General features: G+C 65.6%; 48 protein-coding genes, 1 other RNA gene and 1 riboswitch (1 of these 50 running past the window's edge). Of the genes, 25 read left to right on the forward strand and 24 right to left on the reverse strand.

The window, feature by feature from the left end; translation table 11 throughout:
- The 3 genes in view from cysD to cobA are tightly spaced (at most 34 nt apart) and all read left to right on the forward strand, a layout consistent with a single transcriptional unit that may run on beyond the window.
- Positions 1–295, forward strand: partial view of a sulfate adenylyltransferase subunit CysD gene (gene cysD, locus QCE62_RS03290; protein WP_309914259.1) — the end only. The gene continues 668 nt to the left of window position 1, outside the view; the window shows 295 of its 963 coding nt (coding positions 669–963); its start codon lies off the left edge, out of view; it ends in the stop codon at positions 293–295.
- Positions 296–322: 27 nt separating this feature from the next.
- A complete protein-coding gene (locus QCE62_RS03295; protein ID WP_409017778.1) occupies positions 323–1,636 on the forward strand; it encodes a sulfate adenylyltransferase subunit 1 in 1,314 nt (437 codons plus the stop codon).
- A 34-nt stretch (positions 1,637–1,670) separates the two neighbouring features.
- On the forward strand, positions 1,671–2,426 hold the full coding sequence (gene cobA / locus QCE62_RS03300) for a uroporphyrinogen-III C-methyltransferase (protein ID WP_309919581.1): 756 nt from the start codon (positions 1,671–1,673) through the stop codon (positions 2,424–2,426).
- 69 nt (positions 2,427–2,495) lie between these two features.
- Here the strand turns inward: cobA and QCE62_RS03305 are convergent, their stop codons facing one another.
- The 5 genes from QCE62_RS03305 to lptF form a co-directional block, all read right to left on the reverse strand.
- Positions 2,496–2,918 carry a type II toxin-antitoxin system VapC family toxin gene (locus QCE62_RS03305; protein ID WP_309914263.1) on the reverse strand — a complete coding sequence of 141 codons (423 nt, stop codon included), beginning with the start codon at positions 2,916–2,918 and terminating at the stop codon, positions 2,496–2,498.
- A complete protein-coding gene (locus QCE62_RS03310; RefSeq protein WP_309914267.1) occupies positions 2,918–3,163 on the reverse strand; it encodes an AbrB/MazE/SpoVT family DNA-binding domain-containing protein in 246 nt (81 codons plus the stop codon). Before QCE62_RS03310 ends, QCE62_RS03305 begins: the two co-directional genes overlap by 1 nt.
- A 681-nt stretch (positions 3,164–3,844) precedes the next feature.
- Positions 3,845–4,216 carry a CbiX/SirB N-terminal domain-containing protein gene (locus QCE62_RS03315; protein ID WP_309914270.1) on the reverse strand — a complete coding sequence of 124 codons (372 nt, stop codon included), beginning with the start codon at positions 4,214–4,216 and terminating at the stop codon, positions 3,845–3,847.
- A 26-nt stretch (positions 4,217–4,242) separates the two neighbouring features.
- Positions 4,243–5,391, reverse strand: a complete 1,149-nt coding sequence (lptG, locus tag QCE62_RS03320) for an LPS export ABC transporter permease LptG (RefSeq protein ID WP_309807497.1) — start codon at positions 5,389–5,391, stop codon at positions 4,243–4,245.
- Positions 5,392–5,395: 4 nt separating this feature from the next.
- Positions 5,396–6,493 (reverse strand): LPS export ABC transporter permease LptF, encoded by a 1,098-nt coding sequence (gene lptF / locus QCE62_RS03325; RefSeq protein WP_309914273.1) that lies wholly within the window; start codon positions 6,491–6,493, stop codon positions 5,396–5,398.
- Positions 6,494–6,663: 170 nt separating this feature from the next.
- Between lptF and QCE62_RS03330 the strand changes: the two genes are divergently transcribed.
- The 3 genes from QCE62_RS03330 (at position 6,664) to QCE62_RS03340 (ending at position 9,089) form a co-directional block, all read left to right on the forward strand.
- The gene (locus QCE62_RS03330; RefSeq protein ID WP_309914276.1) at positions 6,664–8,193 is read left to right on the forward strand and encodes a leucyl aminopeptidase; all 1,530 of its coding nucleotides are present in this window, start codon (positions 6,664–6,666) and stop codon (positions 8,191–8,193) included.
- 18 nt (positions 8,194–8,211) lie between these two features.
- The gene (locus QCE62_RS03335) at positions 8,212–8,637 is read left to right on the forward strand and encodes a DNA polymerase III subunit chi (RefSeq protein WP_309914279.1); all 426 of its coding nucleotides are present in this window, start codon (positions 8,212–8,214) and stop codon (positions 8,635–8,637) included.
- A gap of 113 nt (positions 8,638–8,750) precedes the next feature.
- Positions 8,751–9,089, forward strand: coding sequence for a DUF2486 family protein (locus QCE62_RS03340; protein ID WP_309914282.1), 339 nt, complete (start codon positions 8,751–8,753; stop codon positions 9,087–9,089).
- Between the two features lie 16 nt (positions 9,090–9,105).
- On the opposite strand, the gene QCE62_RS03345 is transcribed toward QCE62_RS03340, so the two are convergent.
- Both QCE62_RS03345 and ilvD read right to left on the reverse strand, forming a co-directional pair.
- Positions 9,106–9,438, reverse strand: coding sequence for a c-type cytochrome (locus QCE62_RS03345; RefSeq protein ID WP_309914287.1), 333 nt, complete (start codon positions 9,436–9,438; stop codon positions 9,106–9,108).
- Between the two features lie 135 nt (positions 9,439–9,573).
- On the reverse strand, positions 9,574–11,247 hold the full coding sequence (ilvD, locus tag QCE62_RS03350; RefSeq protein ID WP_309914289.1) for a dihydroxy-acid dehydratase: 1,674 nt from the start codon (positions 11,245–11,247) through the stop codon (positions 9,574–9,576).
- 108 nt (positions 11,248–11,355) lie between these two features.
- Between ilvD and QCE62_RS03355 the strand changes: the two genes are divergently transcribed.
- Both QCE62_RS03355 and lgt read left to right on the forward strand, forming a co-directional pair.
- Positions 11,356–12,315 carry a LysR family transcriptional regulator gene (locus QCE62_RS03355; RefSeq protein ID WP_309914292.1) on the forward strand — a complete coding sequence of 320 codons (960 nt, stop codon included), beginning with the start codon at positions 11,356–11,358 and terminating at the stop codon, positions 12,313–12,315.
- A gap of 58 nt (positions 12,316–12,373) precedes the next feature.
- Positions 12,374–13,276 carry a prolipoprotein diacylglyceryl transferase gene (gene lgt, locus QCE62_RS03360; protein ID WP_309914295.1) on the forward strand — a complete coding sequence of 301 codons (903 nt, stop codon included), beginning with the start codon at positions 12,374–12,376 and terminating at the stop codon, positions 13,274–13,276.
- Positions 13,277–13,310: 34 nt separating this feature from the next.
- Here the strand turns inward: lgt and QCE62_RS03365 are convergent, their stop codons facing one another.
- The 5 genes from QCE62_RS03365 to QCE62_RS03385 form a co-directional block, all read right to left on the reverse strand.
- On the reverse strand, positions 13,311–14,039 hold the full coding sequence (locus tag QCE62_RS03365; protein ID WP_309914298.1) for an SIMPL domain-containing protein: 729 nt from the start codon (positions 14,037–14,039) through the stop codon (positions 13,311–13,313).
- Between the two features lie 89 nt (positions 14,040–14,128).
- On the reverse strand, positions 14,129–14,587 hold the full coding sequence (locus QCE62_RS03370; RefSeq protein ID WP_309914300.1) for an EVE domain-containing protein: 459 nt from the start codon (positions 14,585–14,587) through the stop codon (positions 14,129–14,131).
- Between the two features lie 95 nt (positions 14,588–14,682).
- Positions 14,683–14,864: non-coding RNA, 6S RNA (gene ssrS / locus QCE62_RS03375), on the reverse strand.
- Between the two features lie 128 nt (positions 14,865–14,992).
- A complete protein-coding gene (locus QCE62_RS03380; protein WP_035508245.1) occupies positions 14,993–15,307 on the reverse strand; it encodes a cell division protein ZapA in 315 nt (104 codons plus the stop codon).
- A complete protein-coding gene (locus QCE62_RS03385) occupies positions 15,304–15,690 on the reverse strand; it encodes an ATPase (RefSeq protein WP_309914303.1) in 387 nt (128 codons plus the stop codon). The genes QCE62_RS03380 and QCE62_RS03385 overlap by 4 nt, the downstream gene beginning before the upstream one ends.
- Positions 15,691–15,974: 284 nt before the next feature.
- Positions 15,975–16,309, forward strand: a riboswitch (cobalamin riboswitch).
- A 110-nt stretch (positions 16,310–16,419) separates the two neighbouring features.
- On the opposite strand from QCE62_RS03385, the gene QCE62_RS03390 reads away from it, so the two are divergent.
- Genes QCE62_RS03390 through QCE62_RS03415 form a run of 6 tightly spaced genes read left to right on the forward strand, consistent with a single transcriptional unit; the run spans position 16,420 to position 22,547 of the window.
- Positions 16,420–18,306 (forward strand): TonB-dependent receptor domain-containing protein, encoded by a 1,887-nt coding sequence (locus tag QCE62_RS03390; protein WP_309914306.1) that lies wholly within the window; start codon positions 16,420–16,422, stop codon positions 18,304–18,306.
- A gap of 26 nt (positions 18,307–18,332) precedes the next feature.
- Complete coding sequence (locus tag QCE62_RS03395; protein WP_309919584.1) at positions 18,333–19,355, forward strand: iron ABC transporter permease; 1,023 nt, start codon at positions 18,333–18,335, stop codon at positions 19,353–19,355.
- Positions 19,352–20,146 (forward strand): ABC transporter ATP-binding protein, encoded by a 795-nt coding sequence (locus QCE62_RS03400; RefSeq protein ID WP_309914309.1) that lies wholly within the window; start codon positions 19,352–19,354, stop codon positions 20,144–20,146. Before QCE62_RS03395 ends, QCE62_RS03400 begins: the two co-directional genes overlap by 4 nt.
- A 10-nt stretch (positions 20,147–20,156) precedes the next feature.
- Positions 20,157–21,224, forward strand: coding sequence for a nicotinate-nucleotide--dimethylbenzimidazole phosphoribosyltransferase (cobT, locus tag QCE62_RS03405; protein ID WP_309914312.1), 1,068 nt, complete (start codon positions 20,157–20,159; stop codon positions 21,222–21,224).
- A gap of 1 nt (position 21,225) precedes the next feature.
- Entirely contained in the window at positions 21,226–21,987 is a 762-nt protein-coding gene (locus tag QCE62_RS03410; RefSeq protein ID WP_309914315.1) for an adenosylcobinamide-GDP ribazoletransferase, read from the forward strand.
- Positions 21,972–22,547, forward strand: coding sequence for a histidine phosphatase family protein (locus QCE62_RS03415; protein ID WP_309914318.1), 576 nt, complete (start codon positions 21,972–21,974; stop codon positions 22,545–22,547). Before QCE62_RS03410 ends, QCE62_RS03415 begins: the two co-directional genes overlap by 16 nt.
- Here QCE62_RS03415 and QCE62_RS03420 read toward each other — a convergent pair whose 3' ends face one another.
- From QCE62_RS03420 to cobU, 4 genes are read right to left on the reverse strand one after another with little or no spacing between them, the layout of a single operon-like run.
- Positions 22,548–23,444: a cobalamin-binding protein gene (locus tag QCE62_RS03420; RefSeq protein WP_309914321.1), complete on the reverse strand. Its 897-nt coding sequence runs from the start codon at positions 23,442–23,444 to the stop codon at positions 22,548–22,550.
- Entirely contained in the window at positions 23,441–24,463 is a 1,023-nt protein-coding gene (cobD, locus tag QCE62_RS03425; protein ID WP_309914323.1) for a threonine-phosphate decarboxylase CobD, read from the reverse strand. The genes QCE62_RS03420 and cobD overlap by 4 nt, the downstream gene beginning before the upstream one ends.
- A 1-nt stretch (position 24,464) precedes the next feature.
- Entirely contained in the window at positions 24,465–25,406 is a 942-nt protein-coding gene (gene cbiB, locus QCE62_RS03430) for an adenosylcobinamide-phosphate synthase CbiB (protein ID WP_309807520.1), read from the reverse strand.
- Positions 25,407–25,422: 16 nt separating this feature from the next.
- Positions 25,423–25,971: a bifunctional adenosylcobinamide kinase/adenosylcobinamide-phosphate guanylyltransferase gene (cobU, locus tag QCE62_RS03435; RefSeq protein WP_309914326.1), complete on the reverse strand. Its 549-nt coding sequence runs from the start codon at positions 25,969–25,971 to the stop codon at positions 25,423–25,425.
- Between the two features lie 58 nt (positions 25,972–26,029).
- Here cobU and QCE62_RS03440 point away from each other — a divergent pair, with 58 nt between their 5' ends.
- Positions 26,030–27,526 (forward strand): cobyric acid synthase, encoded by a 1,497-nt coding sequence (locus tag QCE62_RS03440; RefSeq protein WP_309914328.1) that lies wholly within the window; start codon positions 26,030–26,032, stop codon positions 27,524–27,526.
- Here the strand turns inward: QCE62_RS03440 and QCE62_RS03445 are convergent.
- Positions 27,520–27,939: a PaaI family thioesterase gene (locus tag QCE62_RS03445; RefSeq protein ID WP_309914330.1), complete on the reverse strand. Its 420-nt coding sequence runs from the start codon at positions 27,937–27,939 to the stop codon at positions 27,520–27,522. The genes QCE62_RS03440 and QCE62_RS03445 overlap by 7 nt on opposite strands.
- A 222-nt stretch (positions 27,940–28,161) precedes the next feature.
- Between QCE62_RS03445 and QCE62_RS03450 the strand changes: the two genes are divergently transcribed.
- Positions 28,162–28,788 (forward strand): ParA family protein, encoded by a 627-nt coding sequence (locus tag QCE62_RS03450; RefSeq protein ID WP_309914332.1) that lies wholly within the window; start codon positions 28,162–28,164, stop codon positions 28,786–28,788.
- Positions 28,789–28,958: 170 nt separating this feature from the next.
- Here the strand turns inward: QCE62_RS03450 and panD are convergent, their stop codons facing one another.
- From panD to QCE62_RS03470, 4 genes are all read right to left on the reverse strand, one after another.
- Positions 28,959–29,345 (reverse strand): aspartate 1-decarboxylase, encoded by a 387-nt coding sequence (panD, locus tag QCE62_RS03455; RefSeq protein ID WP_309914336.1) that lies wholly within the window; start codon positions 29,343–29,345, stop codon positions 28,959–28,961.
- A gap of 38 nt (positions 29,346–29,383) precedes the next feature.
- On the reverse strand, positions 29,384–30,217 hold the full coding sequence (gene panC, locus QCE62_RS03460; protein ID WP_309914340.1) for a pantoate--beta-alanine ligase: 834 nt from the start codon (positions 30,215–30,217) through the stop codon (positions 29,384–29,386).
- Between the two features lie 69 nt (positions 30,218–30,286).
- The gene (locus QCE62_RS03465) at positions 30,287–31,072 is read right to left on the reverse strand and encodes a ScpA family protein (protein ID WP_309919587.1); all 786 of its coding nucleotides are present in this window, start codon (positions 31,070–31,072) and stop codon (positions 30,287–30,289) included.
- Positions 31,073–31,188: 116 nt separating this feature from the next.
- Entirely contained in the window at positions 31,189–31,377 is a 189-nt protein-coding gene (locus tag QCE62_RS03470) for a DUF3460 family protein (protein ID WP_309811417.1), read from the reverse strand.
- Between the two features lie 418 nt (positions 31,378–31,795).
- Here QCE62_RS03470 and QCE62_RS03475 point away from each other — a divergent pair, with 418 nt between their 5' ends.
- Together QCE62_RS03475 and QCE62_RS03480 are read left to right on the forward strand one after the other, a co-directional pair.
- On the forward strand, positions 31,796–33,601 hold the full coding sequence (locus tag QCE62_RS03475) for an autotransporter assembly complex protein TamA (protein WP_409017780.1): 1,806 nt from the start codon (positions 31,796–31,798) through the stop codon (positions 33,599–33,601).
- 37 nt (positions 33,602–33,638) lie between these two features.
- On the forward strand, positions 33,639–37,778 hold the full coding sequence (locus QCE62_RS03480; RefSeq protein WP_309914345.1) for a translocation/assembly module TamB domain-containing protein: 4,140 nt from the start codon (positions 33,639–33,641) through the stop codon (positions 37,776–37,778).
- 89 nt (positions 37,779–37,867) lie between these two features.
- Here the strand turns inward: QCE62_RS03480 and metG are convergent, their stop codons facing one another.
- The gene (gene metG, locus QCE62_RS03485; protein WP_309914348.1) at positions 37,868–40,033 is read right to left on the reverse strand and encodes a methionine--tRNA ligase; all 2,166 of its coding nucleotides are present in this window, start codon (positions 40,031–40,033) and stop codon (positions 37,868–37,870) included.
- A gap of 220 nt (positions 40,034–40,253) precedes the next feature.
- On the opposite strand from metG, the gene QCE62_RS03490 reads away from it, so the two are divergent.
- The gene (locus QCE62_RS03490) at positions 40,254–40,433 is read left to right on the forward strand and encodes a type II toxin-antitoxin system HicA family toxin (RefSeq protein ID WP_309914351.1); all 180 of its coding nucleotides are present in this window, start codon (positions 40,254–40,256) and stop codon (positions 40,431–40,433) included.
- A 35-nt stretch (positions 40,434–40,468) separates the two neighbouring features.
- Positions 40,469–40,888 carry a type II toxin-antitoxin system HicB family antitoxin gene (locus tag QCE62_RS03495; RefSeq protein ID WP_309914354.1) on the forward strand — a complete coding sequence of 140 codons (420 nt, stop codon included), beginning with the start codon at positions 40,469–40,471 and terminating at the stop codon, positions 40,886–40,888.
- A 235-nt stretch (positions 40,889–41,123) separates the two neighbouring features.
- Here QCE62_RS03495 and QCE62_RS03500 read toward each other — a convergent pair whose 3' ends face one another.
- A complete protein-coding gene (locus QCE62_RS03500) occupies positions 41,124–41,780 on the reverse strand; it encodes an OmpA family protein (RefSeq protein WP_309914358.1) in 657 nt (218 codons plus the stop codon).
- 263 nt (positions 41,781–42,043) lie between these two features.
- Between QCE62_RS03500 and apbC the strand changes: the two genes are divergently transcribed.
- The 4 genes from apbC to QCE62_RS03520 all read left to right on the forward strand — a co-directional run bounded on the left by apbC (position 42,044) and on the right by QCE62_RS03520 (position 46,913).
- Positions 42,044–43,132 (forward strand): iron-sulfur cluster carrier protein ApbC, encoded by a 1,089-nt coding sequence (apbC, locus tag QCE62_RS03505; RefSeq protein WP_309914360.1) that lies wholly within the window; start codon positions 42,044–42,046, stop codon positions 43,130–43,132.
- A gap of 118 nt (positions 43,133–43,250) precedes the next feature.
- The gene (locus tag QCE62_RS03510; RefSeq protein WP_309914363.1) at positions 43,251–43,784 is read left to right on the forward strand and encodes a superoxide dismutase family protein; all 534 of its coding nucleotides are present in this window, start codon (positions 43,251–43,253) and stop codon (positions 43,782–43,784) included.
- Between the two features lie 168 nt (positions 43,785–43,952).
- Complete coding sequence (gene dcd, locus QCE62_RS03515; protein ID WP_309914366.1) at positions 43,953–44,522, forward strand: dCTP deaminase; 570 nt, start codon at positions 43,953–43,955, stop codon at positions 44,520–44,522.
- Between the two features lie 105 nt (positions 44,523–44,627).
- Positions 44,628–46,913: an arginine/lysine/ornithine decarboxylase gene (locus tag QCE62_RS03520; RefSeq protein WP_309914367.1), complete on the forward strand. Its 2,286-nt coding sequence runs from the start codon at positions 44,628–44,630 to the stop codon at positions 46,911–46,913.
- 88 nt (positions 46,914–47,001) lie between these two features.
- Here the strand turns inward: QCE62_RS03520 and QCE62_RS03525 are convergent, their stop codons facing one another.
- Positions 47,002–48,138 (reverse strand): winged helix-turn-helix domain-containing protein, encoded by a 1,137-nt coding sequence (locus tag QCE62_RS03525; protein WP_309914370.1) that lies wholly within the window; start codon positions 48,136–48,138, stop codon positions 47,002–47,004.
- Between the two features lie 395 nt (positions 48,139–48,533).
- On the opposite strand from QCE62_RS03525, the gene QCE62_RS03530 reads away from it, so the two are divergent.
- Complete coding sequence (locus QCE62_RS03530; RefSeq protein ID WP_309914372.1) at positions 48,534–51,134, forward strand: glycosyl hydrolase family 18 protein; 2,601 nt, start codon at positions 48,534–48,536, stop codon at positions 51,132–51,134.
- Positions 51,135–51,203: the final 69 nt, after the last annotated feature.

Raw genomic sequence — 51,203 nt, forward strand, 5'->3', positions numbered from 1 at the left:
GCCGTCGATCTACTACGCGCATGACCGCGAGATCGTGCGCCGCAACGGCCTGCTCGTGCCGGTGACGCCGCTCACGCCGGTGCGCGACGGCGAAACGGCCGAGGTCGCGCAAGTCCGCTTCCGCACCGTCGGCGACATCAGCTGCACCTGCCCGGTGGCGAGCGACGCCGATGACGTCGAGAAGATCATCGCGGAAACGGCCGTGACGGAAATCACGGAACGCGGCGCGACGCGGATGGACGACCAGGCGTCGGAAGCCGCGATGGAACAGCGCAAGAAGCAAGGTTATTTCTAAGCGACACGCCCCAAGGACGAACGAATCATGAGCATCTATCAAGCAGAAGACCTGGGCGTGTTGCGCTTCATCACGGCGGGCAGCGTGGACGACGGCAAGAGCACGCTGATCGGCCGCCTGCTGTACGACAGCAAGGCGGTTTTGTCGGACCAGCTCTCGGCGATTTCGCGCGCGAAGAACAAGCGCACGGTCGGCGATGAGATCGATCTGTCGCTGCTGACGGACGGGCTCGAAGCCGAGCGCGAGCAGGGCATCACCATCGATGTCGCATACCGCTATTTCGCGACGGCCAAGCGCAAGTTCATCATCGCCGATACCCCCGGCCACGAGCAGTACACGCGCAACATGGTGACGGGCGCATCGACCGCGCATGCGGCGATCATTCTCGTCGACGCAACGCGCGTCACGCTCGAGAGCGGCGTCGCGCAACTGCTGCCGCAGACCAAGCGTCACAGCGCGATCGTCAAGCTGCTCGGCCTGCAGCATGTGATCGTCGCGATCAACAAGATGGACCTGATCGAATACAGCGAAGCCCGTTTCAACGAGATCCGCGATGCCTACGTCGCGCTCGCGCGCCAGCTCGGTATCGCTGACGTGCGCTTCGTGCCCGTCTCGGCGCTGAAGGGCGACAACATCGTGTCGGCGAGCGAGCGCATGCCCTGGTATGCGGGCGAGCCGCTGCTCGACCTGCTGGAGTCGCTGCCGGTCGCGCAAGCGAGCGATCAGGCGCTGCGTTTCCCGGTGCAGTGGGTCGCGCGCCAGGACGGCTCGCAGGCCGACGACTTCCGCGGCTACATGGGCCGGGTCGAGGCGGGCGAGGTGCGCGTGGGCGATGCGCTCGCCGTGCTGCCGGCCAACCGCGAAGCGACGGTCGCCGAGATCATCGCCCCGGTGCCGGGCGGCGTGGCGCCGGTGGATCGCGCGTTCGCAGGCCAGACGGTGACGATCCGACTGGCGGAAGACGTCGACGTGTCGCGCGGCGATACCTTCGTCCCGCTGACGCAGAAGGTCGAGCCGGCGAAGAAGCTCGAAGCCGATCTTTGCTGGTTCGACGAAGAGCCGCTCTCGTTGCAGCGCAAATACTTGCTGAAGCAGACGACCAACACGGTGTTCACGCGCATTGGCGCGGTGAAGCAGGTGCTGGACGTGCATACGCTGTCGCATTCGGTGGATCGCGGCACGCTCGCGATGAACGATATCGGCCGCGTGGCGCTGACGTTGCAGAAGCCGCTCGTCGCGGACGAGTACGATACGCATCAGGGCACCGGCGCGTTCGTGCTGATCGACGAAGCGACGCATCACACGGTCGCGGCCGGTATGATTCGTGCGATTTCCGCATGAGGATGCTGAACGCGTGAGTTCAACGATGAAAGCTATGGGTAAGGTCTATCTGATCGGAGCGGGGCCGGGGGCGGCGGATCTCATCACCGTGCGCGGCATGCGTCTGCTCGAACAAGCGGATGTGGTGCTGCACGACGCGCTGATCGAGCCGGCGATGCTTGACTATGCGCCCAACGCGAAGAAGATCGCCGTCGGCAAGCGCTGCGGCCAGCGTTCGACGGCCCAGCATTTCATCAACAAGCAGATCGTCGATGCCGCGCTGGAGCACGGTCTGGTCGTGCGCCTGAAGGGCGGCGATCCAATGCTTTTCGGCCGCGCCGACGAGGAAATGCGCGCGCTGGAGGCGGCCGGTGTCGACTATGAGGTGGTGCCGGGCATCACGGCCGCGCTGGCGAGCGCGGCGTCGCTGAAGCGCTCGCTGACCTTGCGCGGCGTGTCGCGCAGCGTGGCCTTGGCGACGCACTCGCGCGCCGCGGACAGCGAGGATATCCGCGAGCAGGCGCAGGCGGATTCGCTGGTGTTCTATATGGGCCGCGACAGCGCGCCGGAAATCGCCCAGCAATTGATCGATGCGGGGCGTCCGGGCGCGACGCCGGTGGCGATCGTCGAGGCGTGCAGCACGGCGCGTGAACGCACGCTGACGTTGACGCTCGCGCAGATGGCGTTGGGTGAAGCGCAGGAATGGCTGGATCCGACGCAGCCGAGTTTACTGATGATTGGTGAGGCGTTTCGCGAACGGACGGCGGTGACGCCGAAGGTGCATTTGAAGGGGATGCAGGCGGCGGCTTGATGCAGTTGTTGGTCGAGCAGGGAACAGAAGCGCACTGGAGACGGTGCGCTTTTTTGTTGGGCGGGGAGGTCAGAGTTGCACTAGTTCGAGTTGCTTCCTCTTTGCGTTGTCGGCGAGAAGGATGTCGAGGGTGGCGATTGATCTCGCGTTGCAATCCAGCGCTGTCGCGAGATGCAGCGCATCGCCCGCACGCAAGCGGGTGGACGCGTCGAGCGCCAGAACGGCCGCATGACGAAATACAGACGGCTTGATGGGAGTCAGTCGTAGGTCCTTCGCGCACAGCCGTTCAAAAGCATGCCATGCGGCAGATGATTCCTCATCAGTGATCTGACCGGTCCGCCGTTTGATGCCCAGCGCACTGGCAAACTCGGTTGCGCACCAGGCCCCAGAAATCAGGCTGTCCTTGACAGAGAAGTACCAATTCGAAACCGCAGCAGTCATGCGTTCTATCGCGCAAAGCGCGACTAGAACACTGGTATCGACATAAACCATCAGTAGCGCGCCTCACGCCGAAGTTCGTCGATGACCGATTCAGTCATCGGCATGCGATCGCGTGTTTGCGCGATTTCTCTTATGAAGGCCTCGCGATCCCAGTTACCGGGGTGGAGGCAGATGCCACCGTCGACGGTCAGATTCGCCTGAATGTGATCGCCTTCAGACATCCCGGCATGGTGAAGGTATTCAGCGGGGATACGCACGGCGAGGCTATCGCCCCATCTGGCAATGAGCAGGTTCATGTCGAGTTCTCCTTGGTGTACCGATAAGTACCTTGACTGTAGCCGCGACGATGCAAGGCGAGAATTCGGCCGAATGGCCAGTGCTGTAGCACTCATCCGTCATCCGGCCGCGCTTGCGCCTTTTACTTCCAGCGTGATGCCGAGCAAGCGCCGAAGCAGCCAGCGGTCTTGCGTGAGCAGGCCGTTCAGTCAGCCGCGCTTCGACCCGCCTCAATCCACGTCGCAATTGCCGGATGTCTTCTTGCATTCGCACCATGTCTTCCGACTGCCGACTCAAGCAGCCAGCCTCGTCGTGGCCGTTGTGCACTGAAACCCCCGCCTGGCTCAAACGCGCGAGCTTTCACCGATAGAGGTAAGCGAGCGATTGCGCCAATGCGAATGTGATCGCCGCAAGGACCAGGAGGCCATAGTTGTCTTGCAGAAAGAAGATGAAGGAAGCCACGTCGTCAGCCGTTTCAGTTCGATCAGGCCCGATGCCCAGTCACCCGAACGCGCCGAGCCTGATAGACAAACCGCGTCATTCAAGCAACCAAGCCTGTCAGAAAAGGCACTGCCTGTGAATGAATGCCATGCTAAACCGGACGCTTCCTCAAGCCCACTGGATCAATCCGATCCTTCCGTCTTGAAATTATGTTTCTGCGTTGTCCGCCCAGTTGCCGCCTCGTTGCGAGGACGGCCGGCTTACTGCCCCACCTGCCTCAAGCAATATCCGGCGACCGCGTCCAGCACGGCATCGTCCTCACCGACAGCCGTCGCGCATGCAATGGTCACATCGGGATGCGCCGCCTGACACCGCGCGACGATTTCCGGCAGATCCTTGCGCACATGCCCGCCTTGCCCGAAGAACACCGGCACGACGGTGATCGCATCGCAGCCGTCAGCCACCTGCGACGCCACCGCCGCCGGCAAGTCCGGCGTCATCAGTTCGAGGTAAGCGAGCGCGACCGGCTCGCCACGCGCCGCGCGCAGCTTCGCCGCGAGCCGCTCGAACGGCTCGGCCCAGCGCGGATCGCGCGCGCCGTGACCGAACAGGATGATGCCGTGCTTGTCCATCGTGCGCTCCCGAGGAAACCGAGCGGTCAGTGCCGCTCCACCCACTTCAAGCCAAGCAATCCGACGGCCAGATAGGCGAGGGCGGGCACGGCCGCTGTGATCGGCGCGGGCCAGGTATTCAGATTGCCGATGTGCGAGAACAGCGTGTTGAACAGCTGGAAGCTCATGCCGATCATGATGCCGCCGAACACCTTCACGCCGACCACGCCGGCACGCGTATGCAGGTAGGCAAACGGCAACGACAGGATCAGCATCACGAACACGGCGAACGGATAAAGGATCTTGCGCCAGAACGCGATCTGATAGCGCTGCGTGTCCTGATGATTTTCCGTCAAGTGCTGGATATAGCGGAACAGGTTGAACATCGACATGCGGTCCGGCGACACCAGCAGCACCGACAGGATCTGCGGCGTCAGTTCCGAGCGCAGCGAGTATTCGGGCAGCGTCGTCTGGACCGCGCGATACACCGGGTTCAGCGTATCGCCGGGATTCACGGCCTGAGGCGGCGCGGCGGAGAGTTGCGTGTCGGTCACGCCGGTCAGTTTCCAGTGGCCCGGCGGCTCGTACACACCGGTCTTCGCGATGCGCACGTTGGTCAGGCGGAACTTGCCGTCGAACTCGTAGATGCGCACATTGGCGATGGACGTATCCGGATTCAGCGTGCCGACGTTGACGAAGCGCGTGACCTGTTCGCCGTTTTCCTTGGCGGTCAGCGTGTCCTTCACCCACACGCCGGACTGGAAGTTCGACGATACCGACGAACCGAGCGCCTCGAGCCGCACGCGCTCGGACAACTGGTCGGTGTACGGTCCCACCACTTCGCCGATCAGATACGTGACGAGCACGAGCGGTATGCCGATCTTCAGCAGCGAACGCAGCGCGGCGCCGGTCGAGAGCCCGGAGACGCGGAAGATCGTGAACTCGGATGCCGCCGCCATCTGCGCGAAGACGTAGATGGCCGAGATGAGCGCGGCGACCGGAATGATTTCGTAGAAGCGCGAGGGCGTCTGCAACGCGACGCGCAGCACCGCGAGCGGAAACTTGTAGTTGCCGTGGCCGACCGTGTTCAGCTCGTTGATCAGGTCGAAGAAGAAGAACAGGCCGGAAAACGCGAACAGGATGAAGATGAACGCGAGGTAGATCTGGCGCGCGAAGTATCGTTCGTAGATGCGCATGGGTTCAGGCTCCCTTCGAACGCGTCAGGGACGACAGCCTGAAGAGCGGCCGGTTGCGGATCCGCAGCCAGAAGATGAACGCGACCAGCGCGCCCACGATCACGTGCAAGCCCACCAGCCCCACGCCGAAGGACACCTTGCCCTGCTCGATCCACGATTGCACGACGTTCAGCAGGTTCGAATAAGTGAGGTAGATGAGCACGGCCATCACGAGGTTGATGGTGCGGCTGCGGCGAGGATTCTGGTAGGAAAGCGGAATGGCGAGCAGCATCAGGTTGATGGCGATGAGCGGCAGCCCCGCGCGCCAGGCGAATTCCGCGAGATTGTCCTTGGTGGGCGCGGCAAGCAGGTCGGGTGTCGAGATGCCGGTGGTGCTCGGCGTGTTGACGACCTGGTGGCCCATGATCTTCACGCCGTAGCGCTCGAACTCCATGATGCGGAAGTTCGGCTGGCCGGGTTCGCCGTCATAGCGGCGGCCGTTGTCCAGCACGATGAAACGATCGCCGTCGCCGCGCGTTTCCGTGTGACCCGTCTGCGAAACGATCACGTTGACCTTGCCGCCTTCCGTGCTGGTGACGAACACGTTCTGCACCTGGGCCTGGTCCGGCGACATCTTCTCGATGAAGAACACGCGGTGGCTCGACGGCGATTCGCGGAACTGGCCGGGCGCCAGCAAGGACACTTCGTCGCGTTGCTGGAAGCGCGCCTTGATCAGCTTGCTCTGCTGGTTGGACCAGGGCCAGCCGACGAACGCGAAGAACACGATGAGGATGATGATCGGCGTGGAGAACACGGCGACCGGCTTGATGAGCTGGGTCTGGCTCACGCCCGAGGCGAGCCACACGACCATTTCGGAATCGCGATACCAGCGCGTCAGCACGAACAGGATGGAAACGAACAGCGTCACGATCAGCATGACCGCGAGATAGCCGATGACGGTCAGCCCGATCAGCACGACGACGTCCTTCGGGTCGATCTGACCTTGCGCCGCGAAGCCGACGATGCGGATCATCATCGTCGTGAGCATGATCGTGAGCAGCACCATGAACACGGCGCCGGCCGTGTACGCGAGTTCGCGCTGCAGGGAGCGTTCGAAGATCATTGAATTTTGCTTAAGACTGGCGGCGATGCGGAATCACGCACGCACCTCTTCGGCAGACGGGAAGGGGTCTTGCTTACCCTCACGCCGCAAACCGGTGACTGCCGCGGAAAAAATAGCGGATAATTGCGGCTTTCATCCTTCAGCCAAGATTTTATCCGAGGATAAGCGCGATGGACTTTAGCATAAAAGCCTGTGATTGGAGCGAAGGCGAGGCAAATGGTTTCCTTACCGGAAAGTCGGATGTCATCGTCCTCGGCATCTTCGAAGCGCAGTCGCTCACGGGCGCCGCGCGCGACATGGATGTCGCGACCAAGGGCCTGATTTCGCGCATCGTCAAGGCCGGCGACATGAGCGGCCGCGCAGGCACCACGCTGCTCGTGCCCGAAGTGACGGGCATCGGCGCCTCGCGCGTCTTGCTCGTAGGCCTCGGCAAGCAGGACGCCTTCACGCAGAAAGCCTATGGCGAAGCCGTGCGCGCCGCATGGCGCGTGCTGCTCGGCGCGAAGATCGGCCAGGCCACCTTCACGCTCGCGCAATTGCCGATCCAGGAACGCAGCGGCGACTGGGCCGTGCGCGCCGCCATCCTCGCGCTGCGCGAACTGACCTACAAGTTCACGCAGATGAAGAGCAAGCCGGACACCACGCCGCGCGCGCTCAAGAAGGTCGTGTTCAGCGTCTTCAGCGCCGACGAGAAGGCCGCCAAGGCCGCGTTGAAGCAGGGCGTGGCCATCGCCAACGGCATGGATCTAACGCGCGATCTCGGCAACCTGCCGCCCAACGTCTGCACGCCCACGTATCTCGGCCAGACCGCGAAGAAACTCGGCCGCGACTGGAAGCTCAAGGTCGAGGTGCTCGGCCAGAAGCAGATCGAGGCGCTCGGCATGGGGTCGTTTCTCTCGGTGGCAAAGGGTTCGGTCGAGCCGCCGCAGTTCATCGTCATGCATTACCAAGGCGCGGGCGACACCGCCAAGGCAAAGGGCAAGAACGCGCCCATCGTGCTGGTCGGCAAGGGTATCACGTTCGATTCGGGCGGCATCTCGATCAAGCCCGGCGAAGCCATGGACGAAATGAAATATGACATGTGCGGCGCGGGTTCGGTGTTCGGCACCATGCGCGCCGTGGCCGAGATGGGCCTCAAGCTCAATGTGATCGGCGTGGTGCCGACCTGCGAGAACATGCCCGCGGGCAATGCGCTCAAGCCGGGCGACATCGTCACCGCGATGAACGGCACGACCATCGAAGTGCTCAACACCGACGCCGAAGGCCGCCTGATCCTGTGCGACGCGCTCACCTATGCGGAACGCTTCAAGCCGTCCGCCGTGATCGATATCGCGACGTTGACGGGCGCGTGCATCATCGCGCTTGGCCATCACAACACGGGCCTGTTCGCGAAGGACGACGCGCTCGCCGGCGAACTGCTCGACGCGTCGCGCGAGGCGGTCGATCCGGCCTGGCGCCTGCCGCTCGACGACGAGTACCAGGATCAGCTGAAGTCCAACTTCGCGGATCTGGCGAACATCGGCGGACGTCCGGCGGGCAGCGTGACGGCGGCATGCTTCCTGTCGCGTTTCGCGTCGAACTATCCGTGGGCGCATCTCGATATCGCCGGGACCGCGTGGAAGAGCGGCGCCGCGAAGGGCGCGACGGGCCGGCCGGTGCCGTTGCTCGCGCAGTTCCTGATCGACCGCGCCGGCGCGTGATGCGGGCATGACGCACGTATGACGCGCATCGACTTCCATACGAACGTGGGCGATCCGCTCGCGTACGCCTGCCGCCTCGCGCGCAAGGCGTACCTGAGCGGCAAGCCGCTCGTGGTGCTCGCCGAGCCCGCGCGGCTCGCCGCCTTCGACGAGCAATTGTGGACCTTCCAGCCGCTCGAATTCGTGCCGCACTGCATGGCGAAGAGTCCGCTCGCGCAGGACACGCCGGTCGTGCTGACCTCGAATCTTGACGAAGCGCCGCATCATCAGGTGCTGGTGAATCTCGGCGCGCCGATGTCGGCGCAGTTCGCGCGCTTCGAGCGGCTGGTGGAGATCGTCGGCAGCGAGGGCGGGGAACTCGCGGCGGGGCGAGAGCGTTATCGCATCTATCGCGATCGGGGCTATGCCATCGAAACGCACAATCAAGGCAATCAGGGCGGTTGAGCGAACAGAGTGGCCGCGCTGGGCTGGTTAAGCTCTGCCCGGTACACCACGCCTTGCATACAGACGCGGCCGCGCCCGCCGCGCCCGCCGCGCTCAAGAGGAGACCCCTTTCCATGACGGACAAGCCGCAATCCTTCGATCCCTCCATTCCCGTCCTCACCGACGTCGTCGTGCCCGGCAAGCCGGAGTACGCGCGCGCGCCGTCGGCCAATCTCGCCATCGAATACGACGCGGAGCAGATCGCCGGACAATTGCGCGGGCGCTTCACGAACTTCCTGACGGGCGATGCCCGCGCGCTGATCGAGGAGCGCTGCCGCGAAGTGCTGCGCGAGCACTCGGTCCAGCTCGTCTCCGCCATCACGCGCGAAGTGGCGACGGCGCTCGAGAGCCACATGAGCGAATGGGTGCGCGAGGCGGTGGAAATCGAGTTGCGCCGTCAGCACGGCGAGTGAAGGGCGCACGCGCCGGTCAGCGCAGCGAGAGGATCCAGTCGGCGAGCGCCGCCGCCTGATCCGGTGAAATCTGCGTGTTGGCGGGCATCGGCACCGGGCCCCACACGCCCACGCCGCCTTCCATGATGCGGCGCGCGAGCATGCCGCGCGCGCCTTCGACTTGCGCATACTTGTGCGCCACGCTGTCGAACGACGGCCCCATGAAGCTGCGCGAGACCGAATGGCAGCTCATGCAGTTGTGGCTTTGCGCGAACGCGAGCATCGAGGCGCTGTCGTTCTGCGCGCAGGCCACGCCGCACACGCTCCACCACACCAGTCCCGCAACGACGCCCCTGAGCTGTGCTTTCATGTGGTCTCCCCCGATGCACGCGCACGCTTCACGTTGTCGCGCATTATAGGAGACATGGCGTGCGGCACGCGGAATGCACAAGGGGCGCCGCTGCGCCCCTTGTGCATGATCCATCCGGGCGTTTCGACGCGCGTATCAGCCCGTCACTGCGCCCTTGTTGGCCGGCTGCGCCAGCGCCGCGAACTTCGCCAGCACACCGCGCGTGTACTTCGGCGCCGGCTGCTTCCAGGCGGCGCGGCGGCGCGCGAGTTCGGCATCGTCCACGTTCAGCTGCAGCAGCAGCTGGTGCGCGTCGATGGTGATCGAATCGCCTTCCTGCACCAGCGCGATGGTCCCGCCGGCATACGCTTCCGGCGCCACGTGCCCGACCACCATGCCCCACGTGCCGCCGGAGAAACGGCCGTCGGTGATGAAGCCCACTGACTCGCCCAGTCCCTTGCCGATGATCGCCGAGGTCGGCGCGAGCATCTCCGGCATGCCCGGCCCGCCCACCGGCCCGAGATAGCGCAGCACGAGGATGTCGCCGGCCGTGATCCGGTCGGCGAGGATCGCGTCCATGGCGCTCTGCTCGTCGTCGAACACGCGCGCGGGACCGGTGATGACCGGATTCTTGAGGCCCGTGATCTTCGCGACCGCGCCGTCTTCCGCGAGATTGCCGCGCAGGATCGCCAGGTGGCCTTGCTTGTAGAGCGCCTGCGCGATCGGGAAGATGACCTTCTGGTCGGCGCGCGGCTTGGCCGGCACGTCTTTCAGCTCTTCGGCGATCGTGCGGCCCGTGATCGTCATGCACTCGCCGTGCAGGAGACCGGCATCGAGCAGGATCTTCAACACTTGCGGAATGCCGCCGGCCTTGTGGAGATCGGTCGCGACATACTGGCCCGACGGCTTCAGATCGCAGATCACCGGCACTTTCTTGCGCATGCGCTCGAAGTCGTCGATGCTCCATTCCACCTCCGCCGCGTGCGCAATCGCCAGATAGTGCAGCACGGCATTGGTGGAGCCGCCCGTCGCCATGATGAGCGCGACGGCGTTCTCGATCGACTGCTTCGTGATGATGTCGCGCGGCTTCAGATCCTTCTTCACGGCCTCGACCAGCACGCGCGCCGATTCAGCGGCGGAGTCGACCTTTTCCTGATCGGGATTTGCCATCGTCGATGAATACATCAGCGACATGCCGAGGGCCTCGAACGACGAGCTCATCGTGTTGGCCGTGTACATGCCGCCGCACGAGCCCGTGGACGGGCACGCGTTTTTCTCGACGCCCTTGAAGTCTTCCTCGCTCATGCGGCCCGCGGTGAATTCGCCGACCGCCTCGAACGACGACACGATGGTCAGGTCGCGGCCCTTCCAGTTGCCCGGGCGGATGGTGCCGCCGTACACGTAGATGGACGGCACGTTCATGCGCGCCATGCCGATCATGCCGCCCGGCATGTTCTTGTCGCACCCGCCGATCACCACGACGCCGTCCATCCACTGTCCCTGCACGGCGGTCTCGACGCAGTCGGCGATCACCTCGCGCGACACCAGCGAGTACTTCATGCCTTCGGTGCCCATCGACATGCCGTCCGAAATGGTCGGCGTGCCGAAAATCTGCGGATTGGCGTCGGCCTTGCGGATCGCCTCGATGGCCGCGTCGGCCAGCGGTTGCAGGCCGGCATTGCACGGTGTGATGGTGGAATGCCCGTTGGCGACGCCGATCATCGGCTTGTCGAAGTCGGCTTCCTGATAGCCGAGGGCGTAATACATCGAACGGTTGGGCGAGCGCGCGACGCCCTGGGTGATGTTCTTCGAGCGGCGATTGAAGGCCATGGTGTGCTCCTGAGGGGGACTTTTTGGTCTAGTCCGGCAAGCATGCGACTCGCGCGATGTATCTGTCCAATATATTATTCACGGCTGATAAGGTCGCAAAACATATCAATGGACCCGCGCACCCCGTCTTTCGACTTGCGCCTCTTGCGCTACTTCGTCACGGTCGCCGAGGAGATGCACTTCGGCCGCGCCGCCGCGCGCCTGGCCATGACCCAGCCGCCGCTCTCGCAGGCGATCCGCGGGCTGGAGGAGGCGCTTGGCGTCGCCTTGTTCGTGCGGACGAAACGGAGCGTGGAACTGACGCCGGTCGGGAAGGATCTGCTGCCCGAGGTGCGGCGCCTGCTCGCGTCGGCGGATGCGCTGCGGCCGCTGGCGCAGTCGCTGGCGCGCGGCGAGGCGGGCGTGCTGTCGCTCGCGTTCGTCTCCACGGCCGACTACGGCTTGCTGCCCGCGCTGCTGCACGCGTTCGGCGCGCGCCATCCGGGCGTCCGGCTGCAACTCACCGAAGCCACCAGCGACGTGCAGATCGAGGAACTGGTCGCCGGCCGCATCGACGCCGGACTCGTCATTCCGCCGCTGCCGGCGCGCCATGCGGGCGCGCTGTCGTATCTGCCGGTGGCGCGCGAGCCGCTGGTCGTCGCGATGCCCGCCGCGACCGCGCGCGAACTCGGGCAGGGCGAGCTGGAGTGGGCGGACACGCGCGTCGAGCTGGGCGCGCTGGCCGCCGCGCCGCTCATCGTGTTTCCGCGGCGGCTTGCGCCCGGCCTGTACGACAGCATCATGGGCTGCTACGGCGCTGCCGGCCTGACGCCGCGCATCGGCCAGGAGGCCATTCAGATGCAGACCATCGTGAGCCTGGTCTCGGCGGGCATGGGGGTCGCGCTCGTGCCGCGTTCGCTGCGGCATCTGCGGCGCACGGGCGTCGTGTACCGGCCGTTGCGCGCGCCGGAGGACCCGGCGATGCTCGTCGAAACCGGGCTCGTGTGGCGCGCGGCGGAAGTGAGCCCGGTGCTGGCCGGCTTCATCGACATCGTCCGTTCGCGGGCGCAGGGCGCCGGTTCTGTATGATGCGGCCTTGAGGTTCGCTCGAGGCCCCCTCGAAGTCCGTCAGCTCTTTGACATCAGCATGCTCATACATCCCAATTTCGATCCCGTCGCCATCCATCTCGGACCGCTCGCCGTACGCTGGTATGGCCTCATGTATCTCGTGGCCTTCGTGTCGGCCATTGTCATCGGGCGGCTGCGTCTGCGCCTGCCCTATGTGTCGCGCCAGGGCTGGACCGCGAAAGACATCGACGACATGCTGTTCTACGGCGTGCTCGGAACGATTCTCGGCGGCCGCATCGGTTATGTGATTTTCTACAAGGCGAGTTACTACGCCGCGCATCCGCTCGACATCTTCAAGGTGTGGGAAGGTGGCATGTCGTTCCACGGCGGCTTCCTCGGCGTGACGCTCGCCATGGTGCTGTTCGCGTGGCAGCGCAAGCGCACCTGGCTGCAAGTGACCGATTTCGTCGCGCCGATGGTGCCGCTCGGACTCGCGGCGGGGCGTCTCGGCAACTTCATCAACGGTGAACTGTGGGGCCGCGTGACGGACCCGAACGCGCCGTGGGCGATGCTGTTCCAGAATTCGACCAACGACGACGCCGTGTGGCTCTCGAAGAATCCGCAACTGGACGCGCAATACCATCTCACCGAGATTTTCCAGCGCTATCACATGCTGCCGCGTCATCCGTCGCAACTGTACGAGATCGCGCTGGAAGGGCTGGTGCTGTTCATCCTGATCTGGACGTTCTCGCGCAAGCAGCGGCCTGTCGGCGCCGTGTCCGCGCTGTTTCTGATCGGCTATGGACTGGCGCGCTTCACGGTGGAATTCGCGCGCGAGCCGGACGACTATCTCGGCTTGCTCGCATTCAATCTCTCGATGGGCCAGTGGCTCTCGCTGCCGATGATCATCGCCGGCGTGCTGATGATGGTGTGGGCGTACAAGCGCAATCTGCGCCTTCCGCCCGAATCCGCGCAGGCCTGACTGAGATGCGGGGCGCGAGCGCCCCGCGTACCGCTTACCGCCCCATCTGCACGGAGCCGTTCACATCGACGGTCACGGTCGTCGTGCCGGCTTCCATCGCGATGGGCGCGGCCATCTTGGCATCGGCGCTCATCGCGCGTGACTGCATCATCATGACCGGGCGTGGCTGAACGCCGCTGTGTCCGATGTTCACTTCCCTGATCGAGAAGTTGCTGTAGCCGAACGACTGCGCGGCGGTTTGCGCCTGCTTGCGGAACGAGTCGATGGCCTGCGTCACGAGTTTCTGCTCGGCCGCGCGCTGTGCTTCCGGCGACAGCGAGAAGGCCACGCTGCCCACTTGCATCGACGCACTCATCCGGCCGGCGAGCTTCGAGGCCGCCGCGAAGTCATGCGATTCGAGCACGACTTCCGTGCGGCCGCGCCAGGCGGAAATCTTGCCGTCGCGATCGGTGGACGGATACACGGTGAACGAACCGCTCCTGGCCGTCACGCCGTCGACGCCCCGCGCCTCGCGCAAGGCCGACTCGGCGCGCTGATTGAGCGTGTTGGTGAGGGAGGAGGGATCGGCGGCTTCCTGTTCGTAGAACAGCGTGATGGTCACGACATCCTGCGCCACCTGCGCGCTCGATTGCGCCGACAGTGACAGCACGCCCGCGGGCTGCTGATTGATCACCGTCTGCGCGGCGGCGGATTGAGAGAAGGTGAACGCGGCGCCGGACATCGCGAACAGGGCGAGGGCGGCGGCAGTTTTCTTGTAGGTCATCGAAGGCTCCAGACGCAAAGGCAATCACGTATTGCGTCGCATGATGTGCGACGGCCTTTAGGCGGCACCCGTGCGTCGTAAGTTCCTTGTTAGACGAGACGCTCGGTAATGAAGCGCCATTGCGCATCGGTGACGGGCGTGATCGAAAGACGATTGCCGCGTGCGAGTACCTGCATGTCCGCGAGTTCAGCATGCTCGCGCAACGTGGCGAGCGGAATCAGCGGCGTCTTCTTGACGAACTTCACGTCGACCAGCATCCAGCGCGGCGTTTCCTGCGTGGACTTCGGATCGTAGTAGTGGCTGTTGGAATCGAACTGCGTGGGGTCCGGATAGGCAGTAGAGCAGACCTTCGCGATACCCGCGATGCCCGGCTCCGGACAGCTCGAATGATAGAACAGCACGCCGTCGCCGACTTGCATCTGGTCGCGCATGAAGTTGCGCGCCTGATAGTTGCGCACGCCCGTCCACGGCAGGGTTTTCTTCGGCGCGTGCGCCAGGTGATCGATGCTCGCTTCGTCCGGTTCGGACTTCATCAGCCAGTAGCGCATGGTTGTTCGTTATGCGTGATCGACGATGGAATGAGGAATGCAGAAGCACTGCTGCAAATGAAAACGGCATCGGGAAAACCGATGCCGTTTGAGATGAGGTCCCCGCCATAGCCGCTAGGCCGGCATCCTGAACCTGGGTTCAAGATTGGTCGCGGTAAGCAACACTTCGGGTACATCGGACTAGCGACGCGCGCGCCCATGTTGCAAGGTTCCGCAACCGTGCCAATGTAGCATTGGTTCAAGGAATATATGACCTTGGCGTACCAGGCAGGGAAACGTCACTCTACACCAATCGTTTGCCTTCTGCAGCCCCGGTGCGGTTTCTTTTTTCGATCGACGTGGCGCGCTGATTGTGCCTTTGCCAAGCCTTCACAAACACGGCTTGATCAACCGCATCGACGCGCTTTATTGCACTTCGTATTGTGCAATGACGGCGCCGAGCTGCTCGTTCATCGAGTGCATCGTGCGACGGATTTCCTCGGCGGGGAAGGCTTCGCCGTGACGCACGCTGTCCTGCAGCTTGAGCAATTCCGACGCCAGCGACAACGCCGCCATCACCGCGATGCGATCCGTGCCGCGCACGTTGCTCGCGTTGCGCACCTTGTTCATCTCGGCATCGACGCGTGCGACGGCTTCGCGCAACGCACCTTCCGTCTCAGGCGAGCAGGCAAGGCGATAGGGCTGCCCGAGAATGGAGACTTCGATTTGCGTGGTCGTCATGCCTTCTCTCCTTGATGATGCTCGCCGTGCAATTCCGCTTCGGACGCATGGGCATGTTCATGCGCTTCCGGCGAATCGGCTTCGAGGAGATCGAGTTGATTGTCGGCTTCGCCGTGCTGCGCGGACTTTGCGCGCGGCAGCTTTTCGAGGATCGCGTTGAGGCGGACCTGCGCGTCGTCGATCTTGGCGGAGAGGGAATCGCGTTCGGACTGCAGCGTGTCGCGTTCTTCGCGGACTTGCGCGAGGTCGGCCTGGAGATTGGCGTACTCGGTGCGCAGTTGCTCGAGTTGTTCTTGCAGCGCGGCACGCGCCTGATTGTGGCGCTCGCTGATCTGGATCAGCCGGCCGATGTTTCCTGACAGTGATTCGAGTTCGTTGAGCATGTGCTGCGTCCTCTAAAGACCTCGCATTTTAGCGCGGTTCAACGGAGCTACCGATAATTGTCTCGTTTCGAGACGTAACAGCACGCGATCTTGCGCGCAAACCCCGGGTTCTCGCGCATCTCGCAATGCATTCGTGTGCAGAAAACACGAGCGTTGATTTGTTCGTGCATGCAGTCAGGCTGATTCTCGCTCGCTGAGTTCGTTTGTTCTTTGCATCTTCACGCGCCGCCTGCTGTCCTTCGCGCCAGGGTTCGCCGTTTCTTGACGGTCCCCACCCGCGCTCCTACACTTGCCGCACTTCTGGTGCTCGCATGCGCGGCTCTCGCGCATGCAGTCAAACGGGAAACAGGGAGCGAAGTCCTCGAAGCAGCCGAACAAGTGAACGGCGGCCGGACAGGACGGAGCCAACCTGTGCTGCCCCCGCAACGGTAAGCGACCGCAACGCAAGTTGCAAGTCGTCTCATACGCGTTTTTGCAGTGCGGGCGCATGGATCCATCCATACGCCGGGCCGCTCGTCGGCCTCTGCAAGAAACGTGTCGACGCCACTGCGCATGATGCGCGGGAAGGCGGGACGATGCGTCGCCAGCCCGGATACCGGCCAGAGTGCCACGCGCCTGCCGCCGGTCATCGCACGATCACTGCATGATCCCAAACGGCATGGCGCGTTCGTCGCGCATCGAACCTCGCGGGGAGCGGGGCCGCGCTCATCCTCCACGGGAACACTCGTCATGCAATCGCCATGGGCCTCCGTCCGGGACGGCCTCTCCAGTCGCGGCCTCGCCGCTGCCACTTTTCTCCTGCCGCTCGCCGGCGTCGCGCAAGCCGCGACGACCACCGCCACGGATGACGCTTCGCAAACGCTTGCGCCTGTCGTTATTACTGCCACGCGTGCAGCGCAGCCGCTCGCCGATTCCATTCCGCAGACCTCGTTGTTCGATGCACAGGACATTGCAGACAGCAACGCCGACGACGCACTCGGCCTCATCGCGCTCGCGCCCGGCATGCAGGTCACGCGCAACGGCGGACCGGGCGCGAACTCGGGACTCTTCATTCGCGGTGCATCGTCGTCGCAGTCGCTCGTGCTGATCGACGGCGTCCGGGTCGAATCGGCATCGCTCGGCGCGGCGCAACTGTCGCAAGTGATGCTCGACCAGATCGGCCGCGTCGAGGTGGTGAATGGCAATGTCTCGGCGCTGTATGGTTCCAGCGCGATCGGCGGGGTCGTGCAGATCTTCACGAAGGAGGGCGAGCCGCATCCGCCGCGCTTCAGCTTCGAAACCGAGCTCGGCAGCTATCACACGCAGCGCCAGTCCGCCGGCGTGAACGGCGCGCTGGACCAGGACGGGCGCACCACCTTCAGCCTGAACGTGTCGCGCGAAAAGACCGACGGCTTTTCGTCGATCGATCCGAACCTCGCGCCCGGCGCGAATCCCAACGCGAACGGCTATTTGAACGAGAGCGTCGCTGCGACCTTGCGCCACAGGTTCAACGAGCAATGGGATGCGGGCGTGCGCTTCCTGCAGTCGAACGGCATCAACAGCTTCGACGATGCCTACGGCCAGCCGACCGATCTCAACGAATCGCACAACCGCGTGCGTTCGGCGTCGGTGTTCGCCAACGGCAAACTCACCGGCAACTGGACCACGCACTTCACGATCGCGCAGGGCCAGGACCGCGCGAACATCGAGCAGAACGGCGTCTATACGAGCCGCTTCAATTCCGAGAACCGCCAGTACACGTGGCAGAACGACATCCGCATCAGCGACGCGCACACGTTCCTCTTCGGCTACGAGCACCTCGACCAGACGCTCGATTCCGATCAGTTCAGCGCCCCCGACCGCCACGTGAACTCGGTGTTCGCGGGCTATGTCGGCCATCTGGGCGCGAGCGAATTCCAGGCGAACCTGCGTCACGACCAGTATTCCGATTTCGGCGGCGCGAACAGCTACTATCTCGGCTACGCGTACAACATCGACGCGCACTGGAAGGCGAGCGCGAGCTATGCGGCCTCGTTCCGCGCGCCGAGCTTCGACGATCTCTACTATCCGTTCAGCGGCAATCCGTCGATTCAACCGGAGCGCAGCCATTCGGTCGAAGCGGCGTTGCAGTATGCGTCGAGCGGACTCGGGGTATTGCGCGTCACGCTGTTCCAGACGCGCTACTCGAACCTGATCGACTACGTGTCCGACGGCGGCTTCTACTACACCGCGCAGAATGTCGGGCGGGCGAAGGTGCAGGGCATCGAGGGATCGTGGGCGGGGCATGTCGGCAGAACGGATGTGCGCGCGGGCGTCACGTTCCAGAATCCCGTCGATGAAACGAATCACCAGGACCTGACGCGACGCGCGCGGCATTTCGCGACGCTGAGCGCGCATCGCACGATCGGGCGCTGGCGCGTAGGCGGCGAGTGGCTCGTGAGCGGCCAGCGCAGCGATTACGATTCGACGCTGGCGGGCTACGGCATCGTGAACCTGTCGGCGCGCTATGACATCTCGAAGTCGTGGACCGTCACGGCGCGCGTCGACAATCTCTTCGACAAGGACTATGAGCTTGCGTATGCCTACAACACGCCGCGACGCGGCGTTTATCTCACGCTGGGCTGGCATCCGTCGTGAGCCGCGCGCCTGAGCGGTTGCGCGGCATGAACGGCGCGCGCGCCGCCGCGATCTGGGTCTGTCTCGCCGCCGCGGCGTGCGCGGTGCTGATCGCCTCGCTCGCGCTGGGCAGCGTCGCGCTGCCGCCGTCGCGCGCGTTCGCGGCGCTGGTTCATGCGCTGCCTCATGCGCTTTTCAATGCGCGCGCCGCCGTGCCCGATATCGCCGACGACATCGTGCTCACGCTGCGCCTGCCGCGCGCCCTCGCGGGCTTTGCGTCGGGCGCGCTGCTCGCGCTGGCCGGGGCGCTGTTGCAGGTGCTGCTGCGCAACCCGCTGGCGGAACCCTACGTGCTCGGCGTCTCGGGCGGCGCGGCCAGCTTCGCGCTGGCGGCAATGCTGGTCTCGCTGCCGTGGTGGGGCGTCGATCTCGCCGCCTGCGCCGGCGCGTTCGCATCGATCGTCCTCGTGCTTGGACTGGCGCGCCGTGATCTGTGGCGCGGCACGCAGGACGCATCGCCGCGGCTCTTGCTGACGGGCGTCGTGATTGCATCGGGCTGGGGTGCGCTCATCACGCTGATGCTGAGCGTCGCGCCCGAAAACCGCCTGCGCGGCATGATCTTCTGGCTGACCGGCGATCTCGACGGCGCCGCCACGCCGTGGCCCGCACTGCTGGCGCTGGTGTTCGCGCTGTTGCTGATTCTCCCCGTAGCGCCGCAGCTGAACGTGCTGCTGCGCGGCGACAGCGCCGCGCAGGCGCTCGGCGTGCCGGTGGCGCGGCTGCGTCTGCGTGTCTACCTGGTCGCATCGCTGGCGGCTGCGGCGGCGGTGACCACGGCGGGTACGCTCGGCTTTGTCGGACTGGTCGTGCCGCATCTGCTGCGGCTCGCGTTCGGCAACGATCAACGCATGCTGATGCCCGCCGCCGCGCTGGCGGGCGGTCTCGCGGTGATGGCCGCCGACCTCGCCGCGCGCACCGTGATCGCGCCCGCGCAGTTGCCGGTGGGCGTGGTGACGGCGCTGGCCGGCGTGCCGATGTTCCTCTGGATGCTGCTGCGGAGACCGCGATGAACCTGCATCTCGACGCCATCGCGCTGCGGGCCGGCGAGCGCACATTGATCGACGGCCTGACGCAGACCTTCGTGCCCGGCGAGATGTGGTGCATCGCGGGCCCGAACGGCGCGGGCAAGACGACGCTCATCCACGTGCTGGCCGGGTTGAGCGCACCGGTGGCGGGCCGCGTGTCGCTCGATGGCCGCGCGCTTGCGTCGTGGCGTGCCGCGGAGCTTGCACGCGTGCGCGCGCTGATGCCGCAGGCGACCCACGACGCCTTCAGCGCCAGTGTGCTGGACACCGTGCTGCTCAACCGCTTTCCGTATCTGACCGGCTGGGGCTGGGAAAGCGCCGACGATCGCGCCGCCGCGCACGCGGCGCTCGACGCGCTCGGCCTCGCGCCGTTCGCGACGCGCGACGTGCTCACGCTGTCGGGCGGCGAACGGCAGCGGGTCGCGCTCGCGGCCGTGCTGTGCCAGAACGCGCCGCTGCTGCTGCTGGACGAACCCCTGGCGCATCTGGACCTGCATCATCAGATCGCGTGCCTGCATGCGTTACGCGCGGCGGCGAGTGCGACTGCTCATCCAGCGGGCCCCGCCCGCACCGTCGTGTTCTCGTGCCATGACCTGAATCTCGCGCGCCGCTTCGCGACGCATGCCTTGCTGCTCGATGGCCGCGGCCACGCCTGTGCGGGCCCGGTCGCCGAGGTGCTCACGCCGGAACGCGCCAGCGCGGCGTTCGGCTATCCGTTGGCGCTGCTGCGCGACGGCGATCACGAGGCGCTCGTGCCTTCCATCCCACGTTTCTGAAGGAACATCGATGTCCACGCTCAACGACATCCCGCTCCCGCCCGCACTCGACCGTTCGCTCGAAGCCGAACTGCGCCGCGTCATCGACATGAAGACCAAGCCGCGCGGCAGCCTCGGGCGGCTCGAAGCGCTCGCGCTGCAAACAGGACTGATCCAGCGCACGACGAAGCCGCGCATCGTGCGTCCGGCGATGATCGTGTTTGCCGCCGATCACGGTATCGCCGCTGAGCGAGTGAGTTCGTATCCGCAGGAAGTGACCACGCAGATGGTCGCGAATTTTCTGGCGGGCGGCGCGGCGATCAATGCGCTGTCGCGCTCGGTGGGCATGACGCTGGAGATCGTCGATGCGGGCGTCGCGACGCCGATTCCGGCTGCGCAGGCAGGTCCGGACGTGGGCTATGAACGCGAGTCGCTCGGCCCCGGCACGCGCAACTTCGCGCGCGAGCCCGCGATGTCCCGCGCGACCGCGCTGGACGCCATCGCGCGCGGCGCGGCGTGCGTGCGCCGGCATGCGGCGTTGGGCACGAACGTGATCGGCTTCGGGGAGATGGGGATCGCGAACACGTCGTCGTCGGCGTGCCTGATGAGCCGCCTGTGCGGCGTGCCGATCGACGACTGTGTCGGCCGCGGCACGGGTCTCGACGATCGCGGTCTCGCGCACAAGCGCGAGGTGCTGGGCCGCGCGCTGGCGCTGCATGCCGATACCGGCGATGCCGTCGATACCCTCGCGACCTTCGGCGGCTTCGAGATCGCGATGATGACCGGCGCGTGTCTCGAAGCCGCGCGTGCGGGCATGACGATCCTCGTCGATGGCTTCATCGCGACGTCGGCGCTGCTGGTCGCCGCGACGCTCGCGCCGTCGGTGCTCGACTACTGCGTGTTCGCGCATGCATCGGACGAGACCGGTCATCGGCGCATGCTCGCGCATCTCGGGGCTGCGCCGCTGCTGCAACTCGACCTGCGTCTGGGCGAAGGCACCGGCGCGGCGCTCGCGCTGCCGGTGTTGCGCGCGGCCGTCGCCTTCCTCGATGAAATGGCGAGCTTCGAGTCGGCGGGCGTGTCGGATCAGGCCGGCTGAGATGCCGCGCCCGCTCGACGAACTGCGCTACTTCTTCACCGCGCTCGGCTACTTCACGCGCGTGCCGGTGCCGCGCTGGGTCGGTTTCGAGCGCGACTATCTGAACGCGGCGGCGCGCTATTTTCCGCTGGTGGGCGTGCTGGTAGGCGCCGTTGCGGCGCTGGTCTGGCTGGCCGCATGGCGGGTGTTTCCGGCGGGCGTCGCCGTGCTCCTGTCGATGGCCGCAACGCTCGTGCTGACCGGCGCATTCCACGAAGACGGCTTGGCCGATTGCGTCGATGCCTTCGGCGGCGCGTATACGAAGGACGATGCGCTGCGCATCATGCACGATTCGCGCATCGGCGCTTTTGGGGCGATCGCGCTCGTGATCGCGCTGGCGCTCAAGTGGCAGGCATTGGCCGCGTTGCCGCCGTATCGCGTCGCATGGACGATGATCGGCGCGCACGCCGCGAGCCGCGCCTTTGCGATCAGTTATCTCGTCACCCTCGACTACGTGCGCGCCGAAGGCAAGGCCCGGCCGGTCGCGCAGCGCATGAGTCGGGCATCGTTCGGCTGGGCGCTGCTGTTCGGCGTGCCCTGGCTGTTCGCGCTGGACTGGAAGCTGGCGGGCGTGACGATTGCCGTGCTGTGCGTGCTGCGCTGGCTGATCGGCCGGTACTTCGTGCGGCGCATCGGCGGCTATACGGGCGACTGCCTCGGCTTCGCGCAGCAAGTGTTCGAAATCACGATCTATCTCGTCGGGCTCGCATGGATCTCGTTCTGATCCGCCATCCGGAAGTGGCCATTGAAGCAGGCGTCTGCTACGGGCAGACGGATGTGCCCTTGCTGCGCGACGTCGCTGAGTCGGCGCTCGAGTTGGCGGCGCGCATGCAGGCGCTGAAGGTGCCTGGCTGCGTCGCGGGCTGGCATGCCAGTCCGTTGCTTCGCTGCGCATCGCTCGCCCGTGCGCTTTTGCCGGATGGCCCGGTCCATCTCGATCCGCGCCTCGCCGAGATGAACTTCGGCGCGTGGGAAGGGCGTGCGTGGGACGGCATCGAGCGCGCGCTCATCGATGCCTGGGCGGCCGACATCGAGCATGCGCGTCCACATGGCGGCGAGAATCTGGTGCAGTTCGCGCGCCGCGTGATCGCGTGGTTCGACGACACCTGCGCCGGCGAGCAGACGGTGCACGTCGTCGCGCATGCGGGCGTGATGCGGCTGCTGGCGGCGCACATGCTGGGCATCGCGAATGAGCACGCGCTGCTATGGCCGCTCGATTTCAACGGCATCGCATGGTTCAGGCGCGTGCGCGGACAGTGGCTGCTGGTGCGCTGGAACGCGTGACTAGCGGGTCCGGCGTGCGCGGGCGTCGTCGAGATCGCGGCACAGTTGCGCCGCGCCCAGCGCGAGGCGGGGTGTCGGCCGGTTGATGAGATCGCCGTCGATGCCGAACAGATTGCCGCGCGCCACAGCGGTCAGCGCGGTCCAGCGCCGCCAGCGATCGAACGCCGGCAAGGGCCGGTCCGGCGGCGTCGCGCCGGCCGTCGCGGTGACGATGGCTTCGGGATTCGCCGCGAGCACCGCTTCCGCCGAGACCGTCGGCACGCGCAGCGGCTCGGCCGCGAACACGTTCACGCCGCCGCACAGCGTGATCACTTCATCGAACACATTGTCGCGATTGAGCGTCATCAGCGGCTCGTCCCAGACTTGATAGAACACGCTCACGGGCGGTCGCCGGGCATAGCGCTCACGCAGTTGCGCGATGTCGTTCGTGAAGGCATCGGCGGCGGCGCGCGCGGTGGCCTGCGTGCCGAGCAGCGCGCCGAGCTTGGTCAGGCTCGTCGCGATATCGGCGAGATGCTTCGGCTCGTTGAAATAGATCGGCACGCCGAGCGCTTTCAGCCGCTCCAGCTGACGCGCCGCATTGCCATGCCGCCAGACCACGATGAGGTCCGGATGCAGCGCGACGATGCGTTCCAGATCGAGTGCCTTGTTGTCGCCGACGCGGGGAATGGCCTGCGCTTCCTTCGGGTAGTCGCTGTAGCTCACCGCGCCGACCACGCGCGCGCCGCCGCCCGCCGCGAACAGCAGTTCGGTGACGTGCGGCGCGAGGCTGACGACGCGCCGCGCCGGCTGCGCGAGCGTGACGGCGGCGCCGCTGTCGTCGGTGACGGTGATGGCGGCGTGCAGATTCACGCAGACCGCCATCAGCACGCTTGCAAGCAGCGCACGCGCGATCATCCGCGAATCTCCGCCAGCGCGCGCGCCAGACGCACCCAGTCGCCCTCGGCGCCCGGCAGGCCGACGCGCAGGCTCGGCTTCATGCCGGGCAGGTCGAAGAGACGCGTCCAGATGCCGCGTCGCGCGAGTTCGTGCTGGAGCGCCGCCGCGTCCGGTACGGGCATCCATGCGAACAGCGGCGTGCCGCGCGCGTCGAGTCCGTGATCCGCGAGCAAGGCGGCGAGACGCGCGCCGTCGCGATGCAGGCGGGCGCGAGTGTCGCGTTGCCAGGCGCGGTCGGCGAACGCGGCTTCGACCGCATGCCGCGCCGGGCCGCTCACGGTCCAGGCGCCGAGCATCGCGCGCAATGGCTCGGCGACGGCAGGCGAGGACAGCACGAAGCCCGCGCGGATGCCCGCAAGCCCGAAGAACTTGCCCACCGAGCGCAGCACGACCAGACCTTCGCGTACGGTGTCACTTGCCAGCGAGGCAGAGGGATCGACATCGGCGAACGCTTCATCGACGATCAGCGTGCCGCCGCGCGAAGCCAGCCGTTCATGCCAGCGCCGCAGCGTGTCGCGCGGGAGGAGTTCGGCGGTCGGGTTGTTCGGATTCGCGACGATGACGTGATCGAGCGCATCCGGCAAAGCCTGCGTATGAATGTCGAGCGTCACGACCGTATGGCCGCCGCGGCGGAATGCGGGCGCGTACTCGCCGTAGGTCAGCGGCGCGACGCCCACGACGCCCGGCCGCAACAGCGCCGGCAGCGCGCGGATCGCGGCCTGTGAACCCGCGACCGGCAACGCGCGCGGAGCGCCGTAGTAGAGCGCTGCGATGTCGGCGAGACCGTCGTCGTCTTCGGGCAGACGGCGCCAGGCATCGGGCGGCACCGGCGGCACCGGATAGCCGTGAGGATTGATGCCGGTCGAGAGATCGAGCCAGTCTTCGAACGGAATGTCATAGCGGCGCGCGGCTTCGCACAGGTTGCCGCCGTGGCGCACCGGGGCGTCGGCGTCTTCAGGTTGCGTGGTGTGAGTCATGTCAGCCGCCCGTCGTCACGCTCGCGACGGCGAGCACCAGCAGCACCGCGAGCCACATCAAGGTCGCCCGCTCGACCAGCCGCAATGCCGCGACCACATGCTTCGGATTCGCGCTGTGCCCCGCGCCGAGCGTCGGCCGCGCCTCCAGCTTGCCGTGATACACCGCCGCGCCGCCGATCAGCACGTTCAGGCTGCCCGCGCCCGCGGCCATCACCGGGCCGGCGTTCGGGCTGTCCCAGGAACGCGCCTGGGTGCGCCAGCAGTGCCAGGCCATGTGCGTGTCGCCGGCGAGCGCATAGCTCGCGGCCGTCAGGCGCGCGGGAATGAAGTTGAGCACGTCGTCGAAGCGTGCGGCCGCCCAGCCGAAGCGCAGGAAGCGCGGCGTGCGATAGCCCCACATCGCGTCGAGCGTATTGGCGAGCCGGAACATCAGCGCGCCCGGTCCGCCCGCGACCGCGAACCAGAACAGCGCGCCGAAGATCGCATCGTTGCCGTTTTCCAGCGCCGATTCGACCGCCGCGCGCGAGAGGGCGTTTTCATCGGCCTGCGAGGTATCGCGCGACACGATGCGCGCCGTCAGCGCGCGGGCGCGGTCGAGGTCGCCGAAACTCAGCGCGCGTGCAATCGGCGCGATGTGCTGGCGCAGACTCTTTGCGCCGAGCGCGAACCAGAGCAGCAGCACGTGCACGAGACTCGCGTAGGCGAACGGCAGCACGCTGACCAGCAGCCACGCGACGGCAACCGGCGGCGCCACCAGCGCGAACCACGCGAGCATGCCCGCGGGCCGGGCGCGGAAACCGGTGTTCATGCGCGCTTCGAGCTTCGTCGCGAGCTGGCCGAAGCCGACCAGCGGATGCCGCGCACGCGGTTCGCCGAACAACCGGTCGACGATCACGCCAAGCACCGCCAGCAAGGCCATGGCGTAGACGGAGAGCAGCAACATCGTAGCGATTCCTCCGTCAGCCCTTGAGCACGAGCGGCAGGCCCGCGGCCATCAGCACGGCGCGTGTGCTGGCGGCGGCGACGCGCTGGTTCAGCCGCCCCAGCTCGTCCACATAGAGACGCGTGACTGAGCCGAGCGGCACGATGCCCAGCCCGATCTCGTTGCTGACGACGATAACCTTGCCGCGCACCTCGGCCAATGCGGCGTCGAAGTCGGCGAGGGCGGCCTGGGCGCGCTCGGGTAATACGGCGATGTCGTCGCCGTCGTTGTCGGACGAGAACAGCAGGTTGGCGAGCCACAACGTGAGGCAATCGATCAGCACGCAGCCATCCGCGCGATCCGCCTTGCGCAGCGCGCGCGCCAGATCGAACGGCGCTTCGACCAGCGGCCAGTGCGCCGGCCGGCGTTCGCGATGCAATTGCACGCGTTGCTCGAACTCGGCGTCGCCGATGCGCGCGGTCGCGATATAGGTGACCGGCAGTCCGCTGCCGTCGGCGAGGCGTTCGGCGTGCGCGCTCTTGCCGGAGCGCGCGCCGCCGAGGATGAAAGTGAGATCCGGGGTCATCGCGCCATTGTACTGACGGGCTAAGATAGCGCGTCATTCGTCACAGGATGTAGCCGGTATGTCTTTCACGCCTCGCGGCACGCTGATGATCCAGGGCACCACCTCCGATGCCGGCAAGAGCACGCTCGTCGCGGGCCTGTGCCGTCTCGCCCGGCGTGGCGGCGTGCGGGTCGCGCCGTTCAAGCCGCAGAACATGGCGCTGAACAGCGCGGTCACGGTGGACGGCGGCGAGATCGGCCGCGCACAGGCGTTGCAGGCGGTCGCGGCGGGCGTGCCGGCGCGCATCGACTTCAATCCGGTGCTGCTCAAGCCGACCAGCGACCGGGGCGCGCAGGTCATCATCCACGGCCATGCGCACGCCAATCTCGACGCGCGCGCCTATCACGACTTCAAGCGCGTCGCGCTGGACGCGGTGCTCGCTTCCCACGCGCGCCTGTGCAACGAGTTCGACGCGGTGATCGTCGAAGGCGCGGGCAGCCCGGCGGAAATCAACCTGCGCGACAACGACATCGCCAACATGGGCTTTGCGGAGCGGGTCGACTGCCCGGTCGTGCTGGTGGCCGACATCGATCGCGGCGGCGTGTTCGCGCACCTCGTCGGCACGCTCGCGTGTCTTTCGGAGAGCGAGCGCGCGCGCGTGCGCGGCTTCGTCATCAACCGGTTTCGCGGCGATATCGGCTTGCTGCAGCCCGGCCTCGACTGGCTCGAAGCGCAGACGGGCAAGCCGGTGTTCGGCGTGCTGCCGTTTCTGCACGGCCTCACGCTCGATGCCGAAGACATGCTGCCGAGCCAGCCGCACGCGCGCGGCCGTGCGCCGGCGCTGAAGGTGATCGTGCCGGCGTTGCCGCGCATCAGCAATCACACGGACTTCGATGCGCTGCGGGCGCACCCGCAGGTCGATTTCAGCTACATTCGCGCGGGCGTCGCGCCGCCGCCGGCGGATCTCATCGTGTTGCCCGGCTCGAAGAGCGTGCAGCGCGATCTCGCCTGGTTGCGCGAACACGGCTGGGACCGCGCGATCGAGCGGCATCTGCGCTACGGCGGCAAGGTGCTCGGCATCTGCGGCGGGATGCAGATGCTCGGACGGCAAATCGACGATCCGGACGGCGTGGAAGGCGCCGCCGGCTGTGTGGACGGGCTCGGCTTGCTCGAACTCGCCACCGTGCTGACGCCGCACAAGCAACTGGAGAACGTGACCGGGCAGTTGACGGTCGGCGCGGCGGATGCGCCCGTGCGCGGCTACGAGATCCACATGGGCCGCACGGACGGCGCGGCGCTGACACGGCCGCTGGTCGCGCTCGAGGGCGGGCGCTGCGACGGCGCCGTGTCCGCCGATGGCCAGATCGCCGCGACCTATCTGCACGGCGTGTTCGATACCCCCGAAGCCTGCGCGGCCCTGCTCGCGTGGGCGGGTGTGCAGGACGCGCAGGCGCTCGACTATCCGGCGCTGCGCGAGGCGTCGCTGGATCGTCTGGCCGATTCGTTCGCCCAGGCGCTCGACCTGGACGCGCTACAGGCGGCGTTCGGACCGCCGCATCGGCCTCGGCATCAGTAGAGAATCATCTGCGTGCAGCGGAACAGGGCGATGAGCTTGCCGTCGCCGTTCGTCACCGTTGCGTCCCAGACCTGCGTGCTGCGCCCGAGGTGCACCGCCGTGGCGGCCGCGACGATCTTGCCTTCGCGCGCCGTCGAGACGTGATTGCTCTTCAATTCGAGCGTGGTGAAGTTCTGGGCGTTCTCGGGCAAATGCGCGATGCACGCATAGCCGCAGCAGGTGTCCGCGAGGCCGACCACGGTCGCGGCGTGCAGGAAGCCATTGGGCGCGAGCAGTTCCGGCCGGATGGCGAGTTCTCCGCTCAGGCGGCCCTGATCGAGGGAAAGCAGTTGCACGCCCAGCAGATCGGGCAGGCGGCCTTTCTGACGATTGCGCAGGTAGTCGAGCGTCACATCGGGGCGGAGCGAAGTCATGGGCGTGGGCGGTTCCGGTGAGGGTGATGGGAAGGTCGGAAGCGGGACGACAGACGGGAGTCATCGTCCCGGCCGTTCGGACGACATGCTGGATGTCGCGCTTTTGCCGATAATATCAACGCTCGAAACAGGCATCCGCCAGGAATTTCATTCAATAAAGACGAAAACGCGTGTCGTCCGGCCTCGTCCGGGCGGCGCGCCGAACTTTCTCCGGGACCTTTAATGACCGTGATCGTGGTGGCAAATCCGAAGGGCGGCGTAGGCAAGAGTACGCTCGCGACCAATCTGGCAGGCTATTTCGCAGCGCAGGGCGAATGGGTGGCGCTCGCCGATCTCGACAAGCAGCGCTCCTCCCACGCGTGGCTTTCGCTACGGGTGGACACCTTGCCGAAGATCGAGGAATGGGGCGTCGATGTCGATTCCCCGGCGAAGCCTCCCAAAGGTCTGGAAAAAGCCGTCGTCGATACGCCCGCCGGCGTGCACGGCAACCGCCTCGCGCTGGCGCTGGAACTGGCGGACAAGGTCATCGTGCCGCTGCAGCCGTCGATGTTCGACATCCTCGCCACCCAGGACTTCCTCACCCGTCTGGCGAAGGAAAAGGCGGTGCGCAAGGGCGCGATCGAGATTGGCGTGGTGGGCATGCGGGTCGATGCACGCACGCGCTCGGCGGAGCAACTGCATCGTTTCGTCGAGGGGCTGGAGCTGCCGGTGCTCGGCTTCCTGCGCGACACGCAGAACTACGTGCAGCTCGCCGCGCACGGCTTGACGGTGTGGGACGTGGCGAAGAGCCGGGTCGAGAAGGATCTGGAGCAGTGGGCGCCGATCGTGGAGTGGGCGGGGAAGAAGTAGGGGGCGAGCCTGATTAGCGGTCGGAGGTTTTCCAGGGCCGGGCAACGGCGAATGCGATCAAATCGGCCCGTTTGCCCGGATTTAGCCGCATAGCAGCTCAATCCGTTTTAGCTGCTATACGGCTATTTCGGCGTTGCGCCCCGCCAGCAAGGCGCGGAGACGCGCTTCCCCTACGTCCAGCTCTGCACCGGCACGTGATCCCGGCTGCCCTTGATGCGGTTCTTCTCATCGACGAACACGAGATCCGGTTTCCAGCCTGCCTTGATCTCTTCCTCGTCCACCTGCGCGAACGCCGCGATGATCACCAGATCGCCCAGTTGCGCCCGCCGCGCGGCCGAGCCGTTCAGCGAAATCATGCCGCTGCCGCGTTCGCCCTTGATCGCATACGTGGTCAGGCGCTCGCCGTTGTTCACGTTCCAGATGTCGATCTGCTCGTTCTCCATCAGGTTGGCGGCGTCGAGCAGGTCTTCGTCGATCGCGCACGAACCTTCGTAGTGAAGCTCGCAATGCGTGACCGTCGCGCGGTGGATTTTCGATTTCAGCAAGGTGCGCTGCATGGTGCTTCTTTCCTCTTCCTTCAGATGCTTGAAATACTTCAGATTTCCAGATTGTCGATCAGACGCGTCGCGCCGAGCTTCGCCGCCGCCAGCACGACGAGCGGCGCATCCGCGTCCGCCTCGCCCGGCGGCAGCAGGTCGACGCGCTTGCGCACGCTGATGTAGTCGGGCTTCCAGCCGCGTCCGGCGAGCGCGTTCATCGCTTCGCGCTCGAGCGCGGCGATATCGCGATTGCCCGACAGCACGGCCTCGCGCACGCGCTGCAACTGCGCGGCGAGCTGCGGCGCCTCGGCGCGCTCGGCGTCCGAAAGAAAGCGGTTGCGCGAACTGAGCGCCAGCCCGTTGTCCTCGCGCACGGTCTCGGCCGCGACAATTTCCGTGGGCAGCGCGAACTGGTTGCACATGGCGCGCACGATCATCAACTGCTGATAGTCCTTCTTGCCGAACACCGCGACGCGCGGCTGGACGCACGACATCAGCTTCATCACCACCGTGCACACGCCGGTGAAGAAGCCGGGGCGGAATTCGCCTTCGAGAATGTCTCCGAGATTGTGCGGCGGATGCACGCGATACTCCTGCGGCTGCGGATACATGTCCTTCTCGGTCGGCGCGAAGAGCACGTAGACGTTTTCCTTCTGCAGCTTTTCGATGTCGTCCTGCAGCGTGCGCGGATACTTGTCGAAGTCCTCGTTCGGGCCGAACTGCAGGCGGTTCACGAAGATGCTGGCCACGACCGGGTCGCCGTGCTGGCGCGCGAGACGCATCAGCGAGAGATGGCCTTCGTGGAGGTTGCCCATCGTCGGCACGAAGGCGGTGCGGTTCTGGCCGCGCAACTGGTCGCGCAGTTCATGAATGGAGCTGATGACTTTCATCGAGCGGGTGTCTCCTGTCGGCACGGCCTCGATGCGGCCGCGTCTGAACAAGCCAAGGGGTGAGCGGTGTCAGGCGGGAGCGTACGCGAGTCTGACGTAGATCGGCGCATACGGCTCGGCCTGCGTGATCTCGATCAAGGATTCGCGCGACAGCTCCAGCATCGCGATGAAGTTCACCACGACCACCGGCACGCCGCGGGAGGTGTCGAAGAGTTCCGTGAACTCCATGAAGCGCGCGGTCTGCAGGCGTCGCAGGATCACGCTCATGTGCTCGCGCACGGACAGCTCCTCGCGCGAGATCTTGTGATGCTGGACCAGCTTCGCGCGCTTGATGACGTCGGCCCAGGCGGCGCGCAGGTCGTTCATGTCGACGTCCGGGAAGCGCTGCTCCGCCGCCTGTTCGATATGAATGTCGGCACGCAGGAAGTCGCGCCCGAGCTGCGGCAACTGGTCGATGCGCTGCGCCGCGAGTTTCATCTGCTCGTATTCGAGCAGGCGCCGCACGAGTTCGGCGCGCGGATCCTCGGCTTCCTCGCCGGTGTCGGCCTTCTTGACCGGCAGCAGCATGCGCGACTTGATCTCGATCAGCATCGCGGCCATCAGCAGGTATTCGGAGGCAAGCTCCAGATTCGATTCGCGGATCTGGTCGACGTAGCCCAGGTATTGCGCGGTGACATCCGTCATCGGGATGTCGAGCACGTTGAAATTCTGCTTGCGGATCAGGTAGAGCAGCAGGTCCAGCGGGCCTTCGAAGGCTTCGAGGAAGATTTCGAGCGCATCGGGCGGGATGTAGAGATCCGTGGGGAGCTTCCACAGCGGTTCGCCGTACAGATGCGCGATCGCGACGCCGTCGATGGTGTCGGGCGTCGAATCGGTGGCGGGGGCGGCGAGCGCGACCGCCCGGTCTTCCCGTGCGCCTTCACGGCGCGCTTCGGGCGCCGAAGGCGGCTCGTGGCCGGCTGCGCTCACGTTCAGAAGTTCTGGTAGTAGACGTAGGGCGTCTGCTGCACGCGCGATTGCTGCTGCTCGCCGCGCTCGTCGAGGTCGATCGGCTGCTTGTCCCACAAAAGCGCGCGGCCGCGGCGTTGCTCGGCTTCCAGCGTGGGCTTCTGCTCTTTCAGCTGATTGATGAACTGGGTGATGTCCGACTGGTACATGATCCGGCTTCCGTTGTCCGTTGAGTCGATGCGGGGTTCGATGCGCGGTGCGGTGTGGCCTTCCTTGAAGCGGCTCTGTGGCCCGCTCCTGCCCGCGCGCCGCAATTTTACCGCAAGCCTGCGCTGCCGACGCCGCTCGCTGAAAGATGCACGTCCGTACGTGATTCGCGGAACCCCGCGCGCCGTGTGCCGTCCAACCGGCGCGCCTGTCAGGCGAAACGGCAGGTGGAACGGCAGGCGGAACGCGCTCGTCCGTGCCGTTTCGCTGCCCGCAATGCGCCGCCGGCCTGCGCCAGTGTGGTGAAATAGCGCCTGCGCCGCCGGAACCTGCCGCCGCGCCGCGCAAGCCTGACGACGCGGCGGCTGCACGCTCGGTTGCCATCCTTTCAAATCCAAGTCATCCCGATGCCGGAGGTCACGTTTGGCGGGGCGTTCGTTTGATCCGCTGCGCGCGCTGCGCGTCAAGCCGTTGTGCCCGAGGCGCTTTCCCGCCGTGCTCGCCGCATTCCTCGCGTGCGGCGTGCTGGGCGTGTTTGGCTTTGCGACTCCGGCTTTCGCGAAATACGACGTCGATATCGACGCGCCGCGCAGCATCAAGAAGCTGCTCAAGGACAATCTCGACCTGTCCCGCTTCGCCAAGCGCGACGACGTCAGCGACGACCAGATCCAGTTCCTCATCACGGCCGCGCCGAAGGATGTACGCGATCTCGTCGCGACGGAAGGCTATTTCTCGCCGGTCGTGCGCACCGACGTCGCGAGCGAGGACGGCAAGCGCAGCGTCAAGATCAGCGTCGATCCCGGGCCGCGCACGCGGGTGGCTTCGGTGCAGCTCATCTTCAAGGGCGCGGTGACCACCGAGGACCGCGCGCAGGAGAACGCGGCGCGCTTCGCGTTCTCGGTCAACGAAGGCGATCCGTTCACGCAGGGCGGCTGGGACGACGCGAAGAACGCCGCGCTGCGCGCGCTGCAATCGAAACGCTACCTCGGCGCGAAGATCGTGCGTTCGCAGGCGCGCATCAATCCGCGCGCGCATCTCGCCGATCTCTCCGTCACCTTCGACAGCGGTCCGACCTTCACGCTCGGCAAGCTCGACGTGAGCGGCACGCGGCGGTATCCGGCGTGGATCGTCGATCACGTGAATCCGATCCAGCCCGGCGAAGTCTACGACGTCGCCCGCATCAACGAACTCCAGCGCCAGGTGCAGAACACGCCGTACTACGCGAGCGTGGCCATCGACGTCGACAACGACGTGAACAAGCCCCAGGACACGCCGCTGCACCTGAAGGTGTCCGAGTATCCGTACAACAGCATTCGCTATGGCGTCGGCTACGCGACCGACACCGGTTTCCACATCCAGGGCGCCTACAGCTACCTGAACACCTTCAACGCCGCGTATCCGTTCACCATTTCCGGCCGCCTGGATCAGACGCAGCAGTATGGACGCGTGCAGCTCGCGATGCCGCCCGACGGACATGGCTGGGTCAACGCCGTGTTCGGCTCGTACACGATCACCGATGTCTCCAGCACGAACATCTACAGCGGCCGGGTGGGCGTGCAGCGCTCGCGTTCGCGGCAGAACATCGACACGACTTTCTCGCTTACCTTCTACGACGACCGCCTGACGCAGAACGAGCCCAACCCGTCGACGGCGCGCGCGCTCGTGCCGGCGTGGAGCTGGGTGCGCCGCAATGTCGACGATCCGCTGTTTCCCCGCCGCGGCAACATCATTCGCGCCGAAGCGGGCTTTGCGGTGAAGGGCGCGATGACCGACCAGACCTTCGCACGGCTCTATACCAACGCGCTCCAGTTCGTGCCGCTCGGCAAGAACGATCTGCTGGTGTTCCGCGCGGAGTTCGGCGGCGTCTTCACGAGCGGGCCGTCGAGCGGCGTGCCGGCGTCGCTGCTGTTCCGCGCGGGCGGCGCGAACTCGGTCCGTGGCTACAGCTATCTGAGCATCGGCAACAACGTGGCCGGTTCGATCCTGCCCACCAAATACATGATGACGGGCAGCAGTGAATATCAGCACTGGTTCACGCATGACTGGGGCGGCGCGATGTTTTTCGATATCGGCGCGGCCGCCGATACCTGGAGCGAGCGCGTGTTCGAGCCGGGTGTGGGCGTTGGCGTGCGCTGGCGCAGTCCGGTCGGGCCGGTCAATGTCGATCTGGCATATGGCCTGAAGAACAAGAGCATCAAGCCGTACCTGACGCTCGGTATCGCCTTCTGACGCGCATGAGAACCTTGATACGGAACCGTGAACCCGCATGACCGAGCCGACCCCGCACCGCGACGCTGAAGCCCCGCCGCCCGGCAACGAAGCCGGCGCGGGCACTTCTGCGCCGCCGCCTCCGCCTCGCGGTAGCGCCGCGCGGCGGCTCGCGCGCTGGCTCGGCGTGCTGGTGCTGGTCGTGCTGCTGATCGCGGGGCTGGCGATCGGCACGGTCCTGTACGTGCTGAACACCGAGCGCGGTACGCGCTATGCATGGAACGCGGCCACGTCGCTGCTCAAGGGGCAACTGACCGGCACGCTCGACGGCGGCGCGATCGCCACCGGCCTGCGCCTGCGCGACGTCCACTGGAGGGACGGCAAGGGGACGGACATCGCGGTGGACAGCGTCTCGGGCCGCTGGGCGCTGACGCGCGAGCCGCTGCGTTTCACGATCGACTATCTGCACGTGGGGACGGTTGATGCGCGCATTGCGCCGTCGAATGAGCCCAGCAAGAAGACGGAATTGCCGAAGGATCTGCGCATTCCGATCCAGCTCGTCATCAACGATGTGTCGCTGGAAAAGCTGCGCCTGCACCAGGGCACGACGACCACCGAGTTCTCGCGCCTGCTCGTCAGTGGCCGCAGCGACGGCCAGCATCACCAGGCGACCGTGCAGCGGCTCGATACCCCGTTCGGCGCGGTGACGGCGGCGCTCAAGCTGGACGGCGGCGCGCGGCCTTTCCCGCTGTCGGGCGACGCCGGGTATTCCGGCAAGGTCGCCAATGAGGCGGTGACGGTCAGCGCGCGGCTGTCGGGCTCGCTCGAAGACCTGATCGCCGATGTCGACGCCAGCGGCATGAAGCTGAACGGCCGGGCGCACGTCGAAGCGCTGCCGTTCGCCGACGTGCCGCTCAAGTCCGCGCTCGTCACCTTCGATCACGTGAATCCGCAGGCCTTCAGCCCGGCGGCGCCCGAGGCGGACCTGGCCGTGCGCGCCGAAGTGAAACCGGTCGAAGGCGCGGATGCGAAGGGCTTCGTCGTGAGCGGCCCGGTGTCGATCGTCAACGCGAAGCCGGGTTCCATCGACAAGAAGCTGCTGCCGCTCATCGACGCGCACGCCGACGTCCGGCTCGACGCCTCCGCGCAGACCATCACGAACCTTGACGTGCGGCTCCTGAAGAACGCGACCGTGACCGGCGGCGGATCGCTGGCGGGCGGCAAGGGCAAGTTCGACCTGAAAGTGGCGAAGCTCGACCTCAACGCGATCGAACCGACCCTGCGTCCCACCGATTTCTCCGGTCCCATCGGCATCGTGCTGGACGGCGACAAGCAGAGCATCAGCGCCGACCTCAACGATCCGAAAGCGACCCTTCGCGCCCAGGCCAAGGTCAGGCTCGACCCGCAGCAAACCACGCTCGACGAAGTGAAGCTGACGGTGGGCCGTGGCCGCGTCGAGGCGAACGGCGTGCTGAAGAAGGACGCGAACTCCAGCTATGACCTGAAGGCGAAGTTCGTCGACTTCAATCCGCTGCTGCTGCAACAGCAACTGATCGCGCAGAAGCCCGCGCCGGTGAAGAAGGGCGCCGCGAAGAAACCCGTGCCGGCCGCGCGGCCAGTGGAAGCGCGCGTGAACGGCACGCTTGCCGCCGCCGGCACGCTCGCGCCGACGCTGACAGCAAAAGCCACGTTCAAGCTCAACGACAGCATGTACGACAACCTGCCGCTGACCGGCGAGGGCACCGTGCAGGTCGCGGGCACGCGCCTGTTGCCGAGCAAGGCGTCGCTGTCGGTGGCGGGCAACGATGTCGATCTGAACGGCAGCTTCGGTGCGCCCGGCGACCGGCTGCGCTTTCGTGTCGATGCGCCCGCGCTCGAACGGCTCGGCTTCGGCATCGCCGGCACGGTCAAGGCGGACGGCGACCTGACCGGCTCGATCGCGCATCCGAACGTCGCGGCGAATTATCAGGCCGATGGCCTCGTGTTCGGCGCCAACCGGCTGGGCCACGCGGAAGGCCGCGCCGATATCCGCGACGGCGCGAACGGCGCGCTCGTCTTCACGCTGAAGGCGCGCGACGCGAGCACGGACGGCATCGAGGTCGCGAATCTCGACGCCAGCCTGAACGGCACGCGCGCGCATCACACGCTCGACGTGACCGCGACCGGCAAGGTGCGCGGCCAGCCGGTCAATCTCGCGCTCGGCGCGAACGGCAAGTTCACCGACGCGCCCGACGGTCCGCACTGGGACGGCACGATCACGAAGCTGTCGAACAAGGGCACGCCCTCGGTCAATCTCGAAACGCCGCTGACCGTGAGCTACGGGCCGCAGCGGCTCGTGCTCGGCGCGACGCGGCTGGTTGCCGAAGGCGCGGTGCTGAGCCTCAAGTCCTTCGCGATGGAGCATGGCCGGATCCAGTCGGCGGGCACGCTGACGAATCTGTCGGTGCCGCATCTGCTCGAAGTGCGTCAGGAACTGACGGGCGCGGAGCCGCCGATCCGCACCGACCTCGTCTTCGACGGCGACTGGGACTTCTCGCTCGGCACCACGGCGACGGGCCACGTACAGATCAAGCGGCGCGCCGGCGACGTGACCATCGACGGGACGCGCGGCGTGGCCGCGCTCGGCGTCTCGGACATCACGGCGCGCGCGGACTTCTCCGGCGGCAACCGGCTCAACGCGTCGCTGCACGCGCAGGCGAGCCGCATCGGCGTGATCGACACGAACGTGCACACGCCGCTCGTGAACCGCGACGGCATGCTCACCGTCGACGACAACGCGCCGCTCACCGGCGCCGTCGACGCCAATATTCCCGAACTGCGCACGACCGGCGGCCTGCTCGGCGCGAACTATCTGCTTGGCGGCCGGATGGCGCTGAAGCTGGTGATCGCGGGTATCGTCGCGAAGCCGACGCTGTCGGGCTCGCTGACGGGCGACAACCTCTCCGCGACGGTCGTCGATCAGGGCGTGCAGCTGAAGGACGGCATCATCCGGATCGCGCTGGCGGAGAATCTTGTGGATTTCCAGCGCGTCGAGTTTCATGGCGCGAGCGGCACGCTGCGCGCAACCGGCAAGGTGCGGCTCGACCAGCAGCAGCCCGACCTGACGGCGAGCATCATCGCGGACAAGCTGGAGCTGTTCGCCTCGCCGGACCGCGAACTCACGCTCTCGGGCGAGGCGAAGATCGCCAACGCGGGGCTGGAGGGCGGCATGGCGATCGACGGCAAGTTCACCGTCGATCACGCGCTGATCGACTTGCCGGAGTCGTCCGCGCCGAAGCTCGGCGACGACGTGGTGATCGAACGCCCCGACGGCACCATCAAGGGCGAGAACCAGCAGCTCACGGCCGCGACCGGCAAGCCGGTGGGGCCGTTCACGCCGCGCGCGAACATCGAGATCAATCTGGGCCAGCGCTTCCGCTTCAAGGGCGCGGGCGCGGATCTCGGGCTGGCCGGCTCGATCACGGCGACGAGCGCGCCGAACATGCCGCTGCGCGCCGTCGGCAACGTGCGCGTGACGACGCCCGGCTCGTCGTACACCGCGTTCGGGCGCAAGCTGAACATCGAGAACGGCTTCTTCACCTTCAACGGGCCGGTGGCGAATCCGGGCATCAACATCCTGGCGATGCGGCGCAATCAGGAAGTCGAGGCCGGCGTGCAGGTGACCGGCACCGTGCAGGCGCCGGTCGCGCGGCTGATCTCCGAGCCGAGCGTGCCCGACAACGAGAAGCTCTCGTGGCTGCTGTTCGGGCACGGTACGGATCAGGGCAACAACGTCGGCCAGCAGAGCGCGATGACGAGCGCGCTCGCGCTGCTCGGCAGCAAGGGCGGCGCGAAGATCGCGCAGACGGTCGGGCTGGACGAGTTCACGGTGGGGTCGAGCGAAGTGGGCCTGACCGATCCGCAAGTCGTGCTGCTCTCGAAGGCGATCAACGAGCGCCTCGTGATCGGCTACGAGCAAGGGCTGCAATCGGCGGCCAACGCGGTCAAGGCGACGCTCAACCTGTCGCGCTTCTGGGCCGTGACGGTGTATGGCGGCACGTATCAGGGCGTCGATCTGTCCTACACGCGCAGGTTCAGTTCGTGGGCGCGGTTGTGGTCGGGGGCGTCTTCGCGGGCGGTCGCGTCTGCCGCGGACTCGGCTGCGGCGGCTTCCGGGGCGTCGTCGACTGAGGCCTCGCCGCCGGGCGACGCGGACTGAGCTTCTTCAGGCACAAGCGCGTGGCTGAAAGAAAGAAGGGCACGCGATTTGCGTGCCCTTTGTCTTTGCAGCGATGCCTTGTGGCGCGCTTACTTCACGCGCATGCCGGGCTTCGCGCCGCTGTGCGGCTCGAGGATGTAGAGGCCCGGCTCCGCCTTCTCGTTAGCCGCCGACGCCGCCAGCACCATCCCTTCGGACAGGCCGAACTTCATCTTGCGCGGCGCGAGATTGGCGACCATGACCGTGAGCTTGCCGATCAGGTCCTGCGGCTGATACGCCGACTTGATGCCGGAGAACACGTTGCGCGTCTTCTCCTCGCCGATGTCGAGCGTGAGTTGCAGCAGCTTGTCGGAGCCTTCGACGGCCTTGCAGTCGACGATCTTCGCGATGCGCAGGTCGATCTTCGCGAAATCGTCGATGGAGATGATGCCGCTCTCGTCCGTCTGGACCGTCTGGTCCTGCTTCGGCCTGGCGTCCTTCTTGGCGGTCGATGCCGGTGCGGCCGCCGCTGTGGCCGCTTCCGCGCCCGGCTGCAGCGATTCGCGGTTGGCCGCGAGCAAGGCCTCGATCTGCTTCGGATCGACGCGCGTGGTCAGGTGCTTGTACGCGTTGATCGGATTCGCCGACGACAGCGGCCGCGCCGCGTCCGTCCACACCAGCGGCGCGATGCCGAGGAACGCTTCCACGGCCTCGATGAGCTTCGGCAACACCGGCTTCAGCGCCAGCGACAGCAGGCGGAACGCTTCGAGACTCACGCTGCAGGTTTCATGCAGCGCGACGCTGTTGGCCGGGTCCTTTGCCTGATCCCAGGGCTTCGCGGTATCGACGTAGGCGTTGACGGCGTCAGCCAGTTCCATGGTCGTGCGCAGCGCGCGGCCATATTCGCGGGCTTCGTAGAACCCGGCGATCTGCGGAATGGCCGCACGCAACTGGCCGAGCAGCGGATGGTTCATCGCGCTGTCCTGCACGCGGCCTTCGAAGCGCTTGATCAGGAAGCCGGCTGCCCGGCTCGCGATGTTCACGTACTTGCCGACCAGATCGCTGTTCACGCGCGCCTGGAAGTCCTCCAGGTTCAGGTCGATGTCTTCCATCGTGCTGTTCAGCTTCGCCGCGAAGTAGTAGCGCAGCCACTCGGGGTTGATGCCCGTGTCGATCACGCTCTGCGCCGTGATGAAGGTGCCGCGCGACTTCGACATCTTGGCGCCGTCGACGGTCAGGAAGCCGTGCGCGAACACGTTCGTGGGCGTGCGATGGCCGGAGAATTCGAGCATGGCCGGCCAGAACAGCGTGTGGAAATACAGGATGTCCTTGCCGATGAAGTGATACTGCTCGGTCGTGGAGCCGGGCTTCACCCAGTCGTCGAACGCGAGGCCGAGACGGTCCGCAAGATTCCTGAAGCTCGCGTAATAGCCGACCGGCGCGTCCACCCACACGTAGAAGTACTTGCCCGGCGCGCCCGGAATTTCGAAGCCGAAGTAGGGCGAGTCGCGCGAGATGTCCCAGTCGGCGAGCTTGGCCTCGCCCTTGTCGCCGAGCCATTCGCGCATCTTGTTGGTCGCTTCCGGCTGCGCGAGCCCGCTGACCCAGCCGCGCAGGAACGATTCGCAGCGCGGGTCGGACAGGCGGAAGAAGTAATGGGTCGAGGTCTTGCGGACCGGCGTGGCGCCCGAGACGACCGAATACGGATTGATGAGCTCGGTGGGCTGGTAGGTCGAACCGCACACTTCGCAGTTGTCGCCGTACTGGTCCTTGGCGCCGCACTTCGGGCACTGGCCCTTGATGAAGCGGTCCGGCAGGAACATTTCCTTGACCGGATCGTAGGCCTGCTCGATGTCACGTGCCTCGATCAGGCCGGCCTGTTGCAGCGCGGCGTAGATCGAATTGCAGAGCGTGCGGTTTTCCTCGGCGTCGGTGGAGTAGTAGTTGTCGAAGGAGATGCCGAAGCTGTCGAAATCGCGCTTGTGTTCCTTCCACACGCGCTCGATCAGCTGTTTCGGCGTGATGCCTTCCTTCTCGGCGCGCAGCATGATGGGCGTGCCGTGGGTGTCGTCGGCGCCGACGTAATAGACCTCATGGCCATGCATGCGCAGCGTGCGAACCCAGATGTCCGTCTGAATGTACTCGACCATATGGCCGATGTGGATCTGACCGTTCGCGTAAGGGAGCGCGGACGTGACGAGGACCTGGCGGCGGCCGCTATCGGGCGTTGAAGCGGCGGGCGCGGTGGCGGCGGTGGCTGGAATCGGTGCTGACATGGAGGCGCGGCCTGGAGGAAGTGCAAGGATTATCAAATCGGCGAAAGATCGATTCTAGCAGGGCGATGATGGGCAGACGCCTCATGCCTCGCAAGCCTTGATTTGATGCTTTCCAGCATCGAAAAAATACATCAAAAAAGTTGCATTTTTCGCTTAGCGAGGGATAACATTCGTGTTGTATCTTCAGCGCTCCGATTGAACACGTTGGAGATCGAAGTGTATGAAGTACAGTGAGTTCAGAAGGTGGCTGCGCGAGCAAGGGGTAGAAATGAAGCCGGGAAAAGGCAGCCATTTTCGCTTGACCCTCAACGGCAGGATCAGCTCCTTCCCCGATCACGGCAGCAAGGAAATCGGAACGGGGCTGGTTCAGCAGATCAAGAAACAACTTGGATTGAAATAAGCGGGGTTGCCATGTTCTTCGGAGAATCCACCATCATGCTGTCTTATCCAGTCAATCTGGAACTCGACACCAACAACACTTATCTGGTTACGTTTCCGGATATTCCAGAGGCGGTTTCAGTCGGTGACGACGAGGACGAGGCCCTCTTGAACGCACTAGACGCGCTCGAAACGGTAATCGAGGCTTACTTCGACGAAAAGCGCGAAGTGCCCATGCCATCCAAGGCAGGAAAGGGCCAGCCAGTCGTGTCCTTGCCGGCGCTGGTCGTCTCGAAGGTGCTCTTGCAGAACGAAATGCTTCGCCAGGGCGTCCGCAAGGCAGAGCTCGCGCGTCGGCTCAACATCCACATGCCGCAAGTGGATCGCCTGCTGAACCCGCGTCATTCGTCGAAGCTGGAGACCATCGAAGCGGCGTTCCTGTCGCTCGGCAAGCGTCTCAAAATCTCGGTGGCGTGATCAGTCCGGTGCGTTCACAAACCGTACGCACAAAAAAAACCGGGGTCCAATTGGGCCCCGGAGCAACAACGACAAGAGGAGAATGGCAGGCGATGGCGTGGCCATCCACCTACCGTAAAGACAGACACGCGCCGCGCGTTCAAGTTTCAAATTTTTTTCAGACGCTTGCGCATTCGTGCCGCAACCCTCGCCGCAACGCTCTCGGCGCGGCGAATTCTCCTTTCAGATCAACCGATTACTGTACCTGTCCCGGCTGTGCCGTTGCGCGCAGATAAATCTCCACGCGACGATTCTGGGCACGGCCGGCTTCCGTCGAGTTGTCGGCGATCGGCTGGTTCTGGCCCATGCCCTGCGACGACAAACGTTGCGCCGCCACGCCGTGCGTCGCGATGTACGACGCGACACTCTGCGCGCGATTCTGCGACAGCGTCTGGTTGTAGGCCGGCTGGCCGGTGTTGTCCGTATGGCCGATGACGTTGGCCACCAGTTCCGGATGCTGCTGCAGCGTCTGCGTGACCGAGTTCAGCACCGGATCGAACGAAGGCTTGATGGCATAGCTGTTCGTATCGAACGAGATCGAATTCGGAATGTTCACCTTCAGCGAACCGTCCTGCTGCTCGGTCACCTGCGTGCCCGTGCCCTTCGAGTCGCCGGAAATCTTGTTGCGGATGGCCTGCCAGTTGTAGCCGACGATGCCGCCCGCCGCCGCGCCGGCGCCCGCGCCGATCGCCGCGCCCTTGCCGCCGCCGAAGATCGCGCCGATCGCCGCGCCGGTCGCGGCGCCCGCGCCGGTGCCGACTGCCGTGTTGGTGCCCTGCTGCGTCTGGCAGCCGGCAAGGATGGAGCCCGCGATGGCGAGCACGGACAGGCGAGTCATCAACTTCGTATTCATCTTTGATCTCCTTTGAATCGACAAGCATTCGGCGGCAGGCGCCGACAGTGCGGGAGGGTCTTCAAACGGGCCTCCGGACGAGCCTCTACAATAACGAGGAACCTGCCCGAGCGTCCCGTACGATGCGTCCCCGGAAACAATTGCTGCGGGATAGTGCAGCGCACGCGAGCCACGCGCAACGGCTCATAACAATTACTTTCAATTTCGTCAGTTTGTTGCAATGCGCCGCAAGCGGAGAGCAACAAGCGTTCCATGGAGCCCCAATGAGCATTGATCGCGCGCAGATCGACACCGCACTCGCCACACTGACCGATCCGAATACCCATCGCAAGTTCGTCGATACGAAAAGTTTTCGCAGCGTGTCCGTCGAAGGCTCGACGGTCGCGGTGAGCGTGGTGCTCGGCTATCCGGCGAAGTCGCAGTTCGACACCATCCGCGAGCAGGTGGCGGGCGCGCTGCGGCAGATTGCCGGCGTGTCGGACGTGAAGGTGGACGTTTCGTCGCAGGTAGTGGCGCATACCGTGCAGCGCGGCGTCAAACTGCTGCCGGGCGTCAAGAACATCATTGCAGTGGCATCGGGCAAGGGCGGCGTCGGCAAGAGCACGACGGCTGCGAACCTCGCGCTGGCGCTCGCAGCGGAAGGCGCATCGGTCGGCATGCTGGACGCCGACATCTACGGTCCCTCGCTGCCCATGATGCTCGGCATCACGGGCCGCCCGGAGTCGCCCGACAACCAGACGATGAACCCGCTGATCGGCCACGGCATCCAGGCCAACTCCATCGGCTTTCTGATCGAGCAGGACAACCCGATGGTCTGGCGCGGTCCGATGGTCACGTCCGCGCTCGAACAATTGCTGCGGCAGACCAACTGGCAGGACCTGGATTATCTGGTTATCGACATGCCGCCCGGAACCGGCGACATCCAGCTGACACTGGCGCAGAAGGTGCCGGTGACGGGCGCGGTGATCGTCACGACGCCGCAGGACATCGCGTTGCTGGACGCCAAGAAGGGCTTGAAGATGTTCGAGAAAGTCGGCATTCCGATTCTCGGTATCGTCGAGAACATGAGCACGCACATCTGTTCGAACTGCGGCCATGAAGAGCACATCTTCGGCGCGGGCGGCGGCGAGCGCATGGCGAAGGAATACGGCGTCGAGATCCTGGGGCAGCTGCCGCTCGACATCGCCATCCGCGAACGCACCGACGCCGGGCAGCCGACTGTCGTGTCGCAGCCGGAGAGCCGCATTGCGGAGACCTATCGCGCGATTGCACGGCGCGTCGCGATCGCGGTGGCCGACCGGCAGCGCGACATGAGCTCGAAGTTCCCGAGCATCGTGGTGCAGAACACCTGAGCGGAGCGCAGCAACGGATCACCGCGAGCCTTGTGCGGCGCGGCTCGCGGTATCATGTCGCCTTCGATGCGCGGCAGCGTGGATGCACAGGGCGTCAGCGGGCCGCCGAGAGGATCGCATGAGAATCAGATTCGACGGGAAGGCGCTCCACGCCTTGATCGCGACGGCCGCGTGCAGCGTCATGCTGAGCGGCTGCGGCCTCATCTTCCAGAACCACGAAAAACGCGCGGACGCGGTGCTCCAGCCGACGCCCGGCAATGCCGCGCGCGGCACCATCACGCTGATCGAGCGCGCCGACGGCGTGCAAGTCTCCTACAGCCTCACCGACATGCCGCCCAACAGCGACCACGCGCTGACCGTGCATGAGCGCGGCGACTGCATCGCCGTCAACGACCAGGACACCAGCCCGGTATTCGCGCTGCCCTCGGAGCGCAGGCGCGCGTCGAGCCGTCTCGAGGGCGAACTCGGCAACATTCACGCGGACGCGAACGGCGCGGCAACCGGTTTCATCGTGGCGACGGACGTCTCGCTCGACGGCGTGCGCTCGGTCATTTCCCGCGCCATCATGCTGCACCGCGAGGCCATGGACCCGTACGCGAGCGCGCCGCACAACGTGGGACCGGCGCTCGCCTGCGGCGTGATTCGCCGCTAGGGGCGCGCCTCGCGCGGTGTCTCGGGCGCCGCGCCCCGATCGCGTAAAATACGCGCTTTCGTCTGGCGGGTGCGGCAGGGGCAGGACAGGCCGCCGCGCGCCAGGCTTCGTTTGACAGCAGGCGGCGGTCGCCAGACCGGAGCCGTTCACCGTTGAGTAGCGTCCCCTATGAGCATCAAGTCCGACAAGTGGATTCGCCGCATGGCCGAAGAGCACAAGATGATCGAGCCGTTCGTGCCCGATCAGGTGCGGGTCTCCGAGGACGGCCGCAAGATCGTGAGCTACGGCACGTCGAGCTACGGCTACGACATCCGCGTCGCCGACGAATTCAAGATCTTCACCAACATCAATTCGACCATCGTCGACCCGAAGGCCTTCGACGAAAAATCGTTCGTGGACTTCAAGGGCGATGTCTGCATCATCCCGCCGAATTCGTTCGCGCTGGCCCGCACGGTGGAATATTTCCGCATTCCGCGCTCGTGCCTGACCGTGTGCCTCGGCAAGTCCACCTACGCGCGTTGCGGCATCATCGTGAACGTGACGCCGTTCGAGCCGGAATGGGAAGGCTATGTGACGCTCGAATTCTCGAATACGACACCTTTGCCTGCCAAAATCTACGCGAACGAAGGTGTTGCGCAGGTCCTGTTCTTCGAGAGCGACGAAATGTGCGAGACCTCGTACGCGGATCGCGGCGGGAAATATCAAGGGCAGCACGGCGTGACGCTGCCGAAAACCTGATCATCGCCGCGCGTTTCGAGACGCACACGGCAGACGTTTGGTCGAAGACCGCTGGCTTCGGGATTGCTTCCCGGACAGCGGTCGTTCCATTTGGAGAATCGCCTCATGAAGTTTCGCTTTCCCGTCGTCATCATTGACGAAGACTTTCGCTCCGAGAACATCTCGGGTTCCGGCATCCGGGCGCTCGCCGAGGCGATCGAGAAGGAAGGCGTCGAAGTCCTCGGCCTGACGAGCTACGGCGACCTGGCCGCGTTCGCGCAGCAGTCGAGCCGCGCGTCGTGCTTCATCCTGTCCATCGACGACGACGAACTGCTGCCTTACGCCGACAACGTCGTCGTGGAAGGCGACACGCCCGAGCTGGCCTCGGCCATCGTCGCGCTGCGGGCGTTCATCGAGGCGGTGCGCCGCCGCAACGCCGACATCCCCATCTTCCTGTACGGCGAAACGCGCACCTCGCGCCATCTGCCGAACGACATCCTGCGCGAACTGCACGGCTTCATCCACATGTTCGAGGACACGCCGGAGTTCGTCGCGCGCCACGTGATCCGCGAGGCGAAGGTGTATCTCGATGCGCTGGCGCCGCCGTTCTTCAAGGAACTGGTGCAGTACGCGGACGAAGGCTCGTACTCGTGGCACTGTCCCGGGCACTCGGGCGGCGTCGCGTTCCTGAAGAATCCGCTGGGGCAGATGTTCCACCAGTTCTTCGGCGAGAACATGTTGCGCGCGGACGTCTGCAACGCGGTGGAGGAACTGGGCCAGCTGCTCGACCACACCGGCCCGGTCGCGGCCTCGGAGCGCAACGCGGCGCGCATCTTCGGCGCGGATCACCTGTTCTTCGTGACCAACGGCACGTCCACGTCGAACAAGATCGTCTGGCATGCGACGGTCGCGCCCGACGACATCGTGCTGGTGGACCGCAACTGCCACAAGTCGATCCTGCACGCCATCACGATGACCGGCGCGATTCCGGTGTTCCTCACGCCGACGCGCAATCACTTCGGCATCATCGGGCCCATTCCGCGCGACGAGTTCAAGCCGGAGAACATCCGCAAGAAGATCGAGGCGAATCCGTTCGCGCGCGAGGCGCTGGCGAAGAACCCGAAGATCAAGCCGCGCATCCTGACGATCACGCAGAGCACCTATGACGGCGTGATCTACAACGTCGAGATGATCAAGGACCTGCTCGGCGACATGCTCGACACGCTCCATTTCGACGAAGCCTGGCTGCCGCACGCCGAGTTCCACTCGTTCTACCAGGACATGCACGCGATCGGCGCGGGCCGTCCGCGCACCGGCGCGCTCGTGTTCGCGACCCACTCCACGCACAAGCTGCTCGCCGGCATCTCGCAGGCGTCGCAGATTCTCGTGCAGGACAGCGAGAACAGCACGTTCGACCGCCATCGTTTCAACGAGGCGTACCTGATGCACACGTCCACGTCGCCGCAATACGCGATCATCGCGTCCTGCGACGTGGCCGCCGCGATGATGGAAGCGCCCGGCGGCACGGCGCTGGTGGAAGAATCGATTGCGGAGGCGATCGACTTCCGCCGCGCGATGCGCAAGGTCGACGCCGAATACGGCGACGACTGGTTCTTCACCGTATGGGGCCCCGAGGCGCTGACGGAAGAGGGCATCGGCGACCGCGAGGAGTGGATGCTCAAGCCGAACGACCGCTGGCACGGCTTCGGCGCGCTCGCCGAGAACTTCAACATGCTCGACCCCATCAAGGCGACGATCATCACGCCGGGGCTCGACGTGGACGGCGAATTCGGCGAGACCGGCATTCCGGCCGCGATCGTCACGAAGTATCTGGCCGAGCACGGCATCATCGTGGAGAAGACCGGGCTGTATTCGTTCTTCATCATGTTCACGATCGGCATCACCAAGGGCCGCTGGAACTCGATGGTCACCGAACTCCAGCAGTTCAAGGACGACTACGACAACAACCAGCCGCTGTGGCGCGTGCTGCCGGAGTTCGTCGCGCAGCATCCGTCGTATGAGCGCATCGGCCTGCGTGATTTGTGCGAGCAGATTCACAGCGTGTACCGCGCCAACAACATCGCGCGCCTCACCACCGAGATGTACCTGTCGAGCATGGAGCCGGCGATGAAGCCGTCCGAAGCGTTCGCCAAGCTCGCGCACCGCGAGATCGACCGGGTGCCCATCGACGAACTCGAAGGGCGCGTGACCTCCATCCTGCTGACGCCGTATCCGCCGGGCATTCCGCTGCTGATCCCGGGCGAGCGCTTCAACCGCACGATCGTCGATTACCTGCGCTTCGCGCGCGAGTTCAACGAGCGCTTCCCCGGTTTCCATACGGACATCCACGGGCTGGTCGGCGAGATGATCAACGGCCGGGTCGAATACTTCGTCGACTGCGTGCGCGGCTGATCCATAGCGCGTCGCAGGTCTGGCATCTGGCGCCCGCGCAGGCCCGACAGCCTGCGCGGGTTTTTTTTATGAGTGTCGCAGCGCCATGTCAGCTGCCCAGCCTGTGTGCGGAATAGGACGCGGGCATGTCGCTGACGCTGCGGCAGCCGGCCGCGTGCAGGTCCTTGATGACGTCGCACCAGGCGTCGTCCACGGCTTCGGTCATCGAGCCATGCGGTTTGATCGACAGTGACGCGGCCACGTCGCGAACGAAGACATCGTGCACGACCTGCCGGTCGCATCGCGTCAGGCTGACCGGGCGCAGGGCGCGTTGATGCGCGGGTGTCGGATGGCTGTTGGAGAGCGTCAGCAGAACCGCCATGGCCAGTGTGGCCGACGCGGGTAATCCGGGCAGCCGCACGCCGGCCCGTCCCGACAACGACGGCGTACAGGACGTTTCGTCGCGCGCCATCCCGTGCGTCTCGGAGTGCGCTTCCGCAGCGGGGTCCATCGCGCAGAAGCGATAGCCGACGCCCGGCACGTGAACGATGCGATGAGCAAGACCCAGTGGTTCGAGCGAGCGTCGCAAGCGGGACACGAGACGCGTGAGCCGGTGCACGTCGATGTTCTCCTCGTTGCCCCAGATGCGCACGATCAACTCCTGGCGCCGCAGCGTGACGTCGGGCTGCTCGACGAAGGCTTCCAGCAGTGCGCGTTCGAAGCCGGTGAGATGGCCGGTCGTGCCCGCGAACGTCACGGTCCCGAGCCGGGCGTGAATGACCGGCAGGCCGCCCGGTACGGAGGGTGCGGCTTGCAATACGCGGTTCGCACCGGCATCGCGCCGCGCCGGGCGACATCTCTCCAGCAGCGCGCGCCATCCACGCAGCTGGGGCGCGGGCGGCTCGTCCATCCCTTCCGCACCGGGCAGGTCCTGCAGCTGCAAGCCCTCCGCATCGAAGCGATAGCCCATGCGCGGCATGGTCACGATGCGCTCGCACAGGCCCAAGGGCTTCAGCGCCTTGCGCACGCGATACACCAACTGCGTGAGATAGAGATCGTCCATATAGGCGGCGCGCGGCCCCCAGATGGCATCCATCAGTTCCTCGCGTTCGCACACGCGTCCCTGCGCCGTCACCAGCAGCCGCAGGACTTCTTTTTCCTGACCCGATATGCGGGCGGCGACCTGACCGCTGCAGACGCGGTCGTGTTGCCAGTCGAATCGTGTGCTGCTCCTTGCGTTGTCCATCATGTCCTCGTGCGTTGAAGACGCTTACCGTAGCAACAGAGGCGGGTCGGAGACCATGGAAGAACTGACACGTTTGCGCACGAGGGACGGACATAGGAGGGACACACCCAAGGCGATGGCGCTGTCCTGGCGTTGAAGACCCGCATGCATTTCGACAGACGTGTCTTCAAGGCGTCGAGCAGGGCTTGACCAGGCGCGGTTGCAGTTCCCGAATGAAATCAGGCCGCCTGCACGGGCCTGTCGATGTGGACGACGGCGACGCGCGGCGGACCTTGAGTCTTCCACACGTTTCCCATGTCATTGTTCGCCTGCATTCCTGAACATGGTCCTGTCACCCCGGGGCACGAAGCGCACCGGGCAGACGAACCTTTTCATACTGGATCAGGAGGAATGCAATGAGCAACACATGCAAGACAACGAACCACGCCGTATCGAACGAGGTCATGACGAACCGCAATGTCGAAGGCGGCCGCCCGAACAGCAAGCTCGTCTACAACGGCGATCCCGGCAACACCTATGGCGCGAAGGGCGCGACCAAAAAGAAGTACGGCATGAATGCCTACGATCCGAAAACGGAAACACAGGATTTCAGCTATACGTCCGGCCGCGTGGCGAAGCGCGTGTACAACCGCTACAAGTCGAACGACAAGAAGGTGTCCGGCTACTACACGGACTGGTCGCAGTACGACGGCCGCTACCTCGGCGATTTCGGCGACGCGGATTGCGGCCGCGGCATCGACCTGATGGCGCTCGATCCGTTCGCCTACGACAAGCTCATCATCGGCTTCCTGGGGATCGTCGGCGACAAGGGCGAGAACAGCGCGCCCATCCAGCAGGCCGCGCAGGACTTCGCGTGCAGCCCAAACGAAGCCACCTTCGTCGATGCATGGGGCGACGTGAGCTCGTATATCGACTGTGGTTTCTCGACGCCCGCCAGCGGCAGCTACACGGAGCTGTTCTATCAGAACAAGGCGCAGGGCGTGCTCGGCGGGCTGCGCAAGCTGCACGAGAAGAACCCGGATCTCGTGATGGCGCTCAGCATCGGCGGCTGGACCATGAGCGAGGCGTTTCACTGGGTCGCCGCCGACGCCGGCAAGCGCAAGACGTTCATCAATAGCGTGCTGGACATCCTGTCGCGCTTCCCGATGTTCACCGAACTGGATCTCGACTGGGAATACCCGGGCGCGGAAGGCAACACGGGCAACACCTACGACGCCAGCGACGCGCCGAATTTCGCGATCCTCGTGAGCGAACTGGGCGCGGCGCTGAAGCAGGCCGGCCGCGAGGACGTGAAGATCAGCATCGCGGTGTCGGCGGACGTCGACAAGATGAAGGCCGCTCATCTGGACAAGATGCTGGAGGCCGGCGTCTACGGCTTCAATCTGATGACCTATGACTTCTTCGGCACGCCGTGGTCGGAGGGACTCGCGCATCACACGAACCTGCATCCGTTCAACGCCGACGGCTTCAGCATCGATGCCGCCGTCGACTATCTTGAACAGACCGTCGGCATTCCGCTCGAGCGGGTCGCGCTGGGCTACGCCGCCTACAGCCGCAGCGGGCGCAATGCGAACATCGCGAGCTTCTCGCCGCTCCAGGGCAGCTACGATCCGGGCCAGGGCACGACCACCGGCAGCTTCGAGTCGGGCGTCACCGAGTGGTACGACCTGATCTACAACTATGTCGATCTCGAGAACCAGGCGGGCATCAACGGCTACAACGTCTACACCGACGAAATCGCCGATGCCGACTATCTCTACAGCCCGGACTCGCGGCTGTTCCTGTCCGTCGATACGCCTCGCACCGTGAAGGCCAAGGGCGAGTACGTGCGCGAGCGCGGGCTGGCCGGACTGTTCACGTGGACCATCGACCTGGATAACGGCCTGCTCGTCAATGCGGCGCGCGAGGGTCTCGGCAACGAGATCGAGGTGGAGCATGTCGACATGGAGCCGTTCTACTTCAAGGGCATCAACGTGACGGGCGAGAATCATCCGCCGGTCGCCGTCATCGACGGTCCGGCCACGGCAGCGGCGGGCGCGACCGTGACCTATACGGGCGCGCGTTCCAGCGATACCGACGGCGACGCGCTCACGTTCCGCTGGTCGGCGCCGGGCCTGTCGTTCGATGGCGCGACCACGATGGAGGTGAGCGGCGCCGTGCCGGCGAACGCTGCGCCGAAGTACACGGTCAGCCTGACGGTCGACGACGGCCGAGGCGGCACGGATACCGCGAAGCTCGAACTCGACGTGCAGTCGGACAGCGATCATCCGCCAGTCGCGAAGCTGCTGGTGCAGCTCGATGCGGGTACGCCGTTCAAACTGTCGGGTGCGCAGTCGTCCGACCCTGACGGCGATGCGCTGACCTGCTTGTGGAACGCGCCCGGCCTGCCGTTCGACGGCTCCACGCAGGTGAGCGTCGCGGCGTCGATGCCGACTGTCACCGAGGTGACCGACTATCTCGTGCATCTTTCGGTGAGCGACGGCACGTCGAGCGCGAGCGAGACGGTGTGCCTCGAAGCGAAGCCGGTGTCCACGCCGGTCACTGCCGTGATCACCGGGACGACCAACGTTCAGGCGGGCGGACCGCTGGCCTTGTCGGGCGCGGCATCGACGGGTCCGGGTGTGCTGACCTATCTGTGGAGCGCACCGGGCTTGCCGTTCGACCAGTCGCGCGGCATGAGCGTGAACGTGACGGCGCCGGCGGTCAGCAGCACGACCGCGTATCCGGTCCAGCTCACGGTAACGGGCAACGGCGGCAGCGGTCCGGCTTCGACCGCCACGACGACCGTGACCGTCGCGCCGGCGGGCGACACAGGCACCTGGGTGCCGCAGGACTATCCGGGCGGTTCGACCGTGACGCACAACTACAAAGGCCAGGGGCTGCACACCTACGTGACGCAGTGGTGGGCCACGTCGTACGACGAGCCGGGCAATCCGGCCTGCACGGGCAAGACCGCGGCGGACGCCAAGCCGTGGATCGACAAGGGCGCGGTCTGACGCGCGGTCCGGCCGGGCGGGGCGGCTGACGCTGTCCCGGAGCGGCCGCGCGGCGGCGCTCTTGAAGAC

The sequence above is a fragment of the Caballeronia sp. LZ033 genome (genome assembly GCF_031451265.1).
GTDB lineage: Bacteria > Pseudomonadota > Gammaproteobacteria > Burkholderiales > Burkholderiaceae > Caballeronia.

Excerpts from the sequence above, each read along its gene's own strand:
- cobT (WP_309914312.1), top strand. The coding sequence starts at position 20,157 with ATGTCCACGCTCAACGACATCCCGCTCCCGCCCGCACTCGACCGTTCG.
- QCE62_RS03525 (WP_309914370.1), bottom strand. The coding sequence starts at position 48,138 with ATGGACAACGCAAGGAGCAGCACACGATTCGACTGGCAACACGACCGC.
- QCE62_RS03495 (WP_309914354.1), top strand. The coding sequence starts at position 40,469 with ATGCTGTCTTATCCAGTCAATCTGGAACTCGACACCAACAACACTTAT.
- panC (WP_309914340.1), bottom strand. The coding sequence starts at position 30,217 with ATGAAAGTCATCAGCTCCATTCATGAACTGCGCGACCAGTTGCGCGGC.
- QCE62_RS03335 (WP_309914279.1), top strand. The coding sequence starts at position 8,212 with ATGACGCGCATCGACTTCCATACGAACGTGGGCGATCCGCTCGCGTAC.
- QCE62_RS03395 (WP_309919584.1), top strand. The coding sequence starts at position 18,333 with ATGAACGGCGCGCGCGCCGCCGCGATCTGGGTCTGTCTCGCCGCCGCG.
- QCE62_RS03420 (WP_309914321.1), bottom strand. The coding sequence starts at position 23,444 with ATGATCGCGCGTGCGCTGCTTGCAAGCGTGCTGATGGCGGTCTGCGTG.
- QCE62_RS03530 (WP_309914372.1), top strand. The coding sequence starts at position 48,534 with ATGAGCAACACATGCAAGACAACGAACCACGCCGTATCGAACGAGGTC.
- QCE62_RS03305 (WP_309914263.1), bottom strand. The coding sequence starts at position 2,918 with ATGGTTTATGTCGATACCAGTGTTCTAGTCGCGCTTTGCGCGATAGAA.
- QCE62_RS03390 (WP_309914306.1), top strand. The coding sequence starts at position 16,420 with ATGCAATCGCCATGGGCCTCCGTCCGGGACGGCCTCTCCAGTCGCGGC.
- QCE62_RS03330 (WP_309914276.1), top strand. The coding sequence starts at position 6,664 with ATGGACTTTAGCATAAAAGCCTGTGATTGGAGCGAAGGCGAGGCAAAT.
- ilvD (WP_309914289.1), bottom strand. The coding sequence starts at position 11,247 with ATGGCCTTCAATCGCCGCTCGAAGAACATCACCCAGGGCGTCGCGCGC.
- QCE62_RS03400 (WP_309914309.1), top strand. The coding sequence starts at position 19,352 with ATGAACCTGCATCTCGACGCCATCGCGCTGCGGGCCGGCGAGCGCACA.
- cbiB (WP_309807520.1), bottom strand. The coding sequence starts at position 25,406 with ATGTTGCTGCTCTCCGTCTACGCCATGGCCTTGCTGGCGGTGCTTGGC.
- metG (WP_309914348.1), bottom strand. The coding sequence starts at position 40,033 with ATGTCAGCACCGATTCCAGCCACCGCCGCCACCGCGCCCGCCGCTTCA.
- QCE62_RS03450 (WP_309914332.1), top strand. The coding sequence starts at position 28,162 with ATGACCGTGATCGTGGTGGCAAATCCGAAGGGCGGCGTAGGCAAGAGT.
- QCE62_RS03340 (WP_309914282.1), top strand. The coding sequence starts at position 8,751 with ATGACGGACAAGCCGCAATCCTTCGATCCCTCCATTCCCGTCCTCACC.
- dcd (WP_309914366.1), top strand. The coding sequence starts at position 43,953 with ATGAGCATCAAGTCCGACAAGTGGATTCGCCGCATGGCCGAAGAGCAC.
- QCE62_RS03315 (WP_309914270.1), bottom strand. The coding sequence starts at position 4,216 with ATGGACAAGCACGGCATCATCCTGTTCGGTCACGGCGCGCGCGATCCG.
- QCE62_RS03440 (WP_309914328.1), top strand. The coding sequence starts at position 26,030 with ATGTCTTTCACGCCTCGCGGCACGCTGATGATCCAGGGCACCACCTCC.
- QCE62_RS03415 (WP_309914318.1), top strand. The coding sequence starts at position 21,972 with ATGGATCTCGTTCTGATCCGCCATCCGGAAGTGGCCATTGAAGCAGGC.
- QCE62_RS03480 (WP_309914345.1), top strand. The coding sequence starts at position 33,639 with ATGACCGAGCCGACCCCGCACCGCGACGCTGAAGCCCCGCCGCCCGGC.
- QCE62_RS03510 (WP_309914363.1), top strand. The coding sequence starts at position 43,251 with ATGAGAATCAGATTCGACGGGAAGGCGCTCCACGCCTTGATCGCGACG.
- lgt (WP_309914295.1), top strand. The coding sequence starts at position 12,374 with ATGCTCATACATCCCAATTTCGATCCCGTCGCCATCCATCTCGGACCG.
- QCE62_RS03380 (WP_035508245.1), bottom strand. The coding sequence starts at position 15,307 with ATGACGACCACGCAAATCGAAGTCTCCATTCTCGGGCAGCCCTATCGC.
- QCE62_RS03310 (WP_309914267.1), bottom strand. The coding sequence starts at position 3,163 with ATGAACCTGCTCATTGCCAGATGGGGCGATAGCCTCGCCGTGCGTATC.
- cobA (WP_309919581.1), top strand. The coding sequence starts at position 1,671 with ATGGGTAAGGTCTATCTGATCGGAGCGGGGCCGGGGGCGGCGGATCTC.
- QCE62_RS03490 (WP_309914351.1), top strand. The coding sequence starts at position 40,254 with ATGAAGTACAGTGAGTTCAGAAGGTGGCTGCGCGAGCAAGGGGTAGAA.
- cobD (WP_309914323.1), bottom strand. The coding sequence starts at position 24,463 with ATGACTCACACCACGCAACCTGAAGACGCCGACGCCCCGGTGCGCCAC.
- QCE62_RS03445 (WP_309914330.1), bottom strand. The coding sequence starts at position 27,939 with ATGACTTCGCTCCGCCCCGATGTGACGCTCGACTACCTGCGCAATCGT.
- cobU (WP_309914326.1), bottom strand. The coding sequence starts at position 25,971 with ATGACCCCGGATCTCACTTTCATCCTCGGCGGCGCGCGCTCCGGCAAG.
- QCE62_RS03295 (WP_409017778.1), top strand. The coding sequence starts at position 323 with ATGAGCATCTATCAAGCAGAAGACCTGGGCGTGTTGCGCTTCATCACG.
- QCE62_RS03370 (WP_309914300.1), bottom strand. The coding sequence starts at position 14,587 with ATGCGCTACTGGCTGATGAAGTCCGAACCGGACGAAGCGAGCATCGAT.
- QCE62_RS03520 (WP_309914367.1), top strand. The coding sequence starts at position 44,628 with ATGAAGTTTCGCTTTCCCGTCGTCATCATTGACGAAGACTTTCGCTCC.
- QCE62_RS03500 (WP_309914358.1), bottom strand. The coding sequence starts at position 41,780 with ATGAATACGAAGTTGATGACTCGCCTGTCCGTGCTCGCCATCGCGGGC.
- QCE62_RS03385 (WP_309914303.1), bottom strand. The coding sequence starts at position 15,690 with ATGCTCAACGAACTCGAATCACTGTCAGGAAACATCGGCCGGCTGATC.
- apbC (WP_309914360.1), top strand. The coding sequence starts at position 42,044 with ATGAGCATTGATCGCGCGCAGATCGACACCGCACTCGCCACACTGACC.
- QCE62_RS03410 (WP_309914315.1), top strand. The coding sequence starts at position 21,226 with ATGCCGCGCCCGCTCGACGAACTGCGCTACTTCTTCACCGCGCTCGGC.
- QCE62_RS03345 (WP_309914287.1), bottom strand. The coding sequence starts at position 9,438 with ATGAAAGCACAGCTCAGGGGCGTCGTTGCGGGACTGGTGTGGTGGAGC.
- lptG (WP_309807497.1), bottom strand. The coding sequence starts at position 5,391 with ATGCGCATCTACGAACGATACTTCGCGCGCCAGATCTACCTCGCGTTC.
- lptF (WP_309914273.1), bottom strand. The coding sequence starts at position 6,493 with ATGATCTTCGAACGCTCCCTGCAGCGCGAACTCGCGTACACGGCCGGC.
- QCE62_RS03355 (WP_309914292.1), top strand. The coding sequence starts at position 11,356 with ATGGACCCGCGCACCCCGTCTTTCGACTTGCGCCTCTTGCGCTACTTC.
- panD (WP_309914336.1), bottom strand. The coding sequence starts at position 29,345 with ATGCAGCGCACCTTGCTGAAATCGAAAATCCACCGCGCGACGGTCACG.
- QCE62_RS03365 (WP_309914298.1), bottom strand. The coding sequence starts at position 14,039 with ATGACCTACAAGAAAACTGCCGCCGCCCTCGCCCTGTTCGCGATGTCC.